The following is a 56,333-nucleotide window of genomic DNA, read 5'->3' as shown; positions in this document are numbered from 1 at the left end:
GACGTCGAGGACGATGTGGGCGAACTGGCCCGCACCGCCGTCCTGTTTGACGTGCCGGTGGACCAGCCCGCGCACCCCGCGCACCACGGTCTCCCGGTGGGCGACCCGCGGGCGGCCCACGCCGACCTCCGGTCCACCGTCGCGGCGGATCTTCTCCACCGCGACCTCCAGGTGCAGCTCACCCATGCCCGACAGCACGGTCTGCCCGGTCTCGGCGTCGGTGCGGACCACCAGGGAGGGGTCCTCCTCCGCCAGCCGGGCGAGCGCGGTCGCCAGCCGGCCGGTGTCGGTGGCCCGGCGCGCCTCGACGGCGACGGACACCACGGGCTCGGCGGTCACGGGCGGCTCCAGGAGCAGCGGAGCGCCCGGGTCGCACAGGGTGGAGCCGGGCCGCGCCGCCTTGGGGCCCGCGAGCGCGACGATGTCACCGGCGACCGCGCGGTCGAGCTGGACGTGCCGGTCCGCCATGACGCGCAGGATGCGGGTCACGCGTTCGGTGCGCCCGGTGCCGGGGTCGGCCACGGTGTCTCCCTTCTCGAGGGCGCCCGAGTAGACGCGTACGTAGGTCAGGCGGCCGGTGCCGCCCGCGTGCACCTTGAACGCGAGCGCCGCGAACGGTGCCCCGGGGTCGGCGGGGCGCCGCTGTTCGGTGTCCCGGTGGACTCCGCGTACGGCGGGTACGTCCAGCGGTGACGGCAGGTAGGCCACCACCGCGTCCAGCAGCGGTTCGATGCCGCGGTTGCGGTAGGCGGAGCCGCACAGCACGACCACGCCGTCACCGGTGCGGGTGAGGTCGCGCAGGGTGCCGGTGAGCGTGGCGGCCGAGAGGGTCTCCCGGTCGCAGAACTCCTCGAGCGCGGCGGGATGCAGCTCGGCTACCGCCTCCTCCAGCATCCGGCGCCGGCGCAGGGCCTCCTCCCGCAGCTCGTGCGGTACGGGCCCCTCCACGGCCGTCCCGTCGCCGTCGGCCCAGACCAGGGAGCGCATGCGGACCAGGTCCACCACCCCGGTGAAGCCGTCCTCGGCGCCGATCGGGAGCTGGACGACGAGTGGAACGGGGTGCAGCCGCTCGCGGATCGAGTCGACGGCCCGGTCGAGGTCGGCGCCCGCGCGGTCCAGCTTGTTGACGAAGGCGATCCTCGGCACGCCGTGCCGGTCGGCCTGCCGCCACACCGACTCGCTCTGCGGCTCGACCCCGGAGACGGCGTCGAACACGGCGACCGCTCCGTCGAGGACGCGCAGCGAGCGTTCGACCTCGTCGGCGAAGTCGACGTGGCCGGGGGTGTCGATGAGGTTGATGCGGTGACCGTCCCAGGCGCAGCTGACGGCGGCGGCGAAGATGGTGATGCCGCGGTCGCGTTCCTGCGGGTCGAAGTCGGTGACGGTGGTGCCGTCGTGCACTTCACCCCGCTTGTGCGTGGTGCCGGTCGCGTACAGGATCCGCTCGGTGACGGTGGTCTTGCCGGCGTCTACATGGGCGAGGATGCCGAGGTTGCGGATGGTGGCGAGGGTGCTGAGGCTGGTGCGCACGGCCCAGGACCTTTCTGTGGTGCAGGGAGAGGGGCGGCGCGATTTCCCCGGACGAGCGGACACCGGGCACGACGAACTCACCTGCCCGTACAGGGGAGTTCCGGTCGGCGAACCGGGTCAGTGTGACGTCAGGGGCATCCGGTGCCGGCCGCGCAGCGGGCACCGGACGGACGAGGACACCAGGATCACCTCGGACCGCGACGGGGGAACGACGACGGCGGTACGGTCACGCACGGCCGGGCTCCCCTCGGTGGTCACGGTTCGGTGGACGGGCAGCGCGGGCCGCCGACGTGTGGGTGCGGCGCGCGGTGCATGCCGAGTCTAGGGACGGGGGCGGGGCGGCGCGTAGCGAATATTTGGTGAGCCGGGCCGGGCTTGACCCTCGACCTTGTGCAGGGCCCAGAGTTCCGGGTGTGGAGAGCGAGATGCGCAGCATTGGGGAAATGGCCCGGGACAGTGGGCTGGGCGTGAGTGCGCTCCGGTTCTACGACCGGGCCGGTGTGCTGGTCCCCGCCTGGGTGGACCCCGTCACCGGCTACCGCTGGTACGAGCCGGGGCAGTTGGAGGAGGCCCGGTTGCTGGCCCGGTTGCGCCGGGCCGGCATGCCCCTCGCGGACGTCCGGCTGGTGCTGGCCGGTTGGGCCGGCGAGGACGCGGACCTGGTGCGCGGACTCCTCCGGGCGCACTTGCGCCGCCTCGAACGGGGCCTGTCCGACGCCCGCAGCGCGTTCTCCGCACTCCGAGCCGTCCTCGACCACAGGGAGAACCCGATGACTTCGCTCCGCACCGCCACCGCCCACCTCGCCCTCAGCGCCCCGGAGTTGGCGGCCGCTCTGGACTCGGTGCGTTTCGCGGCCAGTACGGACCCCGAACTGCCGACGCTGGGCGGCATCCTGTTCGACATCGAGGCCGGCCGACTGGGCGTGGTGGCCACCGACCGCTACCGCATGGCTGTCGCGCACGTCCCTGCCTCCGGATACGACGGCCCGCGCGTGCAGGCCATCGTGCCGCTGCCCCTCGCCGATGCGATGCGGGCGCTGGTGCGGGGCGAGGAACCGGTGCGGCTCGCCGTGGACGGTGACCGTGTCTCCCTGGAGTCCGGCGACCGCCAGGCGGCCGGCCAGTGCCTCGGCCACGACTTCCCCGACTACCGTCGTCTGGTCCGGCTTCCGGCCGGTCGCCGGGTGCTCGTCGCCACGGCGGCCTTCCGGGAGGCGCTGAGGACCGGTGCGGTCCGTCCGGCCGAGGTGCGCGAGCAGGACGGCGCGTCCTACGACGTCAGCGTGCTCGGGGTGACGGACGACGGCACGGTGACCGTCTGCGCGGACGGCGACGACGGCCAGGACGGCATCGGCGTCAACCGCGAGTTCCTGCTCGACGCGCTCACGGCCGGCGCCCGGGACGAACTGATCCTCGAGATCGGCGCCCCCACGGCGCCCCTCGCGATTCGCCGTCCCGGCGACGAGCGGACCTTCTCGCTCCTGATGCCGGTCCGCCTGGAGCACTGAGGACTGCACCGGGCGCGGGGCGCCCTCGCTGAACCGTCACACCGGACGCTTGCGGCCCACGCCCGCGTACACCCAGTACTCCGTGGGGTTCTCAGGGGTGGGGACATCGGGGTCGGGGCGCCACAGGGGGACGTGGACCAGGCCCGGTTCGGCGAGGTCGAAGCCGTCGAAGAGATGGAGGATCTCACTGCGGGAGCGGGCGGTCACAGGGGACGTGGCCCTGTCCCGGTAGAGCTTTCCCACTGCCGCGGCGGTGTCGGGCCGGTCCTGGTTCGTGGCGTGGGTGAGGGCCAGCCAGCCGTCGTCGGGGAGGGCGTCACGGAAGGCGGCGACGATGCCGGCGGGGTTCTCGTCCGGCGTGATGAAGTGCAGGATCGTGATCATCAGTACGGCGACGGGCTGTTCGGGGTCGATCAGCTTGCGCACCTGCGGGGACGACAGGATGTCGGCGGGGCGGCGGATGTCGGCGTCGAGGATGTCCGCGTTCGGGTTGTCGGAGAGCAGGGCGGCGCTGTGGGCCACGGCCACCGGGTCGTTGTCCACGTACACCACCCGGCAGGCCGGGTCGGCGGCCTGCGCCACCTCGTGGACGTTGCCCTGGGTGGGAATCCCCGATCCCAGGTCGATGAACTGCCGCACCCCGGCACCGACGAGAAAGCGCACGGCACGCCCGAGGAAGGCGCGGTTGGCCCGGGCCAGGGTCCGCACCTGCGGGTCGATGGCGGTGAACGCCGCCAGGGCCTCCCGGTCGACGGCGAAGTTGTGGTCTCCACCCAACATGGCGTCGTACATCCGAGCGACGCTCGCCTTTTCTGGCTCCGCACGTTCCGGGCGGCCTGCGTTCACGGCAACTCGCCTTTTCTCAAGGGATGGTTGACGCCTCATCCTATAGTTGACCAGGATGCGGACGAGGCGCGCGCGGCAGCACGGGCGTGCCCCACCCGGAAAGGCACGATCCTGCGGAACGAGACACGCGAGCACCCCGACGAGTCCCTGCGTCATCGCACCCCACGTCGTTCGTTCTTCTCCCCCGCAGCCGACGTCATCGGCTCGGAACTGGACCTGCACCTGACGGGTGACCACGTCGTGCACGCGCTGACCCCGGGCTTCTGCGACGCCGCCTCCGTCTATCTGCTGGAGCGGTGGCTCCAGGGGGAGAACTCCTACGCGGCCGCCGACCCGCCCCAGATCGAGGCCCGCCGCCTGGCGCTGCGGGTGGGGACGGACAGGCGCGAGGACTGGGAACCGCTGCTGCCGGTCGACCAGGTGATCGTCCTTCCCCGCGAGACCCCCTACGCCCGCGCACTCGCCGACAGGCGGACACAGCTCCTCGACGCCGTCGATCCGCACACCCGTGAGCGGCTCAGCGCCTCGACGGGCGACTCCCGTATGAAGAGCATCCTGCAGACGACGTCCTTCCTGGTCGTGCCCCTGCATCTGCGGGACACCGCCGTGGGGTTCATCGCCTGCGCGCGCGGGCCGGGCAGAGCCCCCTTCGGCCCTGGCGACGCCGTGGCCGTGGAGCGGCTTGCCGCGCGGGCCTGTGTCGCCCTCGACAACGCCCGCCGGTACGAACGTGAGCGCCGCACCGTGCTCGCCATCCGCAACAGCCTGCTCCCCACCACCGATGACGCGATCACGGGCTGCAGCGTCGCGCACAGCTACCTCCCGGCCGGAGACGGGAACATCATCGGCGGCGACTGGTTCGACGTACTGCCCCGGCCGGAGGGCCGCGTCGGTCTGATCGTCGGGGATGCCATGGGCCACGGACCGGAGTCGGCCGTCGCCATGATCCAGTTGAGCACCGCCGTCCGCACCCTGGCGAGGTTCGACCTCACGCCCGTGGCCCTGATGGGCCGGCTCGACGAACTCGCCTCCGCCGTCCCCGGCGCCTCCTTCGCCACCTGCATGTACGTCGAGTGGGACCCGCACCGGCGCCTGTGCACGATCGTCGGCGCCGGACACCCTCCACCGCTCATCCGCGGCCCGGACGGGCCGGCCGCCCCCGTCGCACTCACCAGCGCGGGCCTGCCCCTCGGACTGGGTGCGGGCACCTACGAGGCGACGACGCTGCCCTTGACCGATCCGGCCCTGCTGGTGCTCTACAGCGACGGCCTGGTCGAGTCCCGCCATCGCGACATCGATCAGGGCATCGCCCGCCTCGCCGAGGCCGTCGACTCCGTCGTCGCCCAGGCCCCGGAGACCGGTGGTCACGGCAGACTGCAGTCCTGGTGCCGGGAACTGGTGGGCGCCCCTCCTCCCGAGGCAGCTCCGGACGACCGTACGCTGCTGCTCGCCGAACTGGCGCCCGCCTGACCCACGCCCAGGACCCGTACGGATCGTCCACCGCCTGCTCGACGCCCTGCCGCCGGGCAGCACCCGGGCGCTGAGCCACTGCACGCCCGACTTCGCCCCGTCCGCCCGGCAGAAGGCACCGGCATCTGCACCAGTGCCGGGACCCCGGTGCGATTCCGCCTCCGGGCCGGCGTCGCCCGCTTCTTCGACGGGCTGGAACTCCTCGACCCCGGCATCGCGGTCGGCCACCGCCGGCGCCCCGACGCTCCGAGCGGGCCCGTCACCGAGACGGAGCCACTGACCGACGCGCAGGTCAGCCTGTGGACCGGGGTGGGCATCAAGCCGTGACGGGACGTGGTCCGGCCGGCCGGACCGCGACGATCACTTCCGGAGACGGGCCGAGGGCCGCGACCGGCAGGTCGAGGCCCTCGCAGCCGTGTCGTCACGGTGAGGTGGAGTCGGCCGCTGACGGCACGGTCGAGCCGGCGCAGGCCGGGCTCAATCCCTGGAAGCGACGTGTGCCGAGCAACAAGGGCGTCGGGCAGTGACCGATCAGGTCAGGACGAGCTCCAGTACCGTGACGGAGAGCGGTGGCACGGTGCTGGTGAAGGAGGCTGCCGCGCCGGTCACGGTACTCGTCCTGGGCACCAACGTGTCAGGGGCCGTCAGCGTGTTGGTGGTCTCGCGCGAGGGGCCGGTCAGGACCGTCGCGGTGGCATGTCTCTTGACCCCCTTGGCCAGCCCCGTCAGCTCGACCGGTACCTTCACCTTCTCCGTGCCGCAGTTGACGATCGCGACATAGAGGCGCTTCCCGGAGCGGGTGGCCACGGTGGCGAGGCCGGGCAGCGCACGTGCGGTGGCCGGAAGCACCGTGTCGCCGAGTTGGCTCGTCAGCATGTGCTGAGCCCAGTAGCTGGGCGACACGTAGCTGGTCAGGTTGTCGTACGCGATCAGGTTGGTGGCCCAGACGTTGTTCTTGACGTGCGAGAACAGCGGCGCGTAGCACTCCATGAGGACCTGGTCCGAGTTGCGGATCAGACCGGCCAGCCAAGCGGCGTCGCCGAGCGCCGCGTTGAGGTCGGGTGTGGGACGGCCCTCCTGCGCGGCCCATTCTCCGACGAACACCTTCGTCGAATCGCGGTCCCGGTTGTCGTACTTGTGGGTGGAGGCCTGGGCGGCGGACGGCGCGAGATAGTAGTGCTCGTCGATGAGGTCCGGCGTGCGGCTCGTCACGGACGTCGTGGCGATCAGCTTCAGATGCGGGTACTTCGCCTTGATCGCGTCGTGGAAGGCGGCGAACCGCTCGTCGTACGACCCCGAGGAGTCGAACCAGTCCTCGTTGCCGATCTCCACGTACTCCAGCGGAAACGGCTCCGGATGCCCGTCGGCGGCACGTCGTGCGCCCCAGGTGCTGGTGACAGGGCCGGTGACGTACTCGATCTCGTCGAGCGCGTCCTGGACGAACGGCTTGAGTGCGTCACCGGTGACGTGTTCGCCCTTGAGCGCGTAGCCGGCGAACACGGCGAGGACCGGCTGGGCGTTCAGGTCCTCGACCCATTCCAGGTACTCGAGGAGGCCGAGGCCGTCCGTGGACCAGTAGCCCCAGGCGTCGTCCATGTGGCCGGGGCGTTCCCAGACCGGACCGATGGTGTTCTTCCAGTTGAACCGTGTCGCAATGGTGTTGCCTTCGAGGAAGTTCCCGCCGGGGAAGCGCAGGAACTTCGGCTTCAGAGCGACCAGTTTGTCCATCAGGTCGATGCGCAGGCCGTTGGGTCGGTTGTTGTAGGTGGGCGGGAAGAGGGACACGTGCTGGAGCCACAGGGTCTCGCCCGCGGCGGCGGGGTCGGCCGTGGTGACGGTCAGCCGCGCGTCACCGACCACGGGAGTGCGCGAACCGGTGCGCAGGGTCAGCTCGAACGGGCGGCCGCGAAAGGCCGTGCCGATGTGGGGCACATGGGCGGACGCGTACACCGTCGAGCCGTCCGCCGACTCGATGGCCATCCTGAGCGGGCCGATGCGTCGCGAGGCCTTGGCGAACAGCCGGGCGGTGTAGACGGTCCTGGGCCGCACGGGTATGCCCCAGAAGCCGTCGTTGGCGACGCCGGCCCGGTTTCCGGCCCCGGTGCTGCTCGGCAGTGCGACCTTGAGGGAGCGGTCGAGCGCGGCGTTCAGCGGGGTGGCGGTGTCGAGTGCGAGGGTCGTTCCGCCGACGGCGGACCAGTGGACGGGCGTGGTGTCGCTGGCCATCATCGAGCGGTTCTGCACCAGTTCGGCGTAGATGCCGCCCTCGCCGGAGTGGTTGATGTCCTCGAACATCAAGCCGGGGAGGACGGGGGACACGGCGTGCGCGGGGTTGCCGACATCCACGCTCAGCAGCGGCGTCGTGGTATCCACCGGAACCCCGGCCAGCGCCGCGACCTGGTCGGACGTGAGGGCGGTCGGGAACATCCACACGTCATCGACGAGGCCGTGCCACTGGTCCACGTGCCCACCGCCGTAGAGCGCACGGCCGATGGCGGTGTCGCCGCTGCCGGCCCAGCCCGCGGTGTAGGCGGTCTCCCCTTCCAGCACGCCGTTGACGTAGAGGCGGATGACGCCGGCGGCCGGATCGCTGACACCGACCAGATGGGTCCAGGTACCGGTGGTGGGCGCTGAGGCGGCGGCCGCGACCGCGGCACTCTGGGTGGCGTCCGAGCCCAGCCGGGCGAAGGCGAAGGTGCCGGTGTCGTCGCGCAGCCCCAGGTAGAAGGAGCTGACGACCTTGCCGTCGATGCTGACGGCGGTCTGATAGCCGCCGAGTTGAGCGAGGTTGACCCAGACGCCCACCGAGAACGCCTTGGAGGTGTCGAGGGCCGGCCCGGACGCCGTGGCGTTGCCGCCCGCCCTGAGGTTCAGGCTGTGGGTTCCGGCCTTGCCGGTGTCCCAGCCGGCCGCGCCCTGGAGCGTCGCGGTACGACCGTTGCCGGAGGAGTCGGCGGCCAAGGTGCCGGAGCCTTCGTCGAAGGTCCAGTGGGCGGCTGCGGCGGGGAGGTCCGCGGCAGGGGCGCTTGCGGTGCTGCCGGTGAACTCGGCGGCTCCGGCGGGAGCGGCGGTGGCGAAGGTCCCGGAGAGGGAGGCGGCGCCCAGGACGGTGAGGACGGTTCTGCGCGGCACTCCGGGTTCTGAAGGCATGCGGCTCATTCCTTTGTGACGGACCGTTTGCGTTGCGTACCGGCCGGAGCAGGGCAGCCTGCGGCAACTGCCGACCGACCTCGTTCGATATTTCGTACAGTGATCGGTACTTCGAGCAGCAGGGATCTTAAGGTGCGGGCGAGTCCCGTCAATACCCCTCGTACGGCAATGCTTCTTCCGGCACAGGAGCCGAAGCAGCGGCATGGGTGTCCGAAATCCGGCTGAACCCGTACAGCACTCCCGTGGGGACGGAGGCCGGAACACGCAACGAGGGCCGCGACCGTCAGGTCGGGGCCCTCGCAACCGTGTCATCACGGTGAGTGTCCGAGGGGGGACTTGAACCCCCACGCCCGATAAAGGGCACTAGCACCTCAAGCTAGCGCGTCTGCCATTCCGCCACCCGGACCAGGTGTGCCGCCTGAGCGGGGGCGTACCCCGCGGCGACAGGGACAACAATACCAAGGTTTCGGAGTGCGTTTCACCTGCGTATCCGTGCGGTGGGGCGGCCGGGACGCCGACGGGCGCTCCGGCCGCCGCGCCGCTGCGCAACGTGGGAGATCGCATGCCTTCCGCGCCGGCGCCCGGTCACGGCATGAGCTGGTACTCCGGGAAGTTGCCCGGGAGGCGCTCGTCGACGGGACCCTGCGTGACCGCGCGGACCAGGAGGTCGCCGCCGACGAAGGCGCCGCGCCAGGAGGCGCCGAAGCCGCCGAACAGCTCGTCGCGGTCGCCGCGGGAGCGGGGCCTGCCGTGGCCGATCTTGAAGGCGCGGATCTGCGGTGCCAGCCGCTCGAAGGTGGCCCGGTCGTCGGTGGAGAGGGTGGCGACCAGGGCGCCGTTGGAGGCGTTCATGGCGGCCAGCAGCTCGGCCTCCGTGTCGACCAGGACGATCGTGTCGACCGGGCCGAACGGTTCCGCGTGGTGCAGCGGGGAGGAGCGGGGCGGGTTGAGCAGGGTGACCGGGTGGACGTAGGCCGAGGTGTCCTGCCCGGGCAGGAAGCGGGCGTCGGCCGGCCTGCCGCGGTGCAGGGGGACGGCACCCCGGTCGACGGCCTCGGCCACCTGGTCGCGCAGTTCCTTGGCCTTGGCCGCGTTGATCAGCGGCCCGAAGTCCAGCTCGGGGTGGGGGTCGTCCGGCTGCTCCACCGCCAGCGGGTGGCCGACGGTGAGGGTGCGGACCGCGGGGAGGTAGGCCGCGAGGAACTGGTCGAACAGGCTGCGCTGGACCACGAAGCGCGGATAGGCCGTGCAGCGCTGTTTGCCGTAGTCGAAGAGTTTGGGGACCACCGCGGCGAACGTGTCCCAGTCGGTGTGGTTCCAGATGCCCCAGGTGTTCAGGCCCTCCTGTTCGAGGATGTGGCGTTTGCCGAGGTCGGCCACCGCCGTGGCGACGGCGGCGCCGGTGTCGCGGCCGCCGACGAAGGAGACGCAGCCGATCTCGGGTGCCCGCACCAGCGCCTGGGACAGCTCTCCCCCGCTGCCGCTGACGAGGGTGACGGGCAGCCCCTCGCGGGCGGCGAGCGCCGCGGCCAGGGTGAGGCAGGCGACGCCGCCGTCGGTCGGGGTCTTGGCGATGACCGCGTTGCCGGCCAGGGCCTGGACCAGCAGGGCGTGGACGAGCACGCTCATCGGATAGTTCCAGCTGGCGATGTTGGACACCGGTCCGTCCAGCGGCGCCCGGCCGTCGATCATCGGCTCGATGCCCTCCACGTACCAGCGGACGCCGTCGATGGCCCGGTCGACGTCCGCGAGGGCGAGCCGCCAGGGCTTGCCGATCTCCCAGACGAGGAGGAGGGCGAGCAGGTCGCGGTGTTCGGTGAGGGCGTCGAGGGTGGCGGCGACCCGGGCCCGGCGTTCGGGCAGGGGGACGTGGCGCCAGGCGCGGTGCTGGTCGAGGGAGGCCCGTACGGCCTGCCGGGCCGCGGCCCGGTCCAGCCGGGGCGGGCCGGCGACGGGGCTGCCGTCCACCGGGCTGGTGGCGGGCAGGGCCCGGCCGTCGGCCCGCCAGGCAGCGTTCCAGAGGTTGAGGACTCGGTCGTCCCGGAAGGCCTCGGGCGCGACGGTGAGGCAGCGCCGCCAGGCGTCGGCCCAGGAGGCTTCGGCCTTGAGGGTGAGGGTGGATGCCATTGGTTGCTCCGCTCTCGGTGCACGGTCGGGGGCGGGAGGTGCATGGCGCGGATCCGGTCGTAGAGGAAGTTACTGCCGCGGCAACATCTGCGACAGTGACGGCGCCCCCACTATGAGTGACCTCACGCTCCCGTCCGCAGAAGGGTGAGGGCCGACCGGGCCGTCACGGTCGGGGTGCTGCCCACCCGGACCCCGGCGGCCTCCAGCGCCAGCTCCTTGGCCTGCGCCCTGCCGGAGGTGCCGGAGGTGCCGGAGGTCCCGCAGACGATGGCGCCCGCATGGCCCAGTGCGGTCCTCGGGTGCGGCGAAGCCGGCGACGCAGCCGCCGATCTCGCGGATCGTCACGATCAGTTCGCTGTCGGGGTCGGCCTCGAAGGCGGCCAGGCAGTCGATGTGGCACGGCGGGCGTCGCCGTCCATGGTGGTGACCTGCTGGACCAGCGGGTGGGCGCGCGCCCGTCGGGGACGGCCCGGCCGCGAGCCGCGTTGTCGCCGTCGAGCCGGACGACCAGCGGCCGACGCCGGCCGGGCTGGCGGCACCGGCCGTGGGACCGCCGCCGGTTCCCTGACGGCAGGCACCGGGGGCGACGCCGGACAGGCCGTCGCCCCCGGCCGTCCGGGCCCCTAGTGTGTGCCCCGGTCGCCGCACATCGCCTGCCGGTACAGCGTCCGCAGCGCCTCGTCGATGGGATGGGGCCGGGGCGCCTGTGCGGGGTCCCGCTCGTTCCACCGCATGAGGTTGATCGCGACCGACACCTGGCGCCTGCCGTCGGCCCGGGTCATGGACAGGGTCCCGGCTCCCCAGACCGTGCCCTCGTTGCCCCAGAAGGTGCCGCATCCCGGGATGTCGGTCTTCTGCAGGCCGAGGCCGTAGTCGATCGTCGTGCCGTCCAGGGCGCGGACCGGGAGGGTGCGTTGCATCTGCGCCAGCGACGACCGGCTGACGATCCTGCCGTCGAGCAACCGAGCGTAGAAGCGGTTGAGATCGTCCATGGTCGAGATCAGGGAGGCCGTCGCCGTCACCCAGGACATGTCGTAGACGCTGTAGTCACGCGGCGGGTCCAGCAGGCCCCAGAGCGCCTCGTACATCCGGGGGTGCGGTCCCTCGATGCGCGGTCCGTCGGGGAAGTGGGTGTGCCGCAGCCCGGCGCGTTCGATGACGTGGCGGGTGATGTACGCCTCGGCGGGGATGCCGGTCACCTTCTCCAACAGCTCGCCGAGGAGCACGTAGTTGGTGTTCGAGTACACCCCTGTCGGGCCGCCCGGCTCGCCGGTGGGAGGCGCTGCGAGGCCCAGCTCGATCAGCTCGGCGGGGCGGAAGTGCCGGAACCGGTTGTCGTCCAGGCTCTGCGGCGAGGGCTGCCGCAGGGACGGGAAGGCGTAGGGGATGTAGTCGGGTATGCCGCTGGTGTGGTTGAGCAGCATCCGGACGGTGATCGTCCTGCCCCGCTCCCCCGGCACCGACTGCGGCAGATAGTCACCGATCGGCGCGTCGAGCCGGATCCGTCCCTGCTCGACCTGCTGCATGATCGCGGCGGCGGTGAAGGTCTTGGTGATGCTGCCGACGCGCTGCCGCATGCCGGGCCGCACCGGCCGGCCGGTCCGGAGATCGGCGACGCCCGACGCGCCGCGCCAGGTCCGCCCGGCGTCGCGCACCTCGGCGAACACGCCCGGCACGCCCGCGCGGTGCACCTCGTCCAGGGCGGACCGCAGCTCCGCCGTGTCGAATCCGGCCGACGCGCCGGTGTCGCCGGTCGCGGGGGCCGCCGTCGCCATGCCCGCGGCGACGCTCAGCGCGGCCACGCCCGCGTACAGAGCCAGTCGTGTCCTCATGACATCCGTCCTTTCCCGTGCTCCATGGATGCGGCGGGTCCCTCCCGCCGCAACGTCCGGCCGGTACGGCTCAGTCGGCCAGGGCGCGGCGCAGGGCCGCACCGAGTTCGGCGTTCTGCCGCTGCGAGACGTCGGCGGAGACGATCGCCTGCGAGCCGTGGAAGGTGCCGGGCCACTGGTGCAGTTCGACGGACACGCCCGCCTGCAGCAGGCGCTGGGCGTAGGCGAGGTTCTCGTCGCGGTTCGGGCAGAGTTCCGCGGTGGCCAGGTAGGCCGGCGGCAGCCCGGACAGGTCGGTGGCGCGCGCGGGGGCCGCGTACGGTGTGGCGGGCCGGCCGCCCAGGTAGTGCCGCCAGGAGGCGGTGACCTTGTCGCGGTTCATCCAGGGCGTGTCGGTGAAGTTCCGCTGCGACCAGGTCTCCTGACGGTCGTCCAGCCCGGGCTGGTTGAGCAGCTGGAAGCGGATCCGGGGGCCCCGTTCGTCACGCGCCCGCAGGGCCAGCGCGGCCGCGAGTCCGCCGCCGGCGCTGTGGCCGCCGACCGCGATCCGCTCGGGGTCGATGCCGAGTGCGACCGCCTGGCGCGCGGTCCAGTGCAGTACGGCGTAGGCGTCGTCCAGGGCGGCCGGGAAGGGGTGTTCAGGGGCGAGGCGGTAGGCCACCGAGATCACCACCGCGCCGGAGCTTTCGGCGATCCGGGTGGCCCACGGGTGCTCGGTGTCCAGGTTCCCCATGACGAACCCGCCGCCGTGCAGCCAGACGATGGCGCCGTGGGCCTGGCGGGGACGGTAGATGCGCACCGGCACGTCCGGGTCGGCGGGTACCGTGCGGTCCTCGATCCGCAGGTCGGCGGTGTCCGGTGCGGGCACCGCCGCGGCCAGTTCCGCGAGGTGTCCCCGGGCGGCGACCGGGTCGTTGAGGTCGGCGCGGGGGAAGAACGGCACGAAGGCCTCGAGTTCGGGATCCATGACGCCCATCCTCATGGCCGCGTACCGAGCGGTCACCCGCCGTCCGTCGCGCATCCCGCCCGTTTCGCGCGCCGGTCGGCGCGCCCGCGGGCCGGCCCGGCCTTCTATCCTGAGGCCATGGAGGCGCTGGCGGTACGGCTGTCGGGACTCGACCCCTACGTCGACGGTGCGATCCGCATCGTCGGGTTCTACGACACGCTGATGCGCCGTCGGGTGGATCTCCCGGCGCTCGCCCGCGCCTCGGCGGGTCTGGCCGAGTGCGTCGCCGGGATACGGCTGCACGGCACGGGGCGGGTGATCCGGGTCTCGCCGCAGGGCACCGAGGCGGCCGGCCCGCCGTCACCCGCGTCCACCACGGTGCCGGTCACCCTCGACGACGAGGAGATCGGCACGGTGTGGCTGGAACGCCCCGGTCCGCCGGGCGCTCTCGACGAGGTGCTGCTGGACCGGCTCGCGATCGCCGCCGCCGCGGCGGTCGAGCGGTACGGACCGGCCCGCACTACCATGGCCGACCCTGCCCTGGTCGAACTGGTGGTCGGTGCCGACACCGACGAGGCGGCCCGGTCCCGGGCGCTGCGGCTCCTGGGGTTCGCCGCCGACGCGCCGGTCCACGTCGTCGCCGTACGCTCGCGGCTTCCGCTGGACCGTATCGGCCAACTGCTCTGCCCCGGGCGCCCGGTGAAGGCGGCACCGCTCGCCGAGGTGGGGGTCGTGCTGGCCACGGCGGTGGACCCGGCCGGGCTTCCGGCGGAGGTGCGCGCGGGCATCGGCGGGGCCGGGAGCCCCGAGCGGTCCTGGCGGCAGGCCCGCACCGCCCTTCGCTTCACGACCGCGCGCGAACCCGTCGTCCGGCACGGTGATCTGGGCGCGCTGGCGCTGCTGGCCGAGATCCCCGCCGGCAGCTCGCGGGAGAACCCCGATGTGGCCGCCGTCGCACGGATCGCCCGGGATCCGGAGGAGCTTGAGACCCTGGAGGCCTACTGCGCCACCGGTTCCCTGCGCCGGGCCGCCGACCTCCTCCATCTGCACCACAGCAGCGTCGCCCGCCGCGTCGAGCAGCTCGGCCGGGCGCTGGGCGTCGACCTCACCGGGCCCGTCGGACTGACCCGGGCCAGGCTGGCCCTCACCGCGTGGCGGCTGCTCGGCGACTGACGGGGTGGGCTCGGCGCCGCGCAGAGCCGCTCCGGTGGCGGCGCGCCGCCCGGTTGCGCCGCCCGTCCCGCTCGCGCAGACAGCCGGGCAGGGCGAGCGCCGCTGCCCCTCGGCCGCGTTCGCCGCCTCCGGGTGCCGGCCTTTCCCGGACGTCGGTCAGTCGGTGTTGCGCTCGTGGTAGGAGCGCCTGGTGTGCTCGGTGTGGGCGCGCATCAGATGGGTGGCGCGCTGTTCGTCCCGGGCGGCGATCGCGGTGATCAGTTCGCGGTGCTCGATCCACGACTGACGGCCGCGCTGCCGGGCCACCGGCGTGTAGTACCAGCGGACCCGCCGGTCGACCTGGGCAGCGAGTTCCGCGAGGACCGCGTTGCCCGCCAGCTCCATGACCTTGGCGTGGAAGGCCGCGTTGAGGGCGACCGCGCGGTCCACGTCCTCGGCGGCCACCGCGTGCTCGCCCTCGGCGCACAGCTCCTCCAGGGCGGCGATACCGGTGCTGCCCGCGTGGGCGGCGGCCAGCCGGGCGGCCTCCGCCTCCAGGAGCGTACGGACGGTCAGGAGCTGGTCGGCCTCCTGCTCCGTCGGCTCGTGCACGAACGCACCCTGGGCGGGCCGCAGATCGACCCAGCCCTCGGTGTTCAGGCGCTGCAGCGCCTCGCGCACCGGCTGCCGGGAGACGCCCAGGTGTCCGGCGAGTTCGCTTTCGACGAGGTGCTGGCCGGGCTGCAGGGCGCGGGTGGTGATGAGCTCCAGCAGGGCCTCGTAGACCCGCTCGCGCAGGGGGCCGGGCCGTTCGAGCCGGGGCACGGCCCCCTGCGGCAGTCCGGTCGACAACATCGCGGTCCCCCTCCTCGGCATGCCGTACTCAGGCGTACGGAAGAGCCAGTGTCGATCGTCTATCGTCTACAGTCTACGGCGTACAGAGGTCAGGGGCAGCGAGAGACGATCGCGCCGCACCCCGGCGCACGGCCGTCACGGGCACCGTACGACCTGACCCGCGTACGAGAGGTTGCCGCCGAAGCCGAACAGCAGGGCCGTGTCGCCGCTGCGGACCTCGCCCCGCTCGAGCAGCTTGGACAGGGCGAGGGGGATGCTGGCCGCCGAGGTGTTACCGGATTCGGTGACATCGCGTGCGACCACGGCGTTGACGGCACCGATCTTCTGCGCGAGCGGCTCGATGATGCGCAGGTTGGCCTGATGCAGGACGACCGCGGCGAGGTCGGCGGGGTGGACGCCGGCCTTCTCGCAGGCGCGCCGGGCGATGGGCGGCAGCTGGGTGGTGGCCCAGCGGTAGACGCTCTGCCCTTCCTGGGCGAACCGGGGCGGCGTCCCCTCGATGCGCACCGCGTGGCCCATCTCCGGCACCGAGCCCCAGAGCACCGGCCCGATACCGGGCTCCTCGCCCGGCCGGCACGCCTCGACCACGGCGGCGCCGGCCCCGTCGCCGACCAGGACGCAGGTGGTGCGGTCGCTCCAGTCGGTGACCTCGGACATCTTGTCGGCGCCGATGACCAGCGCGCGGGTCGCGGCACCCGCCCGGACGGTGTGGTCGGCGGTGGCGAGGGCGTGGGTGAAGCCGGCGCAGACGACGTTGACGTCCATCGCGGCGGGCTGCGGGATGCCGAGCCGGGCGGCGACGCGGGCGGCGGTGTTCGGGGAGCGGTCGATCGCGGTGGAGGTGGCGACGAGCACCAGGTCGATGTCGCCGGGGGCGAGGCCGGCGGCGGCCAGGGCCTTGGCGGCGGCGTGCGCCGCGAGTTCGTCGACCGGTTCGTCGGGGCCGGCCAGGTGCCGGGTCCGGATGCCCACCCGGCTGCGGATCCACGCGTCGCTGGTGTCGACCAGGCCGGCCAGGTCGTCGTTGGTGAGCACCTTGGCGGGCTGGTAGTGACCGATGGCGGCGATGCGCGAGCCGTTCATGGCGGGATCCCCCTCGTGGCCGTGGGTAGCGGGATCCACAGTCTGATCAGTGACTCACGGGTACGACGGCAGGCGAGGCAACAGGAATCGGGCGCCCGGGTTGTCGGCTTCCCCACCCTTGGCCACCTCCATGCGGTAGACAATATTTGGTCGACAGGATTCAGCCCTCCCCGGTGCGGCGACCACCGACGTGGCTCCTTCGGTGCGATCGGCCGCTGTCGTTCCGTTCGGAGTTCGAGATGCGGGGGCGGGTACCTGGAGCGAGTCGCGGCGGCACGCTCCCCGTGCAGGACAATGAGGATCTCTGCAGCAAGGGCCGATTCGGCTACCAGCACGTACAGAACCGGGGCTGATCAGGACATGGGACGAGTCACGGAACGACGCAAGGTCCTGCGCATCCGGGACGGAGCGGTCTCCGCCCGGCCGGACACGCTCGTCGCCGAGGAACCGCTGGAGATCCGGCTGAACGGAAAGTCCCTGGCGATCACCATGCGCACACCCGGGGACGACTTCGCGCTGGCGGCGGGGTTCCTGGTGAGCGAGGGGGTGCTGGCCAGGGCGTCCGATGTGCTGAACATCGTCTACTGCGCCGGGGCGACGGTGGACGGCTCCAACACCTACAACGTGGTGGACGTGAAGACCGCCCCCGGTGTCGCCCTGCCCGACTTCACCCTCGAGCGCAACGTCTACACCTCGTCCTCGTGCGGACTGTGCGGCAAGGCCAGCCTGGACGCCGTACGGACGACGGCGCACTGGCCGATCGCCGACACTCCCCCGGTCCGGGTCACCCCCGAGCTGCTGGCGAGCCTGCCCGACCGGCTGCGGGAGTCCCAGCGGGTGTTCGACCGCACCGGCGGCCTGCACGCGGCGGCGCTGTTCGCCGAGGACGGGGAGCTGCTGGACATACGGGAGGACGTGGGCCGGCACAACGCGGTGGACAAGCTGGTCGGGCGGGCGCTGCAGAACGGCGGCCTGCCGCTGTCCCGGACGATCCTGCTGGTCTCCGGGCGGGCCTCCTTCGAGCTGGCGCAGAAGGCGGTGATGGCGGGCGTCCCGGTGCTGGCCGCCGTGTCGGCGCCGTCGTCACTGGCGGTGGACCTGGCCGTCGAGACCGGGCTGACCCTGGTGGGCTTTCTGCGGGGCAGCTCCATGAACGTGTACGCGGGCGAGGACCGCATCGCCCTGCGGGCCACTGCCGCGCAGGGCTGACCGGGCACCCGCGGGGCCCGGTGGGCGGGGAGCGCCCCCGTGCCGCAGGGGCCCCGCTGTGTTCTCCGTCTCCGCTCGCGCGCGGGGTGCGACCGGCGTATGCGCTCAGACGGTCCCGAGGCGCAGGTCCGCCGCCCTAGTCACCGTGCCGAGGCGGGGGAAGTCGAGGCGGACCGACGCCTCGTGCTCGGCGGCGGTGAAGGCGGCCATGGCGTCCTCGGCGAAGACCAGCTCGTAGCCGAGGTCGGCGGCGGCGCGGGCGGTGGACTCGACGCCGAGGTTGGTGGCGATGCCGCCGAACACCAGGGTGCGGATGCCGCGCTCGCGCAGCCGCTCGTCGAGGTCCGTGCCCTGGAAGCCGCCGATGGTGCGCTTGACCACCTCGAGGTCCCCCTCCCGGCACAGCCCCGCCACCAGGGCACTGCCGGGCGGTTGCTCGGCGGCCGAGGGGCGTTCGACCCGGATCAGCACGACGAGCGCGCCGGCGGAACGGAAGGCCGCCGCCAGTTCCTCGGCCGCGGCGAGCACGTCGGTGCCTTTGCGGGGTTCCAGGGGCAGCGCGACGATGCGGTCCATCAGGTCGACGAGGACGAGGGCGGTGCGCTGCGGATCGAGCACGGGAGCTGCGGTCATGACGGAACGTTAGCCGCCGTCAGCCGTCCGTGCCGGAAATCCGGATCAACAGGCCCATGAACTGCTCGCGTTCGGCCGTCGACAGGGGGCCGAGCAGCGCGTCGTTCGCCTCCCGGGCGGCCCGTTCGCAGCGCGCGAGCAGCCGGGTGCCCTCGTCCGTGAGGGACACGGCGTTCTTGCGCCGGTCGTGCGGGTCGGGGGCGCGCAGCACGAGGCCGGCGGACTGCAGGTCGTTGAGGACGCCGACCAGGTCCTTGGGGTCGAGCCCCACGCTGCGGCCGAGGTCGGCCTGGGCGAGGGGGGCGAGGTCGCGGACGGCGGAGAGGACCACGTGGTGCCACATCCTCATGCCCTCGGCCGCGAGGGCCTCGGCGACCAGGGCGCGGCCTCGCGCGGCGGCCCGGCCGAGGAGCCAGCTGGGCAGGGAGCGGATGGCGGGGAGGGGTGCTTCGGGCATGCCGCGCAGCCTACCGAGTAATCGTTGGACTTCCCTACGACTTTCCCGATATCGTTGGGACTCCCAACGACTTTCCTGCCCTGGAGGTTGCGCATGCGTCGTGTCCGGTACGAGTCCGCCGGCGGTCCCCTGTTCCTGGAGGAGGTGGCCGTGCCCGAGCCGGGCGCCGGTGAGCTGCTGGTGCGCTGCGAGGCGGTCGGGGTCACCCTGCCCGTCGTCCGCAAGGTCACCGAGGCCGCCGAGCCGATCCCGCTGGGCGGCGAGCTCGCCGGCGAGGTGGTGGCCGTGGGCGAGGGGGTGACCCGGTACCGCGCCGGCGACCGGGTCACCGGCCTGTGCTTCGGCCACGGGTACGCCGACTACGCCCTCCTGCGGGAGGCCATGGCCTCCCCGGTGCCCGAGGGCGCCACCTGCGTCGACGCGGTCGCGCTGGTGCGCAGCGGCCTGGTGGCGTTCGGCGCGCTGGAGGCGGCGCGTCCGGTGCCGGGCGAGGCGGTGCTGGTCACGGCCGCGGCGAGCGGGGTCGGGCACCTGGCGGTACAGCTGGCCCGGGCCCGCGGGGCGGGCCGGGTGGTGGGCGCCGTCTCCGATCCGGCCAAGGCGGACTTCGTCCGCTCACTCGGGGCCGACGCCTGCGTCCGGTACGGCGACGACGGCTGGGGAGACCCCGTCGACTGCGTCCTGGACGCGGTCGGCGGCGCCCTGCTCACCCCTGCCCTCGCCGCACTGGCCCCGCACGGCCGGCTGGTCGCCTACAGCTCCGGCGGCGGCACGATCCAGGCGTACGACCTGCTGGTCGGCGCCAAGTCGGTGATCGGCTTCCAGATGGCGCTGATCGCCCGCGGCCGGCCGGAGCTGTACGAACAGTGGCGCCAGGAGCTGTGGCGCCTGTTCGCCGCCGGCACGCTGCGGCCGGCCGTCCACGGTGAGTTCCCCCTGGAGGACGCGGCGGCGGCGCACGAGGCGATCGAGACCCGGCGCAACCTCGGGAAGGTCGTGCTGCGCCCGTAGGGCCTGTCCGGCGGATCATGCCGGGGTCGCGGGGTCCGGCACGCCCAGCTGCGGCGGCATGGTGCCCTTCTTCGAAGCCGGCCCGATCCGCCGGACAGGCCGTGGGGCAAGCCGGCCGCGGTCAGCGCAGGACCCGGTGCTCCGGCTGCCCCTGCACCGCCTCCGGGGCCGACCGCTCCGCGGTCTCCTCGGGGTCGCGGGCGCGCCGCTTGGCGATGACCGCGCACACCATGAGCTGCATCTGGTGGAAGAGCATCAGCGGCAGCACGGCCAGGGAGGCATGGGCGCCGAACAGGACGCTCGCCATCGGCAGCCCGGAGGCGAGGGACTTCTTCGACCCGGCGAACTGCAGGGCGATCCGGTCCGCCCGCCCGAACCCCAGCGCCCGGCCGCCGTACCAGGTCAGCCCGAGCATGACGGCCAGCAGGACGGCCTCGACAGCGAGCAGCGCACCCATCCGCACGGCGCTGACCTGGTGCCAGATGCCCTGGGTCATGCCCTCGCTGAACGCGGTGTAGACGACCAGCAGGATGGAGCCGCGGTCGACCAGGCCGAGGACCTTCTTGTGCCGGGCGACGAAGCCGCCGATCCAGGGGCGCAGCACCTGCCCGGCGACGAACGGCACCAGGAGCTGCAGCACGATCTTCACCAGCGAGTCGGCGGAGAACCCGCCGCCGCTGTTGCCGAGCAGGGCGGCGGCCAGCAGCGGGGTGACGACGATGCCGACCAGGGAGGAGAAGGAGCCGGCGCAGATGGCGGCGGGCACGTTTCCGCGGGCGATCGACGTGAAGGCGATCGACGACTGGATCGTGGACGGCACCAGGGTGAGGAACAGCAGCCCCTGGTACAGCGGCTGGGTCAGCAGCACCGGCACCAGGCCCCGGGCGGCCAGCCCGAGCACCGGGAAGACGACGAAGGTGCAGGCCAGTACGGTGACGTGGAGCCGCCAGTGCCGCAGCCCGTCCAGCGCCTCGCGGGTGGAGAGCCGGGCGCCGTAGAGGAAGAACAGCAGCGCGATCGCGCCGGTGGACGCCCCGGAGGCCACGTGCGCGCCGGTTCCGTGGGCCGGGAAGAGCGCCGCGAGCCCCACCGTGGCGACCAGCAGCACGATGTACGGGTCGATCGGCATCCAGCTCGGCCACTGCAGGCGTTTCACGGTGCTCCACTTGCTGCTCGTCGGTACCTGTTGCCGTGCGTCGGGCGTGCGGCCCGCGGGATCCCCGGGATCCCCCTCCATCGTCCTCCTCCGCCCGCCGATCGGGAATCCGGCATACCGCTCTGACTGTCATCATGATCTGCGATGGCCGGGGCTAGGCTTCCCGTCATGTACGACCCCACACAGCTGCGCACCTTCCTCGCCGTGGCCCAGACGCTGAGCTTCACGCAGGCCGCCCGGCGGCTCGGCCTGCGCCAGTCCACGGTCAGCCAGCATGTGCGCCGGCTGGAGGACGCCACCGGCCGCCGGCTGTTCTCCCGGGACACCCACTCGGTGGAGCTGACCGAGGACGGCGAGGCCATGCTGGGCTTCGCCCGCCGGCTGCTGGAGGTGCACGAGCAGGCGACGGCCTTCTTCGCCGGCACCCGGGTGCGGGGCCGACTGCGCTTCGGCGCCTCGGAGGACTTCGTCCTCACCCGCCTGCCCGAGATCCTGGAGGGCTTCCGCCACGACCATCCCGAGGTCGATCTGGAGCTGACGGTGGAGCTGTCGGGCACCCTGCACGAGCAGCTCGCGGACGGAAAGCTCGACCTGGTGCTGGCCAAGCGGCGCCCGCAGGGTCCGCGCGGTGAGCTGGTCTGGCGCGACGACCTGGTGTGGATCGGCTCCGAGCACCTGCGCCTGGAGGCCGACCGCCCGGTCCCGCTGATCGTCTATCCCCCGCCCGGCATCACCCGCGCCCGCGCGCTGGAGGCCCTGGAGGCCCAGGGGCGGGACTGGCGGATCGTCTGCACCAGCGGCAGCCTCAACGGTCTGATCGCCGCCGCCCGCGCCGGCCTCGGCGTCATGGCCCACTCGCGCCGGCTCGTCCCACCGGGCCTGTTCCGCGTGCCGCACCGGGCCGGCCTGCCGGAGCTGGGCAGGGTCGACTTCGCGCTCACCCACGGCCACCGCCCCACCACGGCGGAGCCGGCCGCGCGCGCCCTGGCGGCGGCGATCCTGGCGGGCGGCGAGCGACTGCGTCGGCGAAGCGGCTGAGGCGCAGGCCGTAATCGGTGCGTACAGATTCGGTGGAGATTACGGTACCGGAACTTACTGACTCGTCAGTATTGTGTCCGGCCCTTCCCCATGTGCGGGCATTTTCCGGCCGTCATGCGGGAAGAACGTGAGCTTTGCTCGGTTTCCGTACCCCTCCCGTCCGGCCAACGGGTGGGGTAGCTTTCACGGCGCTGCCGAGCATCAGGGGCCTGACCAAGCAGCGAGGATCGGGAGCCAGGTTTGCGCGAGTTCACCAACCCGCCGTTGGCGTCGGCGCCGCCGCTCGGCGGTCTGGCCGACGTCGTCTTCGAGCATGCCCGGACCGACCCGCACGCCGTCGCCCTCGGCCGCAAGGAAGCCTCCGGGCAGTGGCGGGACGTGACCTCCGGCGAGTTCCGCGACGAGGTGCTCGCCCTGGCCAAGGGCCTGCTCGCCCGGGGCGTGCGCTTCGGCGACCGCGTCGCGATCATGTCCCGCACCCGCTACGAGTGGACCCTGTTCGACTTCGCACTGTGGACGATCGGTGCCCAGGTCGTGCCGATCTATCCCACGTCCTCGGCCGAGCAGTGCTTCTGGATGCTCTACGACGCCGAGGTGTCGGCGGCGATCGTGGAGCACGAGGACCACGCGATGACCATCGCCACCGTCATCGACCGGCTGCCCCGGCTGCGCCAGCTCTGGCAGCTCGACGCGGGCTGTCTGCAGGAGCTCTACGACAGCGGCGCGCACCTGGACGACGAGGTGGTGCACCGGCACCGGCAGGCGGTCACCCCGGAGTCGATCGCCACGATCATCTACACCTCCGGCACCACGGGCCGCCCGAAGGGCTGTGTGCTCACCCACGGGAACTTCATGATCGAGGCGGACACCGTCATCGAGCGGTGGGAGCCGGTCTTCCACTCCAAGAAGGGCGACGAGGCCTCCACCCTGCTGTTCCTGCCGCTCGCCCATGTCTTCGGGCGGATGGTGGAGGTCGCCGCGATCCGCGGCCGGGTCCGCTTCGGCCACCAGCCGCAGCTGAACGCGGCAGCGCTGCTGCCCGACCTCGCCGCGTTCCGGCCGACCTTCATCCTCGCGGTGCCGTACATCTTCGAGAAGGTGTTCAACGCGGCCCGGCGCAAGGCGGAGAAGGAGGGCAAGGCGGGCCCCTTCGAGAAGGCCGTCGAGGTCGCGGTGAAGTACGCCGACGCCGTCGAGGCCAAGGCCTGGGGTACCGGGCCCGGTCCGTCGGCGAGTCTACGCGTGCAGCACCAGCTGTTCGACAAGCTCGTGTACTCCAAGGTGCGCGCCGCGATGGGCGGCCGGATCCGCAACGCGATGTCCGGCGGTTCGGGCATGGACCGCCGGCTGGGGCTGTTCTTCGCGGGCGCGGGCGTGCAGATCTACGAGGGCTACGGTCTGACCGAGTCGACGGCGGCGGCGACCGCCAATCCGCCCGAGCGCACCCGCTACGGCACCGTCGGCCAGGCCATCCCGGGCGTCACCGTGCACATCGCGGACGACGGGGAGATCTGGCTGCACGGCGGGACCGTCTTCCAGGGCTATCTGAACAACCAGAAGGCCACCGACGAGACCCTGCACGACGGCTGGCTCGCCACCGGTGACCTCGGCTCCCTCGACGAGGACGGCTATCTGACGATCAGCGGCCGCAAGAAGGAGATCCTGGTCACCTCCAGCGGCAAGACGGTCTCCCCCGGTGTGCTGGAGGAGCGGGTCCGCGACCATCCGCTGGTCAACCAGTGCATCGTCGTCGGCAACGACCGCCCCTACATCGCCGCCCTGGTCACCCTCGACCTGGAGGCCGTCGAGCACTGGCTGCAGATGCGCGGCAAGCCCCGGCTCAGCCCGGTGCAGCTGGTGCGCGACCCGGATCTGGAGACCGAGGTGCGGCGGGCGGTCGTCGCCGCCAACACCCTTGTCTCGCAGGCCGAGGCGATCCGCACCTTCCGCATCCTGGCCCAGCCGTTCACCGAGGAGCACGGCCTGCTGACGCCGTCGCTGAAGCTGAAGCGCAAGGCGATCGAGAAGGCCTACGAGGCCGAGGTCGAGGCCCTGTACCGGGCCTGAGCCGCGGATCCGTCGGTGCGGATTCCGTGTTCAGGAATGCATCGCGGCCCGTGATCGTTGACGATGGGAGTACCACCTGTCCACAACCGAAGGATCAACAAGCTCGTGAGCAGCAAGGTCCCCCCGATCATCCTCAACAACGGCGTCGAGATGCCCCAGCTGGGGTTCGGCGTCTGGCAGGTGCCGGACGACGAGGCCGAGCGGGCCGTCGCCACGGCGCTCGAGGCCGGGTACCGCAGCATCGACACAGCGGCGATCTACGGCAACGAAAGGGGCACCGGCAAGGCCATCGCCGCCTCCGGCCTGCCCCGTGAGGACATCTTCGTCACCACCAAGCTCTGGAACAGCGACCAGGGGTACGACGCCACCCTGCGCGCGTTCGACGCGTCGCTGGAGAAGCTGGGCCTGGACCACGTGGATCTGTACCTGATCCACTGGCCGCTGCCGGCCCGGGACACGTACCTGGAGACCTACAAGGCGTTCGAGAAGCTGTACGCCGACGGCCGCGCCAAGGCCATCGGCGTCTCCAACTTCCTTCCCGAGCACCTGCGGCGGCTGATCGACGAGACCTCCGTGGTCCCGGCGGTCAACCAGGTCGAGCTGCACCCGCATCTGCAGCAGCGCGCGGCGCGGGAGTTCCACGCGGAGCAGGGCATCGCCACCGAGGCCTGGTCGCCGCTCGGCCAGGGCAAGGGCCTGCTGGAGGTGCCGGCGATCGTCGCGATCGCGCGGAAGCACGACCGCACCCCGGCGCAGGTCGTGCTGCGCTGGCACATCCAGCTCGGCAACGTCGTGATCCCGAAGTCCGTGACGCCGTCGCGGATCAAGGAGAACATCGAGGTGTTCGACTTCAGCCTGGACGACGAGGACCTCGCGGCGATCAGCGCCCTGAACGAGGACCGGCGCATCGGCCCGGACCCGGCGACGTTCGACCTGGTCTGACGCCCGCTCGTCCGACGCGTCGCGCACGGCCGCCCGAGCCACGGTTCGGGCGGCCGTCGCACGTCACCCCACCGCCCGGCGTCAACGCGCCTACGGGAGGCGTCAGTCGAGGCGTACCTCGGAGTGGAGGACCTCGAACTCCTCCAGGCCGGTGACGCGCACATGCGCCTTGGCGGCGCCCTCGTGCCGGGCCGCCGCCTGGCCGGCCCGCGAGGCCGCCATCGACGCGCGGTCGACGAACAGGGCGCCGACCCGCCCCCTGCCGCGCTGCCGGTCGACGAGCAGGGCGGCCCGGGCCAGACCGGGCAGGGCGTCGAGGCGCGGGATCACGGTCGAGCGGAAGGTCTCGGCGAACAGGTCGGTGTCCGCGGGGTCGAACTCGACGCGGGTGACGCGCAGTCCGCCGCCGATCCGCGGTGCCTGGACCGGATGGACCACCACCGCCTCGTAGTTCTCCACCGTCAGGGTGCCGGCGAACGGCTCCAGGAGCGCCTCCCGGTGTGCGCTCATGACCTCGTCGCTGTTGCGCCGCGCGTGCTCGGAGTCCCACCAGCTCGTGCCCAGCAGCGTGCCGAGCTCGCGGTCCACGTAGACCCCGGAGCCGAGGTAGCCGGGGCGTTCCTCGAGCAGTTCCCGGCCCTCGTTGTTGAGCGCCCGGACAGCCGTGTCGATCTTCGCGGGGTCGCCGGTCACGAAGAGGGTGCGTACGAACATGACATTTCGCCTCCCGGTTCGACACCACCAGTCTTCTCCCGGGGCCGAACACCCGCAAAAGAGCGCGGCTTGTTCCCAGACTTGACGCGGACATGCATATGGGCCACCTTGGACGCGCCCGGTAAGGAAAGTTTCCTAACAGAAGGGTCCCCCACCGTGCGCCTTCGTTCACTGACCCTCGTCGCGGCCTCCGGCGCCGCCCTCCTCGCAGCCGGAGTGCTCCCCGCCCACGCCTCCACCTCCGCGCCCGCCAAGGGCCCGACCACCACCCAGGAGGGCTCGGTCAGCGCCGCCGACCTGCTCGCCAAGGTGACGTCCTGCTCCCAGATCTCGCACGGCAAGTACCAGACCGACGACGAGACGTCGGCGACGGTTCCGGTGTGCGGCAAGAACGGCGCGGTGTTCTGGAAGGCCGACATGGACATCGACTGCGACGGGCAGCGCACCGCCAACTGCAACGAGGACCGCGACCCCTGGTACCAGGACGACACCGCCTTCCACCAGTCCGACGGCCGGCCGCTGCGGGCCGAGTCGCTGCCGTACGTCGTGGTCCCGAGCTCCAGCAGCATCTGGAACTACTCCGGCGCCGGCATCAAGGGCGGCGGCGTGGTGGCCGTCATCTACCACAACAAGGTGGAGTACGCCGTCGTCGGCGACACCGGCCCCACGAAGATCATCGGAGAGGCGTCGTACGCCACCGCCAAGGCGCTCGGCATCGACCCCGACCCGGCGACGGGCGGGGCCGACTCCGGGGTCACCTACATCCTGTTCAAGAACTCCAAGGTCTCCCCCATCGAGAGCCACAGCGCGGCGGTGTCCCTCGGCGACCGGCTGGCGCGGCAGTTCCTCGCCGAGAACTGAGCCGGTGGGGCCTGAGCCGGTGGCCTTGAGGGCGGGACCGCCGCCGCGTCAGTTGGGCTGTCCGACGGGGCGTACGACGGCGGTGTTGACGCGACCCCGGCCGGCTGCCGCAGGGCCCACACCACCGAGTCGGCGATCTGGTCGGCGGTCAGCAGACGTCCCGGGAGCAGGCTGCCGTGACCGTCCCAGAACGGCGTCTCCACCCGGCCCGGCGCCACCAGCGTGACGCCGATGCCGAACTCGGTGACCTGGCGCCGGGCGTTCTCGGCGAGTCCGGTGACCGCCCGCTTGGTGGCGCCGTAGAGATTGCCCGGCGTCGGCACGAAGTCGGCGACGCTGCCGACGAGCACGATCCGGCCCCGCGTCTCCTTCAGCGCCTCGACGGAGGCACGGATGAGGAACGCGGGGCCGAGGACGTTGGTGAGCACCATCTCGGTACCTGGCCTCCCCGCGCCCGGTGGCGGTCACCCGCCAACCGGCATCCAGCAGTTGCCGGGCCACGGCGGCACCAATACCTCCCCCACTCTCGGCTTCGCTCGAGCGGGGGGACCCCCACCCCCGTCGGTGATGAGCGCGACCCGAGAGTCGTTCACGAGGGTCCCCCTGTGCGGTGAATGAACGCCGGAGAGTCCATCACGTGGAGAGCTCTCGAAGTCGAGTGCCGACGCTCCGACGGCACTTACACCGGCCGCACCGCCGTATGAACGGTGTATGCGCCCAGGAGGAACACGTCCGGCCGGTGGTGCACGCTCGCCCCGTCGGACGGGTCCAGCAGGCGGTCCAGCGTGGCCCGGTCCTCGGCGTCGAGTTCCTCGCCGACGGCGTCCCGCAGCCGGGTGAGGGTCGCGGTGACGTAGGCGCGGGCCCGGTCGGTGGCCGGGGCGGGCAGGTCGAGCAGAAAGCTGCGGGTGCGGGGGTGCCGCAGCCCGGCGGAGGCCAGCAGCGCCGGCCAGTCCTCGGTCTCGGCGACGGAGCCGGGCAGGTCGGCCCGCATGCGGGCGAACCACTCCTCCTCCAGCGCGTCCAGCCGCGCCTGCAGTCCGGGCCGGCCGAAGCCGAGGTCGCGGGGCAGGAACCGGGTGGGCAGGCCGCCCTCCAGGATGGCCAGGGTGCCGCCGGGGGCCAGCCGGGCGGCGAACGCGGCGAGCGCGGCTCGCTGGTCACCGAGGTGGTGCAGGCTGCGGCTGGCCCACAGCAGGTCGGCCGGGTAGTCCAACTCGTCCAACACGCCCGGCAGTTCACCGGCGACGGTGTCGAAGCGGTCGGCCACCCCCAGGCGTGCGGCGCGGGCGCGGGCACGCTCCAGCAACGGCGCGCTGGCGTCTACGGCCACGACCCGGGCGCCCGGGAAGGCCTCGGCGAACAGGCAGGAGACGACGCCGGGCCCGCTCCCCGCGTCGACGATCAGCCCCGGCTCGGTCACCTCTTTCGCCAGCCAGGCCATCGCCCGCTCGTAGACAGGGCTGAACAGCTCCGCCTGCGCCTCCAGCAGGGGGGCCATCTCGTTCCAGTCGATGTCGGTGTCGTGGTGGTGCGCCATGGTGGTCAGCCTCTCCTCGGTCTGCGGTCAGCGTGCGACGGCACACCGGGCGCGGGCCAGCGACGTTGCCGTAGCGGCAAAAAACGGGATGCCGTGAGGAGGGGGAGCGACCACGATGGGCCGGTGGACAACGCACTGGTGGATCGCTTCGTCGAAGACGGGTTCGTGAAGATCGAGGGGGCGTTCGCGCCTCGGGTCGCCGAGGACTGCGCACGGCTGCTGTGGCGGGAGACGGGGTACGACCCCACGGACCCGGGCACCTGGAAGGACCCGGTGGTGTGGGTGGGCGGCATGGCCCAGGGACCGTTCGCCGCGGCCGCCAACTCCCCCGTGCTGCACGAGGCGTTCGACCTGCTGGTGGGTGAGGGACGCTGGATGCCGCGCTACTCCCTCGGGAGCTTTCCGCTGCGGTTCCCGCACGAGGAGGAGCCGGACGACGCGGGCTGGCACATCGAGGGCAGCTTTCTGCCGGAAGGCGTCGAGTCGCGCTGGTACCACACCAGCCTGCGCTCGCGCGATCGCGCCCTGCTGATGCTGTTCCTCTTCTCCGAGGTGACCGAGCGGGACGCACCCACCCGCATCCGGGTCGGCTCGCACCTCGACATCCCGCCCGTACTGGAGCCGTACGGCGAGGAGGGCGTGTCCATGCTGAAGATCGCCCCGCAGGTCGTCGAGGCCTCCGCGCACCGCCCGCTCGCGTACGCCACCGGCAGACCCGGCGACGTCTATCTCTGTCACCCGTTCCTGGTGCACGCGGCGCAACCGCACCACGGCACGCGCCCCCGCTTCATGGCCCAGCCGCCGCTGATGCCCGCCGTCCCGTGCGAGCTTCGGCGGCCGGACGGCGACTACTCGCCGGTCGAGACCGCGATCCGCCGGGGACTGGCCCGAGAGGGCTGACCCCGGCGGACCCTCACGGCGTCGCGAACATCAGTTGCGGGCTCCTTCTGTCGTCCGTCGAGGTCTACGGGTTGAGGGCGCGCAGGTGGTCGCGCAGCCCGGCGCCGTACGCGGTGGGCGTGCCGTCGTACGCGGAGATCAGGGAGGGGCCGGAGGAGCAGTCCCAGGTGTTCCAGGTCCAGCCGAGGTAGGACAGGTTCCGGTCGTCGAACCACTTCATGACCCGGTCGACGAAGGAGTGCGAGCAGGTGTTCTCCCCGATCTCACCGGCCACCAGCGGTACTTGGGCGGCGACCGGGGCGAGGGTGGAGTTCCAGCAGCTCTCCGTGGAGCAGGTGTTGAAGTTGTACACGTGGTACGCGGCGGCGAGATTGCCGGCCGGGTCGGTGGGCCGGTAGGTCAGCCACTGGCCGAGGTCGTTGGAGTAGGCGAGCCCGCCGGCCATGACGACGTTCTTCGCACCGGCGCCGCGGATGGCGTCGACGAGGTCCTGCATGCCGGCGACCTCGTAGGAGATCCCGGGGCAGGTGCCGCCGTCCCGCCAGCACTTCCAGGCGTCGGTGGTGCTGGAGGCCGCCCGGTCCGGGTAGGGCTCGTTGAACAGGTCGAACACGACCGCCTGGTCGCCCTTGAAGGTACCGGCGACCGAGGACCAGAAGGACGGGGCGTACTGCGCGTCGGGCATCGGCTTCTGGCAGGTCGCGTGCACGTCGGAGCAGCCGGCCGAGTTGCCGGTGTACTGGCCGTAGGACCAGTGCATCTCGAGGATCGGGGTCAGTCCGTGCGCCTCGGCGCGGGTGACCAGGTCCTTGACGGCGTTGATGTAGTTGGCGCCGGCGTACTCGGGCTTGATGTGGGACAGGCCCAGCCAGCACTCCTCGTTGAGCGGGATGCGGATCGCGTTGGCCTTCCAGTCGGCGATCGCCTTGATCGCCGCGTCGTCCACGGGTCCGTCCCAGATGCCGTAGCCCTGCACGCACATGAACTCGCCGCCGGAGCGGTTCACGCCGAGCAAGCGGCGGGTCCTGCCGTCGGCGTCCACGAGCTTGGTGCCGGACACGTGCAGGGCGGGCGCGGTGCCGGTCGACGGCGGCGGGTCGGTGGGCGGGGGTGTCGTGGGGTCGGCGTCGACGTTGCAGGTGGTGCCGTTGAGCTTGAACGAGGCCGGTACGGCGTTGCTCCCCGACCAGGAGCCGAGGAAGCCGGCGCCGACGCTCGCGCCGGTGCCGAGGGAGCCGTTCCAGCTGTCGTTGGCGGCGGTCACGGTGGTGCCGGACTGGGACCACTTGGCGTTCCAGCCCTGGGTGACCTTCTGGCCGTCCGCGAAGTCGAAGGTGAGCTTCCAACTGCTCAGATCAGCCTGGTTGTTGGTTATTTTCACGGAGCCCTGGAAGCCACTGTCCCACTGGCTGGTGACGGCGTACTCCACCGTGCAGGCGGGCGTGGCTCCCTCGGCCGTGACCACCGGCAGGACCGCGCCCGAGACGAGCGCGACCGCACCGGCGACGGCTAGAAGTACTGAACGCGGGGGGTGTCGCATGGGCGACTCCTTGCAGTTTGGCGCGCCGTGACGGACGCGTCGACTGATTGGAACCGCTCCCACTGGTGCGAAGGAACGTAGCGGCAAGTGGCCGGATTGCACAGGGGAGTTGCGTGACTTTCCTCAACCGGATCCGTCGAATCTTTTCGACTCTTCAAACGCCTTGACCGTTCACAGGGCCGTCCTCACTATGGGAGCGCTCCCACTGGTTCAAGTCTTGACTTCCCCCGAGCCGCAAGCCGCAAGCCGCAAGCCGCAAGCCGCAAGGAGGAACCAGCACATGGATCCCGGACGCAAGGGCACCTACCACCGGTTCTGGGCCCAGGCGGACATCGCACTGGCCGGAGGTGCCGGCGGCGACGGTCGTTCCCGCGGAACCGCTTGAAGGCTCTGCGTGCGCAGGCCCCGTCACCTGACGGCCGGGCCGAAACGCCGGGCGGTCACCACTGGTACCGGGGACCGCCCGGCGCTCGCGTCTTCCCCTCACGGAAGGACCCCACCGTGCGAAGAACCCGTATCCTCACGGCCGTGCTGGCCCTCGCGGCCGGCCTCCTGGCGGGCAGCCCGCCCGCCGTCGCCGCCCCCACCGCGAAGGCACCCCTCGCCGCCGACACCTACACCTGGCACAACGCCCGGATCGACGGGGGCGGCTTTGTCCCCGGGATCGTCTTCAACCGCTCCGAGAAGAACCTGGTCTACGCCCGCACGGACATCGGCGGCGCCTACCGCTGGCAGCAGTCGACGAAGACCTGGACCCCGCTGCTGGACTCCGTCGGCTGGACCGACTGGGGCCACACCGGCGTGGTCTCCCTGGCCTCGGACGCGGTGAACCCCGACAAGGTGTACGCGGCGGTCGGGACGTACACCAACAGCTGGGACCCCGGCAACGGCGCGGTGCTGCGCTCCGTCGACCGGGGTGCGAGCTGGCAGAAGACGGACCTTCCGTTCAAGCTGGGCGGCAACATGCCCGGCCGGGGCATGGGCGAGCGGCTCGCGATCGACCCGAACAAGGACAGCGTGCTGTACCTCGGGGCGCCCAGCGGCAAGGGGCTGTGGCGGTCGACGGACTCCGGGGTGACCTGGTCGCAGGTGACCGGCTTCCCCAACCCCGGCAACTACCAGCAGGATCCCACCGATGCGACCGGGTACGCCTCCGACAACCAGGGCGTCGTCTGGGTCACCTTCGACGAGTCGGCCGGCACCTCCGGGAGCGCCACGAAGACGATCTACGTGGGGGTCGCCGACAAGGACAACGCCGTGTACCGCTCGACGGACGCCGGCGCGACGTGGACCCGCCTCGCCGGGCAGCCCACCGGCTACCTGGCCCACAAGGGCGTGCTCGACGCGAAGAACGGCTACCTCTACCTCGCCTACAGCGACAAGGGCGGCCCGTACGACGGCGGCAAGGGCCAGTTGTGGCGGTACGCGACCGCGAGCGGCACCTGGACGAACATCAGCCCGGTGGCGGAGGCCGACACGTCCTACGGCTTCAGCGGGCTGACCGTCGACCGGCAGCATCCCGGCACCGTGATGGCGACGGCGTACAGCTCCTGGTGGCCGGACACGCAGATCCTCCGCTCCACCGACAGCGGCGCGACCTGGACGAAGGCGTGGGACTACACGTCGTACCCGAACCGCTCGAACCGCTACACGATGGATGTGTCGTCCTCCCCGTGGCTGACGTTCGGCGCGAACCCGCAGCCGCCCGAGCAGGCGCCGAAGCTCGGCTGGATGACGGAGTCGCTGGAGATCGACCCGTTCGACTCCGACCGGATGATGTACGGGACGGGCGCGACGCTCTACGGCACCGAGAACCTGACGCAGTGGGACAGCGGGGGCCGGTTCACCGTCAAGCCGATGGTGCAGGGCCTGGAGGAGACGGCGGTGAACGACCTCGCCGCTCCTCCCTCCGGCGGTGCCCAGCTCTTCAGCGCCCTCGGGGACATCGGCGGCTTCCGGCACACGGACCTGGCCAAGGTCCCGTCGATGATGTACACCTCCCCCACCTTCACCACGACCACCAGCCTGGACTTCGCCGAGACCAACCCCGACACGGTGGTCCGCGTCGGCAACCTGGACTCCGGTCCGCACATCGCGTTCTCCACCGACAACGGCGCCAACTGGTTCGGCGGGAGCGACCCGTCGGGTGTCTCGGGCGGCGGGACGGTCGCGGCGGCTGCGGACGGCAGCCGGTTCGTCTGGAGCCCGCAGGGCGCGGGCGTGCAGTACACGACCGGCTTCGGCTCGTCCTGGGCGGCGGCGAGCGGCATCCCGGCGGGCGCCCTCGTGGAGTCGGACCGCGTGGACCCGAAGACGTTCTACGGCTTCAAGTCGGGCAGGTTCTACGTCAGTTCGGACGGCGGCGCGACATTCACCGCGTCCTCGGCGAACGGCCTGCCGAGCGGCGACAGCGTCCGCTTCAAGGCGCTGCCCGGCACCAAGGGCGACGTGTGGCTCGCCGGCGGCGCGACGGACGGCGCGTACGGCCTGTGGCACTCCACCGACGGCGGGGCGAACTTCACCCGGCTCGCGAACGTCGAGCAGGCCGACACCATCGGCTTCGGCAAGGCGGCGAGCGGGGCGTCGTACCAGACGCTCTACACCAGCGCGAAGATCGGCGGTGTCCGCGGCATCTTCCGGTCGACGGACAAGGGGGCGAGCTGGACCCGGATCAACGACGACGCGCACCAGTGGGGCTGGACCGGCGGGGCGATCACGGGTGACCCGCGGGTGTACGGGCGGGTGTACGTCTCGACCGACGGCCGGGGCGTGATCTACGGCGACACGTCGGACACCGGCGGCGACGGAGGCGGCGGCGGAGGCGGCGACGGTCCGCCGCCCTCGGGTGCCTGCTCGGTCGGCTACAGGGTCACCAACCAGTGGGCGGGCGGCTTCCAGGCCGACGTGCAGCTGACCAACACGGGGTCGACGGCGTGGTCGGGCTGGTCCCTGGGCTGGAGCTTCGCCGACGGACAGAGGATCACCCAGCTCTGGAACGCCGACTACGGCCAGTCGGGCGCCTCGGTGACCGCGAAGAACGTGAGCTGGAACGGCACGGTGGCGGCGGGCTCGTCCGTGGACTTCGGCTTCACCGGGAGCTGGTCGGGCGGCAACACGAAACCGGCGTCGTTCAAGCTCGGTGACCAGGCCTGCACGGTGACCTGATCCGTCCGGAAAGCGCCTGGCCCAGGGCCTGCTTCTGAGAGGGAACTGAGAGGTTTCTGTGCCAGGCTGACGCGCCCCCGACCCCCTTGGAGAGCGTCCCGATGAGTCTGATCAACGGTCTGCCGGCCCATGTGCTGCTGGTCCACGTGGTCGTCGTCCTGATACCGCTGACCGCGCTGGCCCTGGTGGCTGCGGCCCTGTGGCCGCGCGTCGCCCGGCGGCTGGGCGTCCTGCTGCCCGGGCTCGCGCTCGTCGCGCTGATCAGCGTGCCGCTGACGACACAGGCGGGCGAGTGGCTGGAGCGTCATGTGCAGGACGACGCGCTGGTGCGCCGGCACACCGAGCTGGGCGACGGGCTGCTGCCGTGGGCGCTGGGCCTGTTCGTGCTGGCGGCGCTCGTGTGGTGGGCCGCCCGGCGCGGCCAGGCGGAGCCGGGACGGGGCGGCGGCCGGGGCTGGTCCGCGCTTCCGGTGCGGATCGTGGTGGGCGTGCTGTCGCTGGCCGTCGCCGCGGGAGCGGTGGTGGACGTGTACCGGATCGGCGACTCCGGGGCGAAGGCGGCCTGGCACGACGCCTACTCGAAGACGGCGCAGGGGGCGAAGGACGGCGACTGACCGTCGCCCGCCCCGGCACCGGGCCGCCACGCTCCGATCCTCAGGGGGTGGCGGCCCGGTCCGTGTCCGGCAGGTCCGGGTCGAGGTCCGGGCGGCGGGGCGGGCCGGCCAGCGCGCTGCGGACGTCCACCACGCCCGGCACGGCCCGCGCGAGGCGGGCGGCGAGCGGGACGAGGCCGGTGTCCGGGACCCGGCCGGTGAGCGTGACGACGCCGTCGCTCACCTCCACCCGGATCGCCGCCGCGTGCGTGCCGAAGAGGGGTGCGACGGCCTCGCGCCGGACGTCCTCGGCGATGTCCTCGTCCTCCCGGAGGAAGACCTTCAGCAGGTCGGAGCGGCTGACGATGCCCTCCAGGGTGCCGTCCGGACCGACGACCGGCAGCCGTTTGACGCCGCTTCGCGCCATGAGGCGGGCGGCGTGGCCGAGGGCGGCGTCGGGCCCCACGGTGACGGCCGGGGCGGTCATGAGGTCGCCCGCCGTCACCCCCTCCGCCTTGCGGACCTCCGCGAGATGCCGCAGGTCCCGGTACTCGCGGGTGTCCGTGTCGCGGTACTCCTCCTTGCGCAGCAGATCCCCCTCGGAGACGACACCGACGACCCGGCCGGCGTCGTCCAGCACCGGCAGGGCGCTGACCTGCCACGCGCGCAGGGCCTCGGCGATCTCCTTGAAGGCCGCGCCCGTGCGCAGGGCGAGGACCCGGTGGGTCATCACGTCCTTCACGTGGGCCGGGGTGCCGGTCATGGGGTCCTCCTTGCTCGAATGCGGCCGGGACGTCCGGACCCGGGCCATGGGGCCGGACGGCACTGGTGCGACGGGGCGCGAGGGGGGACAGTTGAGTCAGGAGCGGCACCGATCCCCCGCGGTGTCGCTCCGTCGTGCCGGGTCGGTGGTGGGGGCGCGGTCAGACCGCGATCCGGCGCCCGGTCACGCTGTGCGGTTCGACGCGCACCCACACGTCCCGCGTCCCGCCCGCCCACGGGGCGCTGTACGCCTGGTCGGTGTACTGCTGCCGTTCCCGCCGGTCCGTGACCGTGCGGGCGTGGCCGCGGACCAGGACGCTCCAGCCCTCGCTGAAGGCGTCGTCGATGCGGTCGACCTCGAAGCCCACCGGGCGGCCGGAGGCGAGGGACGGTGTCGTGCCGAGGGCGGTCCGGAAGACGATCGCATCGTCGACGACGCTGTAGTTGACGGGGACGATCACCGGGCCCGTGGTGGTGGACACGGCCAGCCGGCCCACTCCGTGCGTCCCCAGCAGCGCCCGGCACTCCCCGGGCTCCAGCTCGGTGAAGCGCGGTGCGCGGGCGGCGCGCCGGCGGCCGGGCGGCAGCTCGACGGCGCCGCCGGTCAGCTCGGTGACGGTGGTCTCCAGCGCCTCCGCCAGCCTGATCAGCGCCCCGATGCCGGGACCGGCCCCGGCGTGCTCCTCCAGATAGCCGAGGTAGCTGGCGGCCATGTCGGCGCGCGCGGCCACCTCCCGTCGGGTCAGTCCGAGCTGTGCCCGCCGGGCAGCCAGGCGGCGGCCCAGGTCGCCGGGCGCCACCTTGGTCGCCGCGTGCCCTCGCGTCGGTCCGGTCACGGCCGTCACGCTCCTTCCGGGTCAGGCCGCGGGAACGGCGACTTCCGCGTGCTGCTCCCCGCCGAGGACCACCTTCAGCGCGCCGGTCTCGACGGCCTTGGCGAAGACCTCGTACGCCTCCTCCATGTGGTCCAGCGGGAAGGTGTGGGTGACCAGGTGCCGGGTGGGCAGCCGGTCGGTCGCGGCCATCCGCAGCAGGGTGGGCGTGCTGTAGGTGTCCACCAGGCCGGTGGTGATGGTCACGTTCTTGCTCCACAGCTCCTCGAGGTGCAGCGTGGCCGGCCCGCCGTGCACCCCGATGTTGGCGACGTGCCCGCCGGGGCGGACCACGCGGGTGCACAGCTCGAAGCTCTCCGGCGAACCGACCGCCTCGATGACCACGTCCGCGCCGAGCCCGTCGGTCAGGTCGGCGACCAGCTGGCCGGGGGCCTCGTGGACGTCGGCCACGGCGTCGGCGCCGAGCCGCCGGGCGGCCTCCAGCCGTGCCGGGGCCAGGTCGACGGCGATGATCCGCTCCGGCGCGAACAGCCGGGCGGTGGCGATCGCCGCCAGTCCGACGGGGCCGGCGCCGACGACGGCGACGGTGTCCCCGGGGCGTACGTGCCCGTTGAGGACGCCCACCTCGTAGGAGGTCGGGAAGATGTCGGCGAACAGGACCGCGTCCTCGTCGCGCAGGGTGCCGGGCAGCGGGTGCACGGACAGGTCGGCGTGGGGGACGCGGACGTACTCGGCCTGGGTGCCGTCGATCCGGTGGCCGAGGATCCAGCCTCCGCCGTCGCGGCACTGGCCGTAGGAGCCGTCCCGGCAGAAGCGGCACCGGCCGCAGGAGGTGATGCAGGACAGCAGCACCCGGTCTCCGGGCCGCACGGAGCGCACGTCGCCGCCGATCTCGACGATCTCCCCGACCGCCTCGTGACCGAGCACGGTGCCGGGGCGCACCTCGGGCACGTCGCCCTTGAGGATGTGCAGGTCGGTTCCGCAGATGGTGACGGCGCCGGCCTTGACGATCGCGTCGGTGGGTTCCTTGATGGCGGGGTCCGGGACGTCCTGCCAGGCGGCCTGTCCTGGACCGTGGAAGACGAAGCCCTTCATGGCGTTCCTCACCCTCTTCAGTCGGTCCGCCGCGGGAGCGGTGGTCCGGCGGGGTGCCGGAACCGCCCCTCATGTCCAGCTTGCCCGGGGCGGCGGGGTCCCGCACGGGGCCGTCCGGCCCGCACTCCCGACCGGAAGGGGCGGCCGCGCCCGGCTCAGGCGCCGTCCGCGGGCTTGCGGTGGGCGCGGAGCTGGAAGACGGGGTCGGGGCGGCGCCGGTCCTGGTCGGGGAGGCGGGCCAGGCGGGCGGCGAAGTCCTCGGTACGCGGATCGCCGGGCGGCAGCTGGGTGAACCAGCCGCGGTGCAGGTCGGCGATGGTGCCGCGGGGGCTGCGGCCCTGGCCGAGGCCGGGGAAGGAGGCCGCGCCGGCCGGGATCAGGCCCAGGTCCGCGGTGTGTGCGGCGACGGTTTCCGCCCCGTCCGCGGCGGGGCGGCGGGGGCGGTCGGCGAGGACGGCGTCGATGTCGCTTCCGACGTCGTGCGCGGCGGCCTTGTCGACGGTGGTGACGTACACCCCGCCGGGCCGCAGGACGCGGGCGCACTCGGCGACGACGGCGCGGACGTCGGCGGGGTCGGTCAGCAGGTGCAGCAGCCAGATGCTGGTGACCGCGTCGAAGACCGCGCCGGCGAAGGGCAGGCGGCGGCCGTCGGCGCGCACGATGGCACCGGGCAGGCGGGCGGCGGCCCGGCGCGCCATCGCGGGGGCGAGGTCCGCGCCGGTCACGAGCAGGCCGGGCCGGGCGGCGGCCAGGCGCCGGGTGACGATCCCGGTGCCGCAGGCGACGTCGAGGAGCCGGCCCGGCCGGTCGGGTATGAGGGCGAGGACGGCCGTGGCGGCCGCTTCGGCGCGGGGCTCGCCGCCGCGCGAGGTGTCGTAGGCGGCGGCTTCCCTGTCGTAGTCCAGCACGCTCTCAGTGTGTCCCGTGGCCCGGGGCGATGTCCTCCACCCTGCGGGCGAGCGCGAAGTCCTTCTCGGTCACGGCGCCGCCCGCGCTGTGGGTGTGTACGGCGAGGGAGACGGTGTTGTAGCCCAGGGTGAGGTCGGAGTGGTGGTCCAGCTCGTCCTGGACCTGGGCGATGTGCACGACCAGGGCGGCCGCGGCGAAGTGCGAGCCGAGCCGGTAGGAGCGGGTGAGCCGGTCCCCGTCCAGCGACCAGCCGGGCAGCTCGGCCAGCCGGTCCTCGATCTCCTTCTGCGACAGCGGTTCGACGGGCATGACCTGTCTCCCTTTCCACACGGCATCCACACGGCGCGGGTACCTGTTCAGCCTGCCCAGCTCCGGGCCGCCGCGCACGCCGCCGCGCGGGCGACCGCCGCGGAGCGCGCGCCGGTCGCGTCGAGTTGACTACGGTGGACGCCATGGCCATTGTCGCGAACGGTTCCCGCGCCGCCGTCTCCGCCACCACCTCCGCCACCGTGCCCGCCGACCGGGGCGTCGGGCCGATGCTGCGCGCCTGGCGGGAGCGGCGCCGGGTCTCGCAGCTCGAGCTGGCGCTGCGCGCCGACTCCTCCGCCCGGCACATCAGCTTCGTCGAGACCGGCCGCTCCCGGCCCAGCGAGGAGATGGTGCTGCGGCTGGCGGAGCACCTGGACGTGCCGGTGCGTGAGCGCAACGCCCTGCTGCTGGCGGCCGGTTACGCCCCGCACTATCCGGAGACCCCGCTGGAGGATCCGGCTCTGGACGCGCTGCGCGAGGGCATGGAGCGGCTGATCCAGGGCTACGAGCCGTGTCCGGCGCTGGTGGTCGACGCCGGGTACACGGTGCTGGCCGCCAACCGGGGCGTCGCGATGCTGCTGGAGGGGGTGCCCGACAAGCTGATGGCGCCGGCGCCGAACGCGATGCGGCTGACCCTGCACCCGGAGGGGCTCGCGCCGCGCATCCGCAATCTGCGCGAGTGGCGGGGGCATCTGCTGGACCAGATGGAGCGGCAGCTCGCCCTGCACCGCTCGGACCGGCTGCGCGCGCTGTACGAGGAGGTGGCCGCGTATCCGGTGCCGGCGCAGGCGCCGGGTGAGGAACCGGCCGAGCCGGTGCCGTACTTCGCGCTGCCGCTGCGGATCGAGCACGACGGGCGGATCCTGTCGTTCGTGTCGTCGATCTCCACGTTCAACACCCCGATGGACCTCACGGTCGCGGAACTCGCCATCGAGACCTTCCTGCCCGCCGACCCGGCGACCAGCAAGTACCTTCGTACGATGGGCGGTTAGGCTCTCTCGTTCGCAGCCGACCCGGGTCAGCCCCGGTAGCGTGCTCGGCCCAGGGCCGCGGCCGCGGTCAGGGGGACGGTCAGCAGGGCCGCCAGCCAGAACAGGGACCGGTAGGCGTGCGCCTGGGCGGTGGCGGCGGCGAGGGCGCTGGCCAGGGCGCTGCCCACGTAGAGGGCGACGCCGAACATGGCCACGCCCGTGGCCCGCGCCGTGGGGGACAGGGCCGTCGCCCACGACTGGATCGTGGAGTGCATGAAGGACCAGCCGCCGCCCAGCAGCAGCGCCACCACGACGAGTGAACCGGTGGACTGGCTGCACCCGGCGAGCAGGTAGGCGACGGCCATCTGGACGCCGCCGGCCACGATCAGGCGCACCGCGGACCACTGTCCGACGAGCCGCTTGACCACTTGCGCCGCGGTCATGGAGCCGACCCCGTAGAGGGCCGCGACCGCGCCGGCCAGGGTGGTGGGGACCCCCCGTGCCTCGAGGGCCGGGGCGAGGTAGGTCAGGAAGCCGAGCAGCACGGCTCCTTCGAGCAGGGCCACGGCCATGACGTACCACTGCCACGGTGCGGACAGGACCACGCGGAAGGGCGCGAGCAGCGACGCGGGGCGTGCCCGGTCGGGCTCGGGCAGGCGGCGCAGTGCCACCGCCAGGTAGGCGGCGAGGACACCGGGCAGGGCGAACACCACCCGCCAGCTGAGATAGTGCGCCAGCGCCCCGGCGACGACCGTGGCCACGGCGGTGCCCAGCGCGAAGGCGGTCATCAGCTCGCTCAGGGGTCGTTGCCGTATCGCGGCCGGCACCGTGTCGCCCACGTAGGTCAGGGAGGCGGCGATGGAAGCGGCGAAGAACGCCCCGGCCAGGGCGCGGGCACCGATCAGCACGGGGGCGTCGGGCGCGAGGGCCGAGGCCAGGGCGGCCAGCGCCGCGCCGGTGAGCGACACCCGCATCACCCGCACGCGCCCCCATCGGTCGCTGGCCACGCCCCACACCGGCTGCATCAGGCCGTAGGCGAGGTAGTAGCCGCTCGCGGCCAGCACCACGGTGGGCAGCGGGGCGCCGAGCCGTGGCCCGATGAGAACCAGCATGGGGGCGATGCAGAAGCGGTCGAAGTTGCTGACGAATCCAGCGGTGCGCAGCAGCCGCAGGGAGGACGTGGGCAAGGTCGCCGCCGGTGCCGACGCGGTGGTGGTCACGGCGTGGATGCTCCTTCCGAGAGGTTTCGACGAGAACGGTTGGCCAGGAACGGTCGTCGGGTCGTCGGGTCGTCAGAGGACGGACCGGCCTGAACGGAGGCGGTCCGGGACCCAGTTCAGCACCGGGGCTCTCGGGGCGGAGACCGCTGCCTATTACCATCACTGACAGCCTGCCGGTCCGGCGTCGTGCCTGGTGGCGGCAGGATCGACAGGGCGGCACCCGCGTCCGGGCGGGCGCCCGCTGTCCGGAGGAGAGGCGCGATGACGGGGCACACGCCCCCGGACCGGTTCCCGCACCGCGAACTGGGGGCCTTCCTGCGCTCCCGCAGGGAGCGGCTGAGGCCGGGGGCGGTGGGCTTGCCGGACGCCCCCGGCCGCCGTACCCCGGGGCTGCGGCGGGCCGAGGTGGCGGACCTCGCCGGCATCAGCGTCTCCTGGTACACGTGGCTGGAGCAGGGCCGGGTGCGTACCTCGGAGCAGGTGCTGCGCGCGGTGGCGCGGGCGCTGCGCCTGGACGCCGCCGAGACGGCGCACGTGCTGTCGTTCGTGGCGGAGAGCAGGCCGCCCGCCGACGCCCCCACCTGGGTGTCACGGAACCTGCTCAGCCTGGTGGAGGCCATGGCACCGCACCCGGCCGTGGTGCTCGACCCGCACTGGGACCTGCTGGCCTGGAACGACGGATACGCCGCGCTGCTGACCGATCCGGCGCGGCTGCACCCCAAGCAGCGCAACCTCCTCTGGCTGGTCTTCCGGTGGCCGCCGGCCCGGACCCTGCTCGCGGACTGGGAGGGTGAGGCCCGCGCGCTGCTCGGCCAGTTCCGGTCCCGGGCCGCCCGCCGGCCGCACGATCCCCGGTTCGCCGAACTGGTCGAGGAGTTGCTGTCCGACGGTGACGCGGCCCGCTGGTACGGGCGTCGTGAGACGGCCGGGTTCCAGCCCTCGGTACGGCGCTTCCGGCATCCCGTGGTGGGCGATCTGCGCCTGCGGTACGTGAAGCTGGCCGCGGTGGACGAGCCCGGTCATCACTTCCTGGCCTACCTGCCCGACGACCGGGGCTCCGAGGAGGCGCTGCGCCGCCTGCGGGGCCGGGGGTGAGCCCCGGGCCGCCGGTCGCGCGCGGGACGGGTCCGGTCAGCCGGCCAGTACGGCCTTCAGGGCGGTGCCCGCCGCGACGTCGGCCAGGGCCTTCGCGTGGTGCTCCAGCGGGTGGACCGTCACCAGGCTCTCCAGGTCGAACCGGGCGGTGAGGGCGGGGAGCAGCCGTACGTACTCCACGAGGTGTGCGCCGGTGAAGGCCCAGGACCCGGTCACGTCGAGTTGCCGGTACACGATCTGGTGCGGGTTGAGCCTGGTCTCGCCCGCGTCGGTGTACTGCCCGATGACCAGGTAGGAGCCGCCTCTGCGGGCCAGGGTCAGGCCCTGCGCCACGGCGTCGGGGACCCCGGCGCACTCGATGACCAGGTCGGCACCGTCGGGGCCGGCCGCGGCGCGCGCCTCACGCAGCACCGCCTCGGGGTCCGTGGCGCCGGCGATGTCCAGGTGCACGTCGCCGATGCCCGCGGCGGCCGCCGCGGCCAGTCGCCGCGCGGGGCCGCCCATGACGACGACGCGTGCGGCCCCGGCGAGTTGGGCGAAGGCGGCCGCGGCCAGCCCGACGGGTCCGCTGCCCTGCACGATGACGGTCTCTCCGAGGCGCACGGGCCGCCGCTCGTAGAGGGCGTGCACGACCGTGGGGCCGGCGCAGGCCAGGGCCATCGCCGCCGTGGCGGACACCCCCGGCGCCGCCCGCACCACGGTGGTGCCCGGCTGGAGGACGATGTGGTCCGCCCAGGAGCCCGACAGGGCCGCCTCGCCGGTGAGGGCGCGGTTGACGCCGTAGGTGCGCCGGTTCTGGCAGAGGGTGGGTTCCCGGTGCAGCCGGCACGGCGGGCACAGGCCGCAGGCGATGGAGGAGGCCCACATCACCGCGTCGCCCGCCGCAAGGGGTGCGCCCAGGGCGTCCCGTCCGCCGTCCGCGCCGAGTTCGAGGACGGTGCCGTATCCCTCGTGGCCGAGGACGAGCGGCGTCGGTATGGGCAGATGGCCCTGCTGCAGATGCAGGTCCGTGCCGCAGATGCCGCCGTGGAGACGCTCGAGGACCATCCCGCCCGCGGGTGCCGGGGGCACGGGGAACTCGCGGAGCACGGGCGGCGCGCCGAACCGCTCCAGCACCACGGCCCGTCCGGTACGGCCGGTTCGTCCGGTCACGCGGTCACCATCCCGAGGGCGTCGGTGAAGCGGTGGGCCGACGGCCGCAGCGGCGCGGTGTCGCGGCACACCACGTACTCGGGCCGGGGCTCGCCGTGCGGGCGCGGCGGGTTGGAGCAGGCGTTGTAGGTGGCGATGAGCAGGCGACGGGCCCAGGGAGACATGTTGGGCGCGGAGCCGTGCACGATCTCGGGCGAGAAGAACACCACCGAACCGGCGGGTCCCTTGGGGCTGGTCATGCCGTGCCGGTCCACCAGGGTGGCGAGCTGCTCGGGGGTCAGGGAGATGTCGTCGGGATCGAGGTGCTGCGCCGACCTGGCGTCGGCCTTGCGCTCCCGGTGCACCAGTCCGTCGCGGTGGGAGCCGGGCAGGAAGACGACCGGCCCGTTGAACTCGGTGACGTCGTCGAGGAAGACGCCGATGTTGACCTGGCGCGGGGCGGGCAGGCCGTCGGCGATCCGCCAGGCCAGGTAGTCCTGGTGCCAGGCCCACTTGTCGCCGCCGAAGGCCGGCTTGGCGTTGATCTTGAACTGGTAGACGTAGACGTCCTCGGGGAGCAGTTGCCGCACCGCCGGGAGGATCCGCGGATCGCGGACCAGGCCGGCGTACTCCCGCTGCCGGTGGTGCGAGGCGTAGACGGCGCGCACCTGGGTGCCGCCGTCCTCGGTGACGAGGTGCGGGCCCGTCACCTCGCAGTCGCGCTCGAACGCCTCGGTCAGCCGCCGTACCTCGGCTGCGTCGAGAAGCGATTCCATGAGCAGGAAGCCGTTGTCGTGGTATTCGGATACCTGCTGCTGGGTCAAGGGCATGACGGTGTTCCTTCGTTCGTTCGGGGAGTGGTGGGGGCGACGCGGGCGGCGGGGCGCTCAGCCCATGAAATGGCCGCCGTCGACCACGAGTTGCTGACCGGTGACGTACCGGCTGTGGTCGCCGACCAGGTACTCCAGGGCGTCGGCGATGTCCTCCGGGGTGCCGGTGCGGCCCTGTGGGATGGTGGCCAGCACCTCCTGGAGCCGTTGCGGATCGTCGAGGCCGTAGCGCTCGACGACCTCGCGGGTGTCGGTGAAGCCGGGCAGCAGTGCGTTGACCCGGACGTGGGGGGCGAGTTCGAGCGCGAGGCACTTGGTGAGCTGGAGCAGGCCGGCTTTGGCCGCGCAGTAGTTCGCGCCCGATGTGCGGGGCCTGATGGCCGTGGTGGCCGCGATGTTGACGATGACGCCGTGCCGGGCCTCCACCATGGCCGGGGCCAGCGCACGGGTGAGGTGGAAGGGACCGGAGAGGTTGGTCGCCAGGACCTCGTCCCAGTCCTGTTCGGACATCGTCAGGAACGGCCGGTCCCGGTTGATGCCGGCGTTGTTGACCAGCACGGCGGGAGGCCCGTACCGGTCGAGGACCCGGGCAGCTGCCGTGCGGACCTCCGCGGGGCGGGACAGGTCGGCGCGCAGGGCGACGAGATGGCCGCCGCCGGCGTGCTCCGCCTCGGCGGCCGCCTTGCCGTCGCCCCGGTACAGGGCGACGACCCGGTGTCCGAGGGCGATGAGCCGTCGGCTGAAGGCGGCGCCGATGCCCCGTGTGCCGCCGGTGACCACCGCGAGCGGCCTCGCGTGTGCCCTCGCCGTCACACCCGGGTCCCGTCGGCCGGCACGTCTCCGCGCAGCAGCCCGAATCCGTCGGGCACGTCGGCGGGGTCGCCGCCGCGCTGCACGATGCGGTTGTCGCCGTCGACGAAGACGACGCTCGGGACGAAGGTACGCGCCTGGGCGTCGGCCATGTCCGCGTAGGAGATGATGATCACGCGGTCGCCGGGGCTGATCAGCCGGGCGGCGGCGCCGTTGATACCGATGACACCCGAGCCGGCGGGGCCCTCGATGACGTACGTGGACAGGCGGTTGCCGTTCTCGATGTCGACGATGTCGATCTTCTCGCCGGGCAGCAGGTCGGCGGCCGCCATGAGGTCGGTGTCGATCGTCAGGGATCCCACATAGTGCAGGTCCGCCTGGGTGACGGTGGCACGGTGGATCTTGGATTTCATCATGGTGCGCTGCATGGGTGTGTCCTTTTCTCGTGCGGGACGGTCGTGCGGGATGGTCTGCGGGATGAAGGGAGGAGCAGTCGGGTCGTGCGGTCAGGCTTCGGCGGGCCAGGCGGCGAACCGGCGCCGTCCGTAGAGCAGGGGGGCGCGGTCGGTGGTCCGTATCTCGCTGCGCAGGACGTCGCCGACGACGATGGTGTGGTCGCCGCACGGGTGCAGCGCGGCGACGCGGCACTCGGCGATCGCGTGGGCGTCGTCGCCGAGCACCGGCAGCCCGGTGGCCGTGCCGGACCGCCAGGACACCTCGCCGAACCGGTCCGCGGTGCGACTGGTGAACACCTCCGCCGCGCCGCGTCCGTCCGCGTGCAGCAGGTTGACGACGAACGCGCCGCGCGCGGTGAGCACCGGGAGGGTGCGCCCGCTGTGGGCCGCGCACACCAGCAGGCGGGGCGGATCCAGCGACACCGAGCACAGCGCGGTGCAGGTGAACCCGTACGGCACGCCGTCCTCGTCGGCGGAGGTGATGACGGCCACCCCGCCGGGATGTGAGGCCATCAGCGCGCGGAAGTCGGCCGGGGTCAGCGCGGTGCCGTCCGCCACCGGCGTCACCATGCGAAGGCCCGGGCGTCGTAGAGGTTGACGCCGACGGCCGCCTTGCCGAGGTACTCCAGGCAGTCGAGCGGTTTGGCCGGCATCACGGAGGCGAAGGAGAGCTCCCGGACCAGCCGCTCCAGTGGCTGGGAGCGGCTGACCGCGGCGGAGCCGCACAGCCGGGTGGCGTCCTGGGCCAGTTGCGGCCCGACCTCGCCGATCAGGTACTTGGCCGCGTGCACCAGGGCGTTGGCCTCGATGCTGCCGCGCTCGCGGTCCACATGCTCACCGGCCTCGTGGACGAGCGCGCGGGCCGCCCGCAGCCGTACCGACATGCGGCCCAGTTCCTGCTGGACCGCGGGCGACTCGGCGCGCGAGGGCGAGGCCGTCAGGCACCGGACGGTGTAGTCGAAGACGGCCTCGGCGATGCCCAGGTAGGCGGCGGTGTAGCCGGCCACCATCCAGTGGGGTTCGCGCACCACCTTGAACAGGGACATGCCCTCGACGCCCAGGTACAGCCGGGAGCGCGGGACGACGACGTCGGTGAGGGTCATCGGCGCGGTGCTCGTCCCGTACATCGCCGACAGGCTGTGCACCTGCCCGAAACCGACGCCCGGGTCGTCGGCGGCGACGACGAAGTGTGACACCTCCGCCGTGTCCTCGGGTCCTTCGGCGGCGGCCGCCACCACGTAGTAGTCGGCGACACCCGCCAGGGAGACGAACGACTTCGCCCCGTTGAGGACGTAGTGCTCGCCGTCGTCCGTGGGCCGGTAGCGGGTGGTCATGCCGCGCAGCCGCGCTCCGCGGCCGGTCTCGGAGGTGGCGGACGCGAAGAGTTTGCGGCCGTGCACCACCTCGTGCTGCATCCAGGTGCGGAACCTGTCGGCGGCGGGCGGCAGCGGGGTGCCCGCCGAGTCGGCGAGCGCGCCGAGCACGACGTGGTGCATGTTGAACCCGACGGCGGCGGCGCCGTTGTACGACCCCAGCGTGGCCAGGAGCCTCCAGTAGGCGCCGAAGCCCAGGCCGAGGCCGCCCGCCTCCCGCGGGACCAGGGCGCCCAGCAGCCCCGACTCGCGCAGGACGGCGTAGGGCAGGGACAGGTCGGCCCGCCCGGCGTCGATGTCGGCGGCCAGCGGGGCCAGGGCCTCGCCGGCCTCGGCGGCCCGCTTGAGGACGTCGTCCGGATGGATCGGTGTCATCGTTCTCCTCGGATCAGTTCTCGACGGGCAGCCCGAGCTGGCGGGCGACGCCCACCCTCAGCAGGTCGTTGGGTCCCGCGTAGGTGAGGGCGGCCAGCGGGCTGAGGGGGTCGGCCGTGAGGCCGGTGTCCGGCAGGAAGGCGCGGACACCCGCCAGTGCGGTGGCGTGCTCGGTCATCCGCACGTAGTCCTCGGCCACCGAGATCTTCGTCAGGGCCGCCTCGGCGGCCAGCTGCCGTGCGGTGGTCCCGGTGTCGAGGGCGGCGGCCAGCGCGTAGAGCTGGAGCCGCGAGCGGTGCAGCGCCATCGCCATGTCGCTGACGCGGGCGGCCACCTGGTGGCTGGCTCCCATCCGGCGGCCGAAGTGCTCGCGTTCACGGGCCCACGTCACCGTGCGGTCCAGCAGCGACCGCATCGGCCCCAGCGCGTATCCGAGGATCAGGGCGCGTTCCCAGGCGGTGGTGGCCGCCATGATGCCGAGTCCGGAGCCCTCCTGCCCGATGACGGCCGAGGCCGGCAGCCGGGCGCCGTCGAACAGCAACTCACCCATGGGCGCCGTGGACAGGGCCGTCTTGTCGAAGGTCTCCCCTCGCGACACGCCCCGGGCGTCCAGCGGCACGAGGAAGGCGGTCAGGCTGAAGGGGGTACGTCCCGCCCCGGTGCGTGCGAAGACGATGGCGAGGTCGGCGACCGGCGCGGCCGTGACGAAGGCCTTCCCGCCGGTGAGGACGTAGCCGTCCCCGTCCCGTTCGGCGTGGCTGGCCATGGACAGGGGGTCGCTGCCGCCCGAGCGCTCGGTCAGCGCGTGGCACAGCAGCGTACAGCCCTCCTCGACGGAGTCCGTGAGGTCCCGGTCCCGCGTCACGAGGGCGGTGTGCAGGGGGTGTTGCATGCCGAAGAGCTGCGACGTCAGCGCGTAGCACATGCCGGGGTCCACTCCGGCGAGACCGATGCCCTCGATCGCCGCGAGGCCGCGCGTGACCGGTCCGGGCCCGTCCGGGCCTCCGCCGGTGCGGCGCAGCACCCCGAGCCCGGCCAGCGTGCGCCACTGCGTACGGAAGTCGTCCCCGGCGGCCTTGTCCGTCACCGCGGCGGCCCGTTCGCGGTACTCGTCGACGACGCGCTCGGCCGCTGCCGGGGCACAGCGCAGCAGCCGGGTCAGGGCGTCGCTCATGCCCGCGCTCCGCGCGGTGCGCCGCTCACTACCGCCCAGAGAGCCGCGGGGGTACGGAAGTTGGCGGCGACGATCTCGGTCTCGGGCAGTTCGATGCCGGCCTGCTTGTCGAGCGCCGCGACGATCTCCATGATCGCCAGTGAGTCGAGCAGCCCCCTCTCCAGCAGCGGTGTGTCGGGGGCCAGGAGCTCCGGCTCCTCGCCGCGCGCCCAGGTGATCTTGCTCTGGATGAGGGCGCAGAGGTCTTCGACGCTGTGGATCGTGGTCATGACGGGTTCTCCTGGTGAGGGATGAGAGGGGTGGCGGTGACACCGTCGGCGAGCGCGCGGCGGTCGACCTTGCCGCTGACGGTGACGGGCAGGGAGGGCACCGGCACGACCCGGTCGGGGAGCATGCGGTGCGGCAGTACGGCGCGCAGCCCGGCGAGCAACTCCCGTTCGCTCGCGCTGGTCTGGGCGTAGACCCAGATCTGCCCGGCTTCTGCGCCGGCCTTGGCGACGGCCGCGGCCGTGGCGATCTGCGGCAGTTCGAGTGCGGCGCTCTCGATGTCGAGCAGGTCGATGCGATGGCCCCGGCGCTTGACCTGGTGGTCGCGGCGACCGCGCAGGAAGACCCGGCCGTCGGCGGTGATCCGGCCCAGGTCGCCGCTGGCGTAGGCGCGACGCACGACACCGTCGCGGAAGGCCACCCGGACGGTCGGGTCGGTGAGCCGGCCGTCGCGCAGATAGCCCTGGAAGACGGTCGGTCCGGCGATGTGGATCTCGCCCTCCCCGTCGGTGGGGCGGCCATCGGTGTCCAGCACCTCGATGTGCACACCGCCGATGCCCCGGCCGATGGTCAGCTCCTGGTCGGCCGTCCAGTCGCGGGGCACCCGGTGGAAGGTGCAGGCGTTGGTCTCGGTGGGTCCGTAGAGGTTGTAGAAGGGCCGGTCGCCCAGCAGTCGGAGGTACTGCTCCAGCAGGTGCGGGGCGAAGGGTTCTCCGCCGAAGGCCGCGATGCGCAGGGTGGGGGGCAGCGCGTCGGCGATCCCGCCCTGCTGGAGCAGGTTGTGGTACAGCGAGGGCACCGCCATGAACGCGGTGATCCGCTGCTCGTTCAGCCAGGTGACGACGTCCCGGGGGAAGGAGCGCAGCATGTCGGGCAGGAGCACGACGCACGCTCCGGCCGCGGCGGCGCTGTACAGGTCGAAGGTGGTCAGGTCGAAGGTGAGCGCGGCCTGTGAGCCGATGCGGTCGTCGGGCGTGAGTCCGAACTCGTCGGCCGCCCACAGCGCGTAGTGGACGACGTTCTGGTGGGACAGCAGCACCCCCTTCGGCCAGCCCGTGCTGCCGGAGGTGAAGAGGATGTAGCCGCCGCGGTCGACGGGCGAAGGCAGGGGCGCGGGCCGCTCGACCGGGGTGAGGACCTCGAGGGCGGCGAGGCCATGGCCGAAGTCCCGCTCCCGGTGGCCGTCCTGGCCGCCGCCGGGAAGGGATTCCCGCGTCCCGGTGCCGCGGGCCTCGGCCGCGGCCCGGGCGGCGGCCGTCCGGTACCGCTCCGTGGTGATCAGCAGGGAGATGCCCGCGTTGCGGAGCATCCGGGCCGTGCGCAGCGCGGGATCGGCGACGTCGAGCGGGGCGACCACCGCGCCGGCGCGCAGAGCCGCGTAGAGCGCGACGACGGTCGCCGGGGTCTTGGGCGCGTAGACGCCGACGCGTTGTCCGGGCCGCATGCCGAAGGCCGCGAACTCCGCGGCGAGTGCGGCCACGGCCTGCTCCAGTTCGGCGTACGTCCAGCTCGCGCCCTGTCCGACGAGGGCGGGCCGGTCCGGGTGGCGCCGGGCGGCATCGGCGAGCAGGTCGTCCAGCCGTGGCGTACCGGGGTGTGCGGTCATCGGGCGCCTCCGGTGGCGGGCGCGCCCGGCGCGTGCTCGGCGAGGAACGCGGTGACGGCGTCGATGACGACGTCGGGGCAGACCAGGTGCGGGTAGTGGTCCACTCCTTCGGGCACCACACGCCGCACGGGACCGCGTACCGCCCGCTGGAGCGCGTCGAGCTGGCCCAGCGTGCCGTACTCGTCGCGGTCGCCCTGGATCATGAGGACCGGCGCGGTGACGTCGAGGTCGTGCTCGATGGACCAGGTCCGGAAGTCGTCGGACAGCCAGAGGTCGCTCCAGTCGGTGAACACGCGGCGCGGGTCGTCGTGCACCAGGGCGAGCTTCCGGTACAGGGGCCCGGCCTCGTAGGCGGCGCGGGCGGCCTCGATCCCCTTGCGGTTGGCCTCCTCGAAGTACAGGTGCGGTCCCATGACGACCACGGCCTCGGCCGGCCGGACCGACGCGTACAGCAGCGCGGCGGAGCCGCCGTCGCTGTGCCCGATCAGGACCGGGTCGTGGAGGTCGAGCAGGTCGAGCAGGTCGGGCAGCACCTGCTGCCCCAGGTGGTGCATGTAGCGCGGGGTGAGCGGGAGCCGGGTGGGGCCGGAGCCGCCGTTGCCGGGACGTGAGTAGACCAGCGCGCGGCGTCCGGTGGCCGCGGCGACGGCCGCGGGGAAGCGGCCCCAGGCGGCGACACAGCCGAGGCCGCCGTGCAGGAAGACGAGCGGCGCACGGGACGGGTCGCCGTCGATGAGGACGTGTTCGATCGGACCGTGTCGGGTGTCTGCTACCGGCACATCAATTCCTTCGACAAGAAGAGGGTGTCCGCCCGGTTTTCGGCATGCCGAATTGCTCGGCAAGCGTTTCCCCAATAAAAAGGGCACACCGGATCACCGGGCAGGGAAGTGCTGAATCGAGCGCTACTCGATTCAGTGTTCAACGAACGCGGGGCGCGCGAGAGGCGCGAAATTGCCCCGGTCGGCGCGCATGCGCCGAAACGTGCGCTACCTGCGCACTTCTCCGCTCAAGAGGCCTCGGACCGACCGCGGGACGCCGGGCGCGCGATGGGGTGATGACCAAGCGTAAGGAATAGACAAAACAGTGACCCCCGTCTCAGTACTTCAAATGCCGACGCCACCGTAGTGGCGCCACCAGAAACACTAGATGTGGCACGCACGGATGAGAAATAGCTGTACCGGATCACCTATGCTCTGCAGGCATGGACGTAGATCTTCGCCACTTGCGGTACTTCCTCGCCGTCGCCGAGGACGGCGGATTCAGCGCTGCGGGCCGCAGGCTCCATGTGGCCCAGCCGACCCTGACCCGCTGCATCCGATCCCTGGAGGACGCGCTGGGCGTCCGGCTCTTCGACCGGACGACGCGAAGAACACAACTCACGGCCAAGGGGCGCCAGCTCCACGACGAACTGGTCCCGCTGCTGCGCACGCTGCAGGCGACCCTCGACGGCATACGGGCGGGCGAGCAGCTGCGGCTGGGCTTCAGCTGGGGGCTGCCCGACGGCCTGTCCCAGCTGGCGGCCGGCTTCGCCGAGGAGGCCGGCGTCCGGGTCGAGTACGTCCGCTGCGACACGCCGCTGGCCGGGCTGGACACCGGAGCGGCGGATCTGGCGCTGCTGCGGGGCGAGTCCCTGCCGGGGCATCTGCGCGGCGTCTTCCTCTACGAGGAGACGCGCGTGGCGGCGGTGCCCGCGCACTGGTCGCTGGCCGAGCGGGACGAGCTCGCCTGGCAGGAGTTGGCCGACTGGCCGCTGATCGTCAACACCGTCAGCGGCGTGACGTTTCCCCATATGTGGCCCGCCGAGCGGCGCCCGGTGGTGGGTGCGGAGTGCTCCAACTACGACGAGTGGCTGGAGAAGGTGGCGGCGGGCCTCGGTGTGGGGACCGCGCCCGAGGACTCCACGCGCCGCTACCGCCATCCCGCCGTACGGTTCGTCCCGCTGCGCGACGCCCCCACCGTCCGTCTGCATCTGGCCTGTCCCGCCCACGGCTCCCACCCCCAGGCGGCCAGATTCGCGGAGGCCGTGTGGGCCGATGCGAGGCTGGGCCGGCTCTCCCGGGGCGGTTCGGGGCCCCAGCCGGCCGGCGCCGGGCGCGTGACGGTGAGCGGCGCCCGGCCCTGACGGCCGCGTTTCGGACCCGGGAGCGTCGATGGGTTGCCTCCGGTTCCTCTCGGCCACCTGTGCGACGGGCGGGTCCCGTGGCACACTGCCCGCAGACTTCGGCGCGTAGGGGAGGGCGTGGCGTGAGTGAGCGGCGTGCTGCGCCCACCGTGGGCCAGGTGGTGCTCGGCAAGCGGTTGCAGGAGCTGCGGGAGGCGGCCGGGCTCAGCCGGGAGGAGGCCGCCCGGGTGCTGCGGGTGGCCTCGGCGACCGTACGGCGGATGGAGATGGCCGAGGTCGCGCTGAAGATCCCCTACGTGCAGGTGCTGCTGTCCACCTACGGGGTGTCCGAGGAGGAGGCGGCCACCTTCGTGCGGCTGGCGGAGGAGGCGAACCGGCCGGGGTGGTGGCAGCGGTTCCACGACGTGCTGCCCGAGTGGTTCAGCCTGTACGTGAGCCTGGAGGGCGCGGCCCGCATCATCCGCTCCTACGAGCCGCACTTCGTGCCCGGCCTGCTGCAGACCGAGGCGTATGCGCGCGCGGTGATGGAGGCGGGGACGATCGGGCAGGCCGGTCCCGAGACGATCGAGCGGCATGTGTCGCTGCGCATGGAGCGGCAGCGGCTGCTGGAGCGGGACGACCCGCCGCACCTGTGGGTGATCGTGGACGAGACGGTGCTCCGGCGTCCGGTGAGCACGCGTCCCGAGGTGATGCGCGAGCAACTGGACAAGCTGCTGGAGTACGCCGCGCGGGACCGGGTCACGCTGCAGCTCGCGGAGTTCGCGGCGGGCCCGCACCCCGGGACGTACGCACCGTTCACCCTCTTCCGGTTCGCCGAACCCGAGCTGCCGGACATGGTCTTCACCGAGTACCTGACCGGCGCCCTCTACCTGGACTCGCGCCGCGAGGTCGCCGCGCACCTGGAGGTCCTGGACCACATGACGGCCCGAGCGGCCTCCGCCCAGCGCACCGAGAAGATCCTGCGCGAGTACCGCGAGAACTTCTGACCGCGCCGCACGGGCACGGCAGGCGGACACCCAGCGCCGCGACGCCGGACCGGACGGGAGACGCGGGCACGCCCCGAAGTCGGACAGGCACGACCGGCGGACACCCAGCGCCGCGACACCGGACCGGACGGGAGACGCGGGCACACACCGAAGTCGGACAGGCACGACCGGCGGACACCCAGCGCCGCGACACCGGACCGGAACGGGAGACGCGGGCACGCCCCGAAGTCGGACAGGCACGACCGGCGGACACCCAGCGCCGCGACGCCGGGCCGGGCGGGAGGCGCGGCACGCCCGGCGTCGGACGGGCGCGGCAGGCGGACACCCGCGCCACCGGGCCGGACGGCCAAGGCCCACGTGGCGTCGGCGTTGTCGGGGGCTAGGCGGCGCCGCCCCTCTCTTCCCGGTCCTCGTCGACGATTTCCGCGTCGACGACGCCCTCCTCCTCCGACCGGGGCTGGTCGGAGGTGGCGTCGGCGCCGTCGGGTGCCGAGGGCTGGGCCTGGGCGTACATGGCCTGGCCCATCTTCTGGCTGACCGTGGCGAGCTTCTCCACCGCGGCGCGCAGAGCAGCCGTCTCCGCGTTCTGCTCCAGCAGGGCCTTCAGCTCCCCGGCCGCCGCCTCCACCTCGGTGCGGGTCTCGGCAGGCACACGGTCCTGGTTGTCGCTGAGGAACTTCTCGGTCTGGTACACGAGTTGCTCGGCCTGGTTGCGGGTCTCCGCGGCCTCCCGGCGCTTGCGGTCCTCCTCGGCGTACTGCTCGGCCTCGCGCATCATGCGGTCGATGTCGTCCTTGGGCAGCGCGGAGCCGCCGGTCACCGTCATCTTCTGCTCGCGGCCCGTCGCCAGGTCCTTCGCCGAGACGTGCATGATCCCGTTGGCGTCGATGTCGAACGCCACCTCGATCTGCGGCACCCCGCGCGGGGCGGGCGGCAGGCCGGTGAGGTCGAAGACGCCGAGCTTCTTGTTGTAGGCGGCGATCTCCCGTTCGCCCTGGTACACCTGGATGCCCACCGAGGGCTGGTTGTCGGTGGCGGTGGTGAAGATCTCCGAACGGCGCGTCGGAATCGTCGTGTTGCGCTCGATCAGCTTCGTCATGATGCCGCCCTTGGTCTCGATGCCCAGGGACAGCGGGGTGACGTCCAGCAGCAGGACGTCCTTGACGTCGCCGCGCAGCACACCGGCCTGCAGCGCCGCGCCGACGGCGACCACCTCGTCGGGGTTGACGCCCTTGTGCGGCTCCTTGCCGGTGAGTTCCTTGACCAGCTCGGTGACGGCGGGCATCCGGGTGGAGCCGCCGACCAGGATGACGTGGTCGATCGCGGAGAGCTGCACCCCCGCGTCCTTCACCGCCTGATGGAAGGGTTTGCGGCAGCGGTCGAGCAGGTCGGCCGTCAGCTCCTGGAACTGCGCGCGGGTCAGCTTCTCGTCGAGGTGCAGCGGGCCCTCGGCGGAGGCGGTGATGTAGGGCAGGTTGATCGTGGTCTCCGAGGAGGAGGACAGTTCGATCTTGGCCCGCTCGGCGGCCTCCCGCAGCCGCTGCACGGCCATCTTGTCGCCGCTGAGATCGATGCCGTACTGCCCCTTGAACCGCTTCGCCAGGTGGTCCACGACCCGCTGGTCCCAGTCGTCGCCGCCGAGATGCGTGTCGCCGTTGGTGGCCTTCACCTCGATGACGCCGTCGCCGATCTCCAGCAGCGACACGTCGAAGGTGCCGCCGCCGAGGTCGAAGACGAGGACCGTCTGCTCCTCGCCGCGGTCCAGGCCGTAGGCGAGGGCGGCGGCCGTCGGCTCATTGATGATCCGCAGCACCTTCAGCCCGGCGATCTCCCCGGCCTCCTTGGTGGCCTGCCGCTGGGTGTCGTCGAAGTACGCCGGTACGGTGATCACGGCGTCCGTGACGTCCTCGCCCAGGTAGGCCTCCGCGTCCCGCTTCAGCTTCTGCAGCACCCGGGCCGACAGCTCCTGCGCGCGCAGGCGGGTGCCGTCGACCGACCCGTGCTCGGGGAAGCGCCAGTCCGGATCGCCCATGTGCCGCTTCACCGAGCGCGCGGTGCGGTCCACGTTGGTCACGGCCTGCCGTTTGGCGACCTCGCCGACCAGCACCTCGCCGTTCTTCGCGAACGCCACCACCGAGGGTGTGGTGCGCGCACCCTCCGCGTTGGCGACCACGGTGGGCTCGCCGCCCTCCAGGACGGCCACCACCGAGTTCGTCGTCCCGAGATCGATCCCGACCGCACGTGCCATGGTCCGTCCCCTTTCCGCAGGGCGTCTGCCGCCCTCCCAGCACACAACGTGCGTACGGCGCTGTCACCTACCCGGGTTCCCCGGAAAACGGCGGTGCCGCGCCCCGGGACGGGAACGCGGCACCGGTAGTGCGCGGCCTGCTCAGGCGAGCTCGGCCGTCAGCGTGATCGTCGTGCCGGTCAGGGCCTGGCTGACCGGGCAGTTCTTCTTGGCGTCCTCCGCCGCCGAGCGGAAGGCGTCCGCGTCCAGGCCGGGCACCTCGCCGCGGACGGTGAGGTGGATGCCGGTGATGCCCTCGCCGGGCTGGAAGGTGACGTCGGCCTTGGTCTCCAGGCGGGTGGGCGGAGTCCCGGCGCCGGCCAGGCCGTGCGAGAGGGCCATGGAGAAGCAGCTGGAGTGGGCGGCGGCGATCAGCTCCTCGGGGCTGGTCTTGCCGTTCGCCTGCTCGGCGCGCGACGGCCACGACACCGGCTGCTGGCCGATGCCGGAGGAGTCGAAGGTGACGACGCCGTTGCCCTCGAGCAGGTTGCCTTCCCAGACGGTGTGTGCGGTGCGCGTGGTTGCCACGGCTGTTCCTTTCACGTGGGGTCCGAGTGTTCGGGTTCCGCGTCCCATCCGATCACATCCGGGCGCACCGCACCTTCAAGACCGCGCCACGCGAGGTGAACGCAAGGTGTCCGCCCCGGGAAACCCGACAGGCGCACAGCTCGGGAGGGGCGGTCCGACCTGTCAGGCGGCTCGCTCCCCCTCGCTCCCGCCCTCCCCCTCGCTCTCGCTCTCGCCCTCGCCCGCTCCCTTCGCCAGCGGCGCCGTGAGCGGCACCTGGGGCCCGTGCAGTTCGTCCAGCCAGCGGCGCAGGGTCTGGTGGACCTGTTCGGCGCCGGTCGGTTCCCCGGCGGCCCCGGCCGGCGGGGGCAGGGCGAGCGGGGAGAGCAGGAAAGGGTGGGACTGGGCGCCGCCGAGGCCGCCGTGGGAGCCGATCTGCTCCTCGAAGGCGAGGACTTCGCCGTCGGCGGGGTCGTGGAAGGAGTTGACCATGATGTCGGCGGTGTGCGGGAAGGAGTGCGTGCGGCGGACCGCGTCGGCGGCCCCGGGGCCGAAGCGGGCCAGCGGACCCGGCTCCTCGTCCAGCCGGGCCAGCGGTATCTCGGTGCCGTAGGGGCCGAGCACCACGCCGTCGTGCTCCTCGCTGCGCACCAGCAGGAAGCCGATGCCGGGGTGGTTGGCGAGGGTGGTGAGCAGTGCGGGGTGGCGGGCGTCGATCTCCTCCTTGCTCATGCGGTGGTGCACGTCCGGGAAGGAGACGAGGCCGAGGTTGCCGGAGGCCAGCACGATCGGCTCCGAGTGGCGCGGTGGGCCCTCCTCGACGGGCCGGCCCAGCGCCGCCCGGACCGCCGCGCGGGCCTCGGCGCCGCTCCGGGTGCGCTCGGCCCGACG

The 56,333-nt window shown here is 72.6% G+C and carries 49 protein-coding genes, 1 tRNA gene and 3 pseudogenes (2 of these 53 running past the window's edge); 18 read left to right on the top strand and 35 right to left on the bottom strand.

The genetic code is table 11. From position 1 onward, the window contains the following. Positions 1-1,530, bottom strand: the 5' portion of a protein-coding gene (gene fusA / locus ACZ404_RS16235; RefSeq protein WP_468440208.1) for an elongation factor G. Its footprint begins 534 nt before the window's first position; the window shows 1,530 of its 2,064 coding nt (coding positions 1-1,530); it begins with the start codon at positions 1,528-1,530; its stop codon lies beyond the left edge, outside the window. 425 nt (positions 1,531-1,955) lie between these two features. Here fusA and ACZ404_RS16230 point away from each other — a divergent pair, with 425 nt between their 5' ends. Continuing rightward, a complete protein-coding gene (locus tag ACZ404_RS16230; protein ID WP_468440206.1) occupies positions 1,956-3,038 on the top strand; it encodes a DNA polymerase III subunit beta family protein in 1,083 nt (360 codons plus the stop codon). Positions 3,039-3,074: 36 nt separating this feature from the next. On the opposite strand, the gene ACZ404_RS16225 is transcribed toward ACZ404_RS16230, so the two are convergent. Beyond that, positions 3,075-3,923, bottom strand: coding sequence for an SAM-dependent methyltransferase (locus tag ACZ404_RS16225; RefSeq protein ID WP_468440204.1), 849 nt, complete (start codon positions 3,921-3,923; stop codon positions 3,075-3,077). Between ACZ404_RS16225 and ACZ404_RS16220 the strand changes: the two genes are divergently transcribed. Continuing rightward, positions 3,912-5,354 carry a PP2C family protein-serine/threonine phosphatase gene (locus tag ACZ404_RS16220; protein WP_468440202.1) on the top strand — a complete coding sequence of 481 codons (1,443 nt, stop codon included), beginning with the start codon at positions 3,912-3,914 and terminating at the stop codon, positions 5,352-5,354. The two genes, ACZ404_RS16225 and ACZ404_RS16220, sit on opposite strands and share 12 nt — an antisense overlap. After that, positions 5,351-5,681, top strand: a pseudogene (locus ACZ404_RS16215) (SAM-dependent methyltransferase); the annotation flags it as partial. The gene ACZ404_RS16220 and the pseudogene ACZ404_RS16215, both read left to right, overlap by 4 nt. A 204-nt stretch (positions 5,682-5,885) precedes the next feature. On the opposite strand, the gene ACZ404_RS16210 reads toward ACZ404_RS16215, so the two are convergent. The 5 genes from ACZ404_RS16210 to ACZ404_RS16190 all read right to left on the bottom strand — a co-directional run bounded on the left by ACZ404_RS16210 (position 5,886) and on the right by ACZ404_RS16190 (position 13,430). Then, entirely contained in the window at positions 5,886-8,504 is a 2,619-nt protein-coding gene (locus tag ACZ404_RS16210) for a LamG-like jellyroll fold domain-containing protein (protein ID WP_468440200.1), read from the bottom strand. A gap of 321 nt (positions 8,505-8,825) precedes the next feature. Continuing rightward, a tRNA-Leu gene (locus tag ACZ404_RS16205) sits at positions 8,826-8,910 on the bottom strand. A 179-nt stretch (positions 8,911-9,089) separates the two neighbouring features. Continuing rightward, positions 9,090-10,631, bottom strand: a complete 1,542-nt coding sequence (locus ACZ404_RS16200; RefSeq protein ID WP_468440198.1) for an aldehyde dehydrogenase family protein — start codon at positions 10,629-10,631, stop codon at positions 9,090-9,092. 623 nt (positions 10,632-11,254) lie between these two features. Further along, complete coding sequence (locus ACZ404_RS16195) at positions 11,255-12,406, bottom strand: serine hydrolase domain-containing protein (protein ID WP_468440585.1); 1,152 nt, start codon at positions 12,404-12,406, stop codon at positions 11,255-11,257. Positions 12,407-12,533: 127 nt separating this feature from the next. Then, a complete protein-coding gene (locus ACZ404_RS16190) occupies positions 12,534-13,430 on the bottom strand; it encodes an alpha/beta hydrolase (RefSeq protein ID WP_468440196.1) in 897 nt (298 codons plus the stop codon). Between the two features lie 117 nt (positions 13,431-13,547). On the opposite strand from ACZ404_RS16190, the gene ACZ404_RS16185 reads away from it, so the two are divergent. Then, positions 13,548-14,582, top strand: coding sequence for a helix-turn-helix domain-containing protein (locus tag ACZ404_RS16185; protein ID WP_468440194.1), 1,035 nt, complete (start codon positions 13,548-13,550; stop codon positions 14,580-14,582). 156 nt (positions 14,583-14,738) lie between these two features. On the opposite strand, the gene ACZ404_RS16180 is transcribed toward ACZ404_RS16185, so the two are convergent. Both ACZ404_RS16180 and ACZ404_RS16175 read right to left on the bottom strand, forming a co-directional pair. Continuing rightward, positions 14,739-15,416, bottom strand: a complete 678-nt coding sequence (locus tag ACZ404_RS16180; RefSeq protein ID WP_468440192.1) for a GntR family transcriptional regulator — start codon at positions 15,414-15,416, stop codon at positions 14,739-14,741. 135 nt (positions 15,417-15,551) lie between these two features. Further along, on the bottom strand, positions 15,552-16,499 hold the full coding sequence (locus ACZ404_RS16175) for a beta-ketoacyl-ACP synthase III (protein WP_468440190.1): 948 nt from the start codon (positions 16,497-16,499) through the stop codon (positions 15,552-15,554). Between the two features lie 215 nt (positions 16,500-16,714). On the opposite strand from ACZ404_RS16175, the pseudogene ACZ404_RS16170 reads away from it, so the two are divergent. Continuing rightward, positions 16,715-16,852, top strand: a pseudogene (locus tag ACZ404_RS16170) (2Fe-2S iron-sulfur cluster-binding protein); the annotation flags it as partial. A gap of 7 nt (positions 16,853-16,859) precedes the next feature. Continuing rightward, entirely contained in the window at positions 16,860-17,708 is an 849-nt protein-coding gene (fdhD, locus tag ACZ404_RS16165; protein WP_468440188.1) for a formate dehydrogenase accessory sulfurtransferase FdhD, read from the top strand. A 105-nt stretch (positions 17,709-17,813) separates the two neighbouring features. On the opposite strand, the gene ACZ404_RS16160 is transcribed toward fdhD, so the two are convergent. Both ACZ404_RS16160 and ACZ404_RS16155 read right to left on the bottom strand, forming a co-directional pair. Next, positions 17,814-18,341: an isochorismatase family protein gene (locus ACZ404_RS16160; RefSeq protein WP_468440186.1), complete on the bottom strand. Its 528-nt coding sequence runs from the start codon at positions 18,339-18,341 to the stop codon at positions 17,814-17,816. A 19-nt stretch (positions 18,342-18,360) separates the two neighbouring features. Beyond that, a complete protein-coding gene (locus tag ACZ404_RS16155; protein ID WP_468440184.1) occupies positions 18,361-18,798 on the bottom strand; it encodes a MarR family winged helix-turn-helix transcriptional regulator in 438 nt (145 codons plus the stop codon). Between the two features lie 93 nt (positions 18,799-18,891). Here ACZ404_RS16155 and ACZ404_RS16150 point away from each other — a divergent pair, with 93 nt between their 5' ends. Further along, a complete protein-coding gene (locus ACZ404_RS16150; RefSeq protein ID WP_468440182.1) occupies positions 18,892-19,809 on the top strand; it encodes a quinone oxidoreductase family protein in 918 nt (305 codons plus the stop codon). Between the two features lie 121 nt (positions 19,810-19,930). On the opposite strand, the gene ACZ404_RS16145 is transcribed toward ACZ404_RS16150, so the two are convergent. Continuing rightward, entirely contained in the window at positions 19,931-20,965 is a 1,035-nt protein-coding gene (locus ACZ404_RS16145) for a bile acid:sodium symporter family protein (RefSeq protein ID WP_468440180.1), read from the bottom strand. 168 nt (positions 20,966-21,133) lie between these two features. Between ACZ404_RS16145 and ACZ404_RS16140 the strand changes: the two genes are divergently transcribed. From ACZ404_RS16140 to ACZ404_RS16130, 3 genes are all read left to right on the top strand, one after another. Beyond that, complete coding sequence (locus ACZ404_RS16140; RefSeq protein ID WP_468440178.1) at positions 21,134-22,003, top strand: LysR family transcriptional regulator; 870 nt, start codon at positions 21,134-21,136, stop codon at positions 22,001-22,003. 240 nt (positions 22,004-22,243) lie between these two features. Beyond that, positions 22,244-24,070 carry an AMP-dependent synthetase/ligase gene (locus tag ACZ404_RS16135; RefSeq protein WP_468440176.1) on the top strand — a complete coding sequence of 609 codons (1,827 nt, stop codon included), beginning with the start codon at positions 22,244-22,246 and terminating at the stop codon, positions 24,068-24,070. Between the two features lie 105 nt (positions 24,071-24,175). After that, entirely contained in the window at positions 24,176-25,012 is an 837-nt protein-coding gene (locus ACZ404_RS16130) for an aldo/keto reductase (RefSeq protein WP_468440174.1), read from the top strand. A gap of 102 nt (positions 25,013-25,114) precedes the next feature. Here ACZ404_RS16130 and ACZ404_RS16125 read toward each other — a convergent pair whose 3' ends face one another. Next, the gene (locus ACZ404_RS16125) at positions 25,115-25,726 is read right to left on the bottom strand and encodes a hypothetical protein (protein ID WP_468440172.1); all 612 of its coding nucleotides are present in this window, start codon (positions 25,724-25,726) and stop codon (positions 25,115-25,117) included. Positions 25,727-25,882: 156 nt separating this feature from the next. Here ACZ404_RS16125 and ACZ404_RS16120 point away from each other — a divergent pair, with 156 nt between their 5' ends. Beyond that, the gene (locus ACZ404_RS16120; RefSeq protein ID WP_468440170.1) at positions 25,883-26,587 is read left to right on the top strand and encodes a glycoside hydrolase family 75 protein; all 705 of its coding nucleotides are present in this window, start codon (positions 25,883-25,885) and stop codon (positions 26,585-26,587) included. Between the two features lie 48 nt (positions 26,588-26,635). Here the strand turns inward: ACZ404_RS16120 and ACZ404_RS16115 are convergent. Together ACZ404_RS16115 and ACZ404_RS16110 are read right to left on the bottom strand one after the other, a co-directional pair. Beyond that, positions 26,636-27,100 (bottom strand): annotated as a pseudogene (locus tag ACZ404_RS16115) (SDR family oxidoreductase). A 166-nt stretch (positions 27,101-27,266) separates the two neighbouring features. After that, positions 27,267-28,127 carry a class I SAM-dependent methyltransferase gene (locus ACZ404_RS16110; protein WP_468440168.1) on the bottom strand — a complete coding sequence of 287 codons (861 nt, stop codon included), beginning with the start codon at positions 28,125-28,127 and terminating at the stop codon, positions 27,267-27,269. Between the two features lie 123 nt (positions 28,128-28,250). Here ACZ404_RS16110 and ACZ404_RS16105 point away from each other — a divergent pair, with 123 nt between their 5' ends. Then, positions 28,251-29,027 carry a phytanoyl-CoA dioxygenase family protein gene (locus tag ACZ404_RS16105; RefSeq protein ID WP_468440166.1) on the top strand — a complete coding sequence of 259 codons (777 nt, stop codon included), beginning with the start codon at positions 28,251-28,253 and terminating at the stop codon, positions 29,025-29,027. A 64-nt stretch (positions 29,028-29,091) separates the two neighbouring features. Here the strand turns inward: ACZ404_RS16105 and ACZ404_RS16100 are convergent, their stop codons facing one another. Further along, positions 29,092-30,567, bottom strand: a complete 1,476-nt coding sequence (locus tag ACZ404_RS16100; RefSeq protein WP_468440164.1) for a cellulase family glycosylhydrolase — start codon at positions 30,565-30,567, stop codon at positions 29,092-29,094. A gap of 501 nt (positions 30,568-31,068) precedes the next feature. Between ACZ404_RS16100 and ACZ404_RS16095 the strand changes: the two genes are divergently transcribed. Both ACZ404_RS16095 and ACZ404_RS16090 read left to right on the top strand, forming a co-directional pair. Continuing rightward, on the top strand, positions 31,069-33,732 hold the full coding sequence (locus tag ACZ404_RS16095) for a cellulose binding domain-containing protein (RefSeq protein WP_468440162.1): 2,664 nt from the start codon (positions 31,069-31,071) through the stop codon (positions 33,730-33,732). 101 nt (positions 33,733-33,833) lie between these two features. Then, on the top strand, positions 33,834-34,346 hold the full coding sequence (locus tag ACZ404_RS16090; RefSeq protein WP_468440160.1) for a DUF2231 domain-containing protein: 513 nt from the start codon (positions 33,834-33,836) through the stop codon (positions 34,344-34,346). 40 nt (positions 34,347-34,386) lie between these two features. Here ACZ404_RS16090 and ACZ404_RS16085 read toward each other — a convergent pair whose 3' ends face one another. From ACZ404_RS16085 to ACZ404_RS16065, 5 genes are all read right to left on the bottom strand, one after another. After that, positions 34,387-35,088 (bottom strand): CBS domain-containing protein, encoded by a 702-nt coding sequence (locus ACZ404_RS16085; protein ID WP_468440158.1) that lies wholly within the window; start codon positions 35,086-35,088, stop codon positions 34,387-34,389. Between the two features lie 160 nt (positions 35,089-35,248). Further along, a complete protein-coding gene (locus tag ACZ404_RS16080) occupies positions 35,249-35,923 on the bottom strand; it encodes a helix-turn-helix domain-containing protein (RefSeq protein WP_468440156.1) in 675 nt (224 codons plus the stop codon). 21 nt (positions 35,924-35,944) lie between these two features. After that, on the bottom strand, positions 35,945-37,015 hold the full coding sequence (locus ACZ404_RS16075; protein ID WP_468440155.1) for a zinc-dependent alcohol dehydrogenase family protein: 1,071 nt from the start codon (positions 37,013-37,015) through the stop codon (positions 35,945-35,947). Between the two features lie 155 nt (positions 37,016-37,170). Then, positions 37,171-37,923, bottom strand: a complete 753-nt coding sequence (locus tag ACZ404_RS16070; protein WP_468440153.1) for a class I SAM-dependent methyltransferase — start codon at positions 37,921-37,923, stop codon at positions 37,171-37,173. Between the two features lie 4 nt (positions 37,924-37,927). Continuing rightward, positions 37,928-38,233 (bottom strand): 4a-hydroxytetrahydrobiopterin dehydratase, encoded by a 306-nt coding sequence (locus tag ACZ404_RS16065; RefSeq protein WP_468440150.1) that lies wholly within the window; start codon positions 38,231-38,233, stop codon positions 37,928-37,930. A 143-nt stretch (positions 38,234-38,376) separates the two neighbouring features. On the opposite strand from ACZ404_RS16065, the gene ACZ404_RS16060 reads away from it, so the two are divergent. Then, a complete protein-coding gene (locus tag ACZ404_RS16060) occupies positions 38,377-39,225 on the top strand; it encodes a helix-turn-helix domain-containing protein (protein ID WP_468440148.1) in 849 nt (282 codons plus the stop codon). A gap of 26 nt (positions 39,226-39,251) precedes the next feature. Here ACZ404_RS16060 and ACZ404_RS16055 read toward each other — a convergent pair whose 3' ends face one another. Beyond that, positions 39,252-40,424 carry an MFS transporter gene (locus ACZ404_RS16055; protein ID WP_468440146.1) on the bottom strand — a complete coding sequence of 391 codons (1,173 nt, stop codon included), beginning with the start codon at positions 40,422-40,424 and terminating at the stop codon, positions 39,252-39,254. Between the two features lie 261 nt (positions 40,425-40,685). Here ACZ404_RS16055 and ACZ404_RS16050 point away from each other — a divergent pair, with 261 nt between their 5' ends. Continuing rightward, complete coding sequence (locus ACZ404_RS16050) at positions 40,686-41,519, top strand: helix-turn-helix domain-containing protein (protein ID WP_468440144.1); 834 nt, start codon at positions 40,686-40,688, stop codon at positions 41,517-41,519. A 36-nt stretch (positions 41,520-41,555) separates the two neighbouring features. On the opposite strand, the gene ACZ404_RS16045 is transcribed toward ACZ404_RS16050, so the two are convergent. The 10 genes from ACZ404_RS16045 to ACZ404_RS16000 all read right to left on the bottom strand — a co-directional run bounded on the left by ACZ404_RS16045 (position 41,556) and on the right by ACZ404_RS16000 (position 50,319). Next, entirely contained in the window at positions 41,556-42,671 is a 1,116-nt protein-coding gene (locus ACZ404_RS16045) for a zinc-binding dehydrogenase (protein ID WP_468440142.1), read from the bottom strand. Continuing rightward, positions 42,668-43,480: a phytanoyl-CoA dioxygenase family protein gene (locus ACZ404_RS16040; protein ID WP_468440140.1), complete on the bottom strand. Its 813-nt coding sequence runs from the start codon at positions 43,478-43,480 to the stop codon at positions 42,668-42,670. Before ACZ404_RS16040 ends, ACZ404_RS16045 begins: the two co-directional genes overlap by 4 nt. 57 nt (positions 43,481-43,537) lie before the next feature. Next, on the bottom strand, positions 43,538-44,293 hold the full coding sequence (locus tag ACZ404_RS16035; protein WP_468440138.1) for an SDR family NAD(P)-dependent oxidoreductase: 756 nt from the start codon (positions 44,291-44,293) through the stop codon (positions 43,538-43,540). Further along, positions 44,290-44,718: an aspartate 1-decarboxylase gene (gene panD, locus ACZ404_RS16030; protein WP_468440136.1), complete on the bottom strand. Its 429-nt coding sequence runs from the start codon at positions 44,716-44,718 to the stop codon at positions 44,290-44,292. Before panD ends, ACZ404_RS16035 begins: the two co-directional genes overlap by 4 nt. Positions 44,719-44,796: 78 nt before the next feature. Beyond that, positions 44,797-45,303 (bottom strand): flavin reductase family protein, encoded by a 507-nt coding sequence (locus ACZ404_RS16025; protein ID WP_468440134.1) that lies wholly within the window; start codon positions 45,301-45,303, stop codon positions 44,797-44,799. A gap of 5 nt (positions 45,304-45,308) precedes the next feature. Next, positions 45,309-46,493, bottom strand: coding sequence for an acyl-CoA dehydrogenase family protein (locus tag ACZ404_RS16020; protein ID WP_468440132.1), 1,185 nt, complete (start codon positions 46,491-46,493; stop codon positions 45,309-45,311). Positions 46,494-46,506: 13 nt separating this feature from the next. Next, entirely contained in the window at positions 46,507-47,667 is a 1,161-nt protein-coding gene (locus ACZ404_RS16015; RefSeq protein ID WP_468440130.1) for an acyl-CoA dehydrogenase family protein, read from the bottom strand. Next, positions 47,664-47,936, bottom strand: a complete 273-nt coding sequence (locus ACZ404_RS16010) for an acyl carrier protein (RefSeq protein WP_468440128.1) — start codon at positions 47,934-47,936, stop codon at positions 47,664-47,666. The genes ACZ404_RS16015 and ACZ404_RS16010 overlap by 4 nt, the downstream gene beginning before the upstream one ends. After that, entirely contained in the window at positions 47,933-49,540 is a 1,608-nt protein-coding gene (locus ACZ404_RS16005) for an amino acid adenylation domain-containing protein (RefSeq protein WP_468440126.1), read from the bottom strand. The genes ACZ404_RS16010 and ACZ404_RS16005 overlap by 4 nt, the downstream gene beginning before the upstream one ends. Beyond that, on the bottom strand, positions 49,537-50,319 hold the full coding sequence (locus ACZ404_RS16000) for an alpha/beta fold hydrolase (RefSeq protein WP_468440125.1): 783 nt from the start codon (positions 50,317-50,319) through the stop codon (positions 49,537-49,539). The genes ACZ404_RS16005 and ACZ404_RS16000 overlap by 4 nt, the downstream gene beginning before the upstream one ends. Positions 50,320-50,741: 422 nt before the next feature. Here ACZ404_RS16000 and ACZ404_RS15995 point away from each other — a divergent pair, with 422 nt between their 5' ends. Beyond that, on the top strand, positions 50,742-51,662 hold the full coding sequence (locus tag ACZ404_RS15995) for a LysR family transcriptional regulator (RefSeq protein ID WP_468440123.1): 921 nt from the start codon (positions 50,742-50,744) through the stop codon (positions 51,660-51,662). A 122-nt stretch (positions 51,663-51,784) separates the two neighbouring features. Beyond that, a complete protein-coding gene (locus tag ACZ404_RS15990; RefSeq protein WP_468440121.1) occupies positions 51,785-52,648 on the top strand; it encodes a helix-turn-helix domain-containing protein in 864 nt (287 codons plus the stop codon). Between the two features lie 379 nt (positions 52,649-53,027). Here the strand turns inward: ACZ404_RS15990 and dnaK are convergent, their stop codons facing one another. From dnaK to ACZ404_RS15975, 3 genes are all read right to left on the bottom strand, one after another. Continuing rightward, a complete protein-coding gene (gene dnaK, locus ACZ404_RS15985; protein ID WP_468440119.1) occupies positions 53,028-54,896 on the bottom strand; it encodes a molecular chaperone DnaK in 1,869 nt (622 codons plus the stop codon). A 141-nt stretch (positions 54,897-55,037) separates the two neighbouring features. After that, positions 55,038-55,463: an OsmC family protein gene (locus tag ACZ404_RS15980; RefSeq protein WP_468440117.1), complete on the bottom strand. Its 426-nt coding sequence runs from the start codon at positions 55,461-55,463 to the stop codon at positions 55,038-55,040. A 162-nt stretch (positions 55,464-55,625) separates the two neighbouring features. After that, a protein-coding gene (locus ACZ404_RS15975) for a phage holin family protein (RefSeq protein WP_468440115.1) crosses the window boundary here: on the bottom strand, positions 55,626-56,333 show its end. It continues 1,407 nt past the right edge of the window; 708 of the gene's 2,115 nt are visible here — the last part of the coding sequence; its start codon lies off the right edge, out of view — the gene reads right to left on this strand; the stop codon is at positions 55,626-55,628.

The sequence above is a fragment of the Streptomyces sp. NPDC030798 genome, assembly GCF_055572275.1.
Note: the sequence above shows the minus strand (reverse complement) of the source record. Positions and strands in the feature narration are given on the sequence as shown.

Excerpts from the sequence above, each read along its gene's own strand:
- panD (WP_468440136.1), bottom strand. The coding sequence starts at position 44,718 with ATGCAGCGCACCATGATGAAATCCAAGATCCACCGTGCCACCGTCACC.
- ACZ404_RS16015 (WP_468440130.1), bottom strand. The coding sequence starts at position 47,667 with ATGAGCGACGCCCTGACCCGGCTGCTGCGCTGTGCCCCGGCAGCGGCC.
- ACZ404_RS16195 (WP_468440585.1), bottom strand. The coding sequence starts at position 12,406 with ATGGCGACGGCGGCCCCCGCGACCGGCGACACCGGCGCGTCGGCCGGA.
- ACZ404_RS16180 (WP_468440192.1), bottom strand. The coding sequence starts at position 15,416 with ATGTTGTCGACCGGACTGCCGCAGGGGGCCGTGCCCCGGCTCGAACGG.
- ACZ404_RS16075 (WP_468440155.1), bottom strand. The coding sequence starts at position 37,015 with ATGAAGGGCTTCGTCTTCCACGGTCCAGGACAGGCCGCCTGGCAGGAC.
- ACZ404_RS16125 (WP_468440172.1), bottom strand. The coding sequence starts at position 25,726 with ATGTTCGTACGCACCCTCTTCGTGACCGGCGACCCCGCGAAGATCGAC.
- ACZ404_RS15995 (WP_468440123.1), top strand. The coding sequence starts at position 50,742 with ATGGACGTAGATCTTCGCCACTTGCGGTACTTCCTCGCCGTCGCCGAG.
- ACZ404_RS16175 (WP_468440190.1), bottom strand. The coding sequence starts at position 16,499 with ATGAACGGCTCGCGCATCGCCGCCATCGGTCACTACCAGCCCGCCAAG.
- ACZ404_RS16085 (WP_468440158.1), bottom strand. The coding sequence starts at position 35,088 with ATGACCGGCACCCCGGCCCACGTGAAGGACGTGATGACCCACCGGGTC.
- ACZ404_RS16150 (WP_468440182.1), top strand. The coding sequence starts at position 18,892 with ATGCGTCGTGTCCGGTACGAGTCCGCCGGCGGTCCCCTGTTCCTGGAG.
- ACZ404_RS16040 (WP_468440140.1), bottom strand. The coding sequence starts at position 43,480 with ATGCCCTTGACCCAGCAGCAGGTATCCGAATACCACGACAACGGCTTC.
- ACZ404_RS16225 (WP_468440204.1), bottom strand. The coding sequence starts at position 3,923 with ATGAGGCGTCAACCATCCCTTGAGAAAAGGCGAGTTGCCGTGAACGCA.
- ACZ404_RS16050 (WP_468440144.1), top strand. The coding sequence starts at position 40,686 with ATGACGGGGCACACGCCCCCGGACCGGTTCCCGCACCGCGAACTGGGG.
- ACZ404_RS16005 (WP_468440126.1), bottom strand. The coding sequence starts at position 49,540 with ATGACCGCACACCCCGGTACGCCACGGCTGGACGACCTGCTCGCCGAT.
- ACZ404_RS16110 (WP_468440168.1), bottom strand. The coding sequence starts at position 28,127 with ATGGCGCACCACCACGACACCGACATCGACTGGAACGAGATGGCCCCC.
- ACZ404_RS16200 (WP_468440198.1), bottom strand. The coding sequence starts at position 10,631 with ATGGCATCCACCCTCACCCTCAAGGCCGAAGCCTCCTGGGCCGACGCC.
- fdhD (WP_468440188.1), top strand. The coding sequence starts at position 16,860 with ATGGGACGAGTCACGGAACGACGCAAGGTCCTGCGCATCCGGGACGGA.
- ACZ404_RS16090 (WP_468440160.1), top strand. The coding sequence starts at position 33,834 with ATGAGTCTGATCAACGGTCTGCCGGCCCATGTGCTGCTGGTCCACGTG.
- ACZ404_RS16185 (WP_468440194.1), top strand. The coding sequence starts at position 13,548 with ATGGAGGCGCTGGCGGTACGGCTGTCGGGACTCGACCCCTACGTCGAC.
- ACZ404_RS16160 (WP_468440186.1), bottom strand. The coding sequence starts at position 18,341 with ATGACCGCAGCTCCCGTGCTCGATCCGCAGCGCACCGCCCTCGTCCTC.
- ACZ404_RS16020 (WP_468440132.1), bottom strand. The coding sequence starts at position 46,493 with ATGACACCGATCCATCCGGACGACGTCCTCAAGCGGGCCGCCGAGGCC.
- ACZ404_RS16190 (WP_468440196.1), bottom strand. The coding sequence starts at position 13,430 with ATGGATCCCGAACTCGAGGCCTTCGTGCCGTTCTTCCCCCGCGCCGAC.
- ACZ404_RS16100 (WP_468440164.1), bottom strand. The coding sequence starts at position 30,567 with ATGCGACACCCCCCGCGTTCAGTACTTCTAGCCGTCGCCGGTGCGGTC.
- dnaK (WP_468440119.1), bottom strand. The coding sequence starts at position 54,896 with ATGGCACGTGCGGTCGGGATCGATCTCGGGACGACGAACTCGGTGGTG.
- ACZ404_RS16010 (WP_468440128.1), bottom strand. The coding sequence starts at position 47,936 with ATGACCACGATCCACAGCGTCGAAGACCTCTGCGCCCTCATCCAGAGC.
- ACZ404_RS16140 (WP_468440178.1), top strand. The coding sequence starts at position 21,134 with ATGTACGACCCCACACAGCTGCGCACCTTCCTCGCCGTGGCCCAGACG.
- ACZ404_RS16065 (WP_468440150.1), bottom strand. The coding sequence starts at position 38,233 with ATGCCCGTCGAACCGCTGTCGCAGAAGGAGATCGAGGACCGGCTGGCC.
- ACZ404_RS16210 (WP_468440200.1), bottom strand. The coding sequence starts at position 8,504 with ATGCCTTCAGAACCCGGAGTGCCGCGCAGAACCGTCCTCACCGTCCTG.
- ACZ404_RS16060 (WP_468440148.1), top strand. The coding sequence starts at position 38,377 with ATGGCCATTGTCGCGAACGGTTCCCGCGCCGCCGTCTCCGCCACCACC.
- ACZ404_RS16230 (WP_468440206.1), top strand. The coding sequence starts at position 1,956 with ATGCGCAGCATTGGGGAAATGGCCCGGGACAGTGGGCTGGGCGTGAGT.
- ACZ404_RS16155 (WP_468440184.1), bottom strand. The coding sequence starts at position 18,798 with ATGCCCGAAGCACCCCTCCCCGCCATCCGCTCCCTGCCCAGCTGGCTC.